The 55,828-nt window shown below is 69.0% G+C and carries 59 protein-coding genes and 1 pseudogene (1 of these 60 cut by a window edge); 33 read left to right on the top strand and 27 right to left on the bottom strand.

All coding sequences use genetic code 11. The features are described from left to right. Window positions 1–876, bottom strand: the 5' portion of a protein-coding gene (locus NS4_RS25905; protein WP_063062106.1) for an MFS transporter. 330 nt of this gene lie to the left of the window's left edge; only the first 876 of its 1,206 coding nucleotides appear in the window; the start codon lies at window positions 874–876; its stop codon lies off the left edge, out of view. 20 nt (window positions 877–896) lie between these two features. After that, window positions 897–1,955, bottom strand: a complete 1,059-nt coding sequence (locus NS4_RS25900; RefSeq protein WP_063062105.1) for an ABC transporter substrate-binding protein — start codon at window positions 1,953–1,955, stop codon at window positions 897–899. 154 nt (window positions 1,956–2,109) lie between these two features. Here NS4_RS25900 and NS4_RS25895 point away from each other — a divergent pair, with 154 nt between their 5' ends. Next, entirely contained in the window at window positions 2,110–3,699 is a 1,590-nt protein-coding gene (locus NS4_RS25895) for an FAD-dependent oxidoreductase (RefSeq protein ID WP_063062104.1), read from the top strand. Then, a complete protein-coding gene (locus NS4_RS25890) occupies window positions 3,696–4,049 on the top strand; it encodes a 4Fe-4S dicluster domain-containing protein (protein WP_063062103.1) in 354 nt (117 codons plus the stop codon). Before NS4_RS25895 ends, NS4_RS25890 begins: the two co-directional genes overlap by 4 nt. Before the next feature lie 39 nt (window positions 4,050–4,088). Here NS4_RS25890 and NS4_RS25885 read toward each other — a convergent pair whose 3' ends face one another. Next, window positions 4,089–4,496: a nuclear transport factor 2 family protein gene (locus NS4_RS25885; protein WP_063062102.1), complete on the bottom strand. Its 408-nt coding sequence runs from the start codon at window positions 4,494–4,496 to the stop codon at window positions 4,089–4,091. 80 nt (window positions 4,497–4,576) lie between these two features. Next, window positions 4,577–6,049 (bottom strand): MFS transporter, encoded by a 1,473-nt coding sequence (locus tag NS4_RS25880; RefSeq protein WP_245665723.1) that lies wholly within the window; start codon window positions 6,047–6,049, stop codon window positions 4,577–4,579. A 54-nt stretch (window positions 6,050–6,103) separates the two neighbouring features. Here NS4_RS25880 and NS4_RS25875 point away from each other — a divergent pair, with 54 nt between their 5' ends. After that, window positions 6,104–6,850, top strand: a complete 747-nt coding sequence (locus tag NS4_RS25875; protein ID WP_063062100.1) for a TetR/AcrR family transcriptional regulator — start codon at window positions 6,104–6,106, stop codon at window positions 6,848–6,850. Window positions 6,851–7,016: 166 nt separating this feature from the next. Here NS4_RS25875 and lipP1 read toward each other — a convergent pair whose 3' ends face one another. Beyond that, window positions 7,017–7,985 carry a LipP1 family hormone-sensitive lipase gene (gene lipP1 / locus NS4_RS25870; protein WP_245665721.1) on the bottom strand — a complete coding sequence of 323 codons (969 nt, stop codon included), beginning with the start codon at window positions 7,983–7,985 and terminating at the stop codon, window positions 7,017–7,019. A gap of 49 nt (window positions 7,986–8,034) precedes the next feature. Here lipP1 and NS4_RS25865 point away from each other — a divergent pair, with 49 nt between their 5' ends. Then, entirely contained in the window at window positions 8,035–8,484 is a 450-nt protein-coding gene (locus NS4_RS25865; RefSeq protein ID WP_063062098.1) for a MerR family transcriptional regulator, read from the top strand. A 269-nt stretch (window positions 8,485–8,753) separates the two neighbouring features. Beyond that, window positions 8,754–9,245 (top strand): hypothetical protein, encoded by a 492-nt coding sequence (locus NS4_RS25860; RefSeq protein WP_063062097.1) that lies wholly within the window; start codon window positions 8,754–8,756, stop codon window positions 9,243–9,245. 15 nt (window positions 9,246–9,260) lie between these two features. Here the strand turns inward: NS4_RS25860 and cobN are convergent, their stop codons facing one another. Continuing rightward, window positions 9,261–12,893, bottom strand: coding sequence for a cobaltochelatase subunit CobN (gene cobN, locus NS4_RS25855; RefSeq protein ID WP_063062096.1), 3,633 nt, complete (start codon window positions 12,891–12,893; stop codon window positions 9,261–9,263). Window positions 12,894–13,120: 227 nt separating this feature from the next. Between cobN and NS4_RS25850 the strand changes: the two genes are divergently transcribed. Both NS4_RS25850 and cobG read left to right on the top strand, forming a co-directional pair. Beyond that, the gene (locus tag NS4_RS25850; RefSeq protein ID WP_063062095.1) at window positions 13,121–13,522 is read left to right on the top strand and encodes a PaaI family thioesterase; all 402 of its coding nucleotides are present in this window, start codon (window positions 13,121–13,123) and stop codon (window positions 13,520–13,522) included. A 26-nt stretch (window positions 13,523–13,548) separates the two neighbouring features. Next, window positions 13,549–14,733, top strand: coding sequence for a precorrin-3B synthase (gene cobG / locus NS4_RS25845; RefSeq protein WP_063062094.1), 1,185 nt, complete (start codon window positions 13,549–13,551; stop codon window positions 14,731–14,733). Window positions 14,734–14,776: 43 nt separating this feature from the next. On the opposite strand, the gene NS4_RS25840 is transcribed toward cobG, so the two are convergent. Both NS4_RS25840 and NS4_RS25835 read right to left on the bottom strand, forming a co-directional pair. Further along, a complete protein-coding gene (locus NS4_RS25840; protein ID WP_063062093.1) occupies window positions 14,777–15,085 on the bottom strand; it encodes a hypothetical protein in 309 nt (102 codons plus the stop codon). Window positions 15,086–15,285: 200 nt separating this feature from the next. Next, window positions 15,286–16,137 (bottom strand): oxygenase MpaB family protein, encoded by an 852-nt coding sequence (locus tag NS4_RS25835; RefSeq protein WP_245665719.1) that lies wholly within the window; start codon window positions 16,135–16,137, stop codon window positions 15,286–15,288. Window positions 16,138–16,359: 222 nt separating this feature from the next. Here NS4_RS25835 and NS4_RS25830 point away from each other — a divergent pair, with 222 nt between their 5' ends. Then, window positions 16,360–17,487, top strand: coding sequence for an NDMA-dependent alcohol dehydrogenase (locus NS4_RS25830; protein WP_063062091.1), 1,128 nt, complete (start codon window positions 16,360–16,362; stop codon window positions 17,485–17,487). A gap of 58 nt (window positions 17,488–17,545) precedes the next feature. Beyond that, a complete protein-coding gene (locus NS4_RS25825) occupies window positions 17,546–18,610 on the top strand; it encodes an NAD(P)H-dependent amine dehydrogenase family protein (RefSeq protein WP_063062090.1) in 1,065 nt (354 codons plus the stop codon). Between the two features lie 15 nt (window positions 18,611–18,625). On the opposite strand, the gene NS4_RS25820 is transcribed toward NS4_RS25825, so the two are convergent. Beyond that, window positions 18,626–19,051, bottom strand: coding sequence for a nitroreductase/quinone reductase family protein (locus NS4_RS25820; RefSeq protein WP_063062133.1), 426 nt, complete (start codon window positions 19,049–19,051; stop codon window positions 18,626–18,628). 97 nt (window positions 19,052–19,148) lie between these two features. After that, the gene (locus NS4_RS25815) at window positions 19,149–19,763 is read right to left on the bottom strand and encodes a lipocalin family protein (protein WP_063062089.1); all 615 of its coding nucleotides are present in this window, start codon (window positions 19,761–19,763) and stop codon (window positions 19,149–19,151) included. A gap of 287 nt (window positions 19,764–20,050) precedes the next feature. Here NS4_RS25815 and NS4_RS25805 point away from each other — a divergent pair, with 287 nt between their 5' ends. The 5 genes from NS4_RS25805 to NS4_RS25785 all read left to right on the top strand — a co-directional run bounded on the left by NS4_RS25805 (window position 20,051) and on the right by NS4_RS25785 (window position 24,284). Continuing rightward, window positions 20,051–20,896, top strand: coding sequence for a MerR family transcriptional regulator (locus NS4_RS25805; RefSeq protein ID WP_063062087.1), 846 nt, complete (start codon window positions 20,051–20,053; stop codon window positions 20,894–20,896). A gap of 136 nt (window positions 20,897–21,032) precedes the next feature. Further along, window positions 21,033–21,218, top strand: a complete 186-nt coding sequence (locus tag NS4_RS32440) for a hypothetical protein (RefSeq protein ID WP_063062086.1) — start codon at window positions 21,033–21,035, stop codon at window positions 21,216–21,218. A gap of 16 nt (window positions 21,219–21,234) precedes the next feature. Continuing rightward, on the top strand, window positions 21,235–22,200 hold the full coding sequence (locus tag NS4_RS25795) for an SDR family NAD(P)-dependent oxidoreductase (RefSeq protein WP_063062085.1): 966 nt from the start codon (window positions 21,235–21,237) through the stop codon (window positions 22,198–22,200). Window positions 22,201–22,315: 115 nt separating this feature from the next. Then, the gene (locus tag NS4_RS25790; protein WP_157106242.1) at window positions 22,316–23,425 is read left to right on the top strand and encodes a 4Fe-4S binding protein; all 1,110 of its coding nucleotides are present in this window, start codon (window positions 22,316–22,318) and stop codon (window positions 23,423–23,425) included. Between the two features lie 331 nt (window positions 23,426–23,756). Then, a complete protein-coding gene (locus NS4_RS25785; protein ID WP_157106241.1) occupies window positions 23,757–24,284 on the top strand; it encodes a CAP family protein in 528 nt (175 codons plus the stop codon). 18 nt (window positions 24,285–24,302) lie between these two features. Here NS4_RS25785 and NS4_RS25780 read toward each other — a convergent pair whose 3' ends face one another. Beyond that, a complete protein-coding gene (locus tag NS4_RS25780) occupies window positions 24,303–24,902 on the bottom strand; it encodes a recombinase family protein (protein WP_063062083.1) in 600 nt (199 codons plus the stop codon). Window positions 24,903–25,133: 231 nt separating this feature from the next. Between NS4_RS25780 and NS4_RS25775 the strand changes: the two genes are divergently transcribed. Further along, complete coding sequence (locus NS4_RS25775; protein WP_063062082.1) at window positions 25,134–25,496, top strand: hypothetical protein; 363 nt, start codon at window positions 25,134–25,136, stop codon at window positions 25,494–25,496. Between the two features lie 332 nt (window positions 25,497–25,828). Here the strand turns inward: NS4_RS25775 and NS4_RS25770 are convergent, their stop codons facing one another. Further along, the gene (locus NS4_RS25770) at window positions 25,829–26,176 is read right to left on the bottom strand and encodes a hypothetical protein (RefSeq protein ID WP_063062081.1); all 348 of its coding nucleotides are present in this window, start codon (window positions 26,174–26,176) and stop codon (window positions 25,829–25,831) included. A gap of 276 nt (window positions 26,177–26,452) precedes the next feature. Between NS4_RS25770 and NS4_RS25765 the strand changes: the two genes are divergently transcribed. The 4 genes and pseudogenes from NS4_RS25765 to NS4_RS25750 form a co-directional block, all read left to right on the top strand. Then, a complete protein-coding gene (locus NS4_RS25765) occupies window positions 26,453–26,791 on the top strand; it encodes an ArsR/SmtB family transcription factor (RefSeq protein ID WP_084487715.1) in 339 nt (112 codons plus the stop codon). Further along, a complete protein-coding gene (locus NS4_RS25760; protein WP_063062080.1) occupies window positions 26,788–27,273 on the top strand; it encodes an SRPBCC family protein in 486 nt (161 codons plus the stop codon). Before NS4_RS25765 ends, NS4_RS25760 begins: the two co-directional genes overlap by 4 nt. A 44-nt stretch (window positions 27,274–27,317) precedes the next feature. Then, complete coding sequence (locus tag NS4_RS25755; RefSeq protein WP_084487721.1) at window positions 27,318–27,935, top strand: maleylpyruvate isomerase family mycothiol-dependent enzyme; 618 nt, start codon at window positions 27,318–27,320, stop codon at window positions 27,933–27,935. Window positions 27,936–28,056: 121 nt separating this feature from the next. Beyond that, window positions 28,057–28,302: pseudogene (locus NS4_RS25750) on the top strand (cobalt transporter); the annotation flags it as partial. Window positions 28,303–29,810: 1,508 nt separating this feature from the next. Here NS4_RS25750 and NS4_RS25740 read toward each other — a convergent pair. Continuing rightward, window positions 29,811–30,455 (bottom strand): hypothetical protein, encoded by a 645-nt coding sequence (locus tag NS4_RS25740; RefSeq protein ID WP_157106240.1) that lies wholly within the window; start codon window positions 30,453–30,455, stop codon window positions 29,811–29,813. Window positions 30,456–30,771: 316 nt separating this feature from the next. Between NS4_RS25740 and NS4_RS25735 the strand changes: the two genes are divergently transcribed. The 4 genes from NS4_RS25735 to NS4_RS25720 are packed head-to-tail and all read left to right on the top strand — an operon-like array spanning window position 30,772 to window position 33,075. After that, the gene (locus NS4_RS25735) at window positions 30,772–31,149 is read left to right on the top strand and encodes an ArsR/SmtB family transcription factor (RefSeq protein ID WP_063062076.1); all 378 of its coding nucleotides are present in this window, start codon (window positions 30,772–30,774) and stop codon (window positions 31,147–31,149) included. Next, entirely contained in the window at window positions 31,146–32,246 is a 1,101-nt protein-coding gene (gene arsB / locus NS4_RS25730) for an ACR3 family arsenite efflux transporter (protein WP_063062075.1), read from the top strand. Before NS4_RS25735 ends, arsB begins: the two co-directional genes overlap by 4 nt. Window positions 32,247–32,248: 2 nt before the next feature. Continuing rightward, window positions 32,249–32,653 carry an arsenate-mycothiol transferase ArsC gene (locus NS4_RS25725; protein WP_063062074.1) on the top strand — a complete coding sequence of 135 codons (405 nt, stop codon included), beginning with the start codon at window positions 32,249–32,251 and terminating at the stop codon, window positions 32,651–32,653. An 11-nt stretch (window positions 32,654–32,664) separates the two neighbouring features. Further along, entirely contained in the window at window positions 32,665–33,075 is a 411-nt protein-coding gene (locus NS4_RS25720; RefSeq protein ID WP_063062073.1) for an arsenate reductase ArsC, read from the top strand. A 132-nt stretch (window positions 33,076–33,207) separates the two neighbouring features. On the opposite strand, the gene NS4_RS25715 is transcribed toward NS4_RS25720, so the two are convergent. Genes NS4_RS25715 through NS4_RS25705 form a run of 3 tightly spaced genes read right to left on the bottom strand, consistent with a single transcriptional unit; the run spans window position 33,208 to window position 36,044 of the window. Beyond that, the gene (locus NS4_RS25715) at window positions 33,208–34,290 is read right to left on the bottom strand and encodes a flavin-containing monooxygenase (RefSeq protein WP_063062072.1); all 1,083 of its coding nucleotides are present in this window, start codon (window positions 34,288–34,290) and stop codon (window positions 33,208–33,210) included. Then, window positions 34,287–35,513 carry an MFS transporter gene (locus NS4_RS25710; protein WP_245665718.1) on the bottom strand — a complete coding sequence of 409 codons (1,227 nt, stop codon included), beginning with the start codon at window positions 35,511–35,513 and terminating at the stop codon, window positions 34,287–34,289. The genes NS4_RS25715 and NS4_RS25710 overlap by 4 nt, the downstream gene beginning before the upstream one ends. A 15-nt stretch (window positions 35,514–35,528) precedes the next feature. After that, window positions 35,529–36,044, bottom strand: coding sequence for an ArsI/CadI family heavy metal resistance metalloenzyme (locus NS4_RS25705; protein WP_063062130.1), 516 nt, complete (start codon window positions 36,042–36,044; stop codon window positions 35,529–35,531). Window positions 36,045–36,139: 95 nt separating this feature from the next. Between NS4_RS25705 and NS4_RS25700 the strand changes: the two genes are divergently transcribed. The 8 genes from NS4_RS25700 to NS4_RS25665 all read left to right on the top strand — a co-directional run bounded on the left by NS4_RS25700 (window position 36,140) and on the right by NS4_RS25665 (window position 42,112). Then, on the top strand, window positions 36,140–36,499 hold the full coding sequence (locus tag NS4_RS25700; RefSeq protein ID WP_063062129.1) for an Rv2640c family ArsR-like transcriptional regulator: 360 nt from the start codon (window positions 36,140–36,142) through the stop codon (window positions 36,497–36,499). 248 nt (window positions 36,500–36,747) lie between these two features. Continuing rightward, on the top strand, window positions 36,748–37,206 hold the full coding sequence (locus tag NS4_RS25695; RefSeq protein WP_245665716.1) for a MarR family winged helix-turn-helix transcriptional regulator: 459 nt from the start codon (window positions 36,748–36,750) through the stop codon (window positions 37,204–37,206). Further along, the gene (locus NS4_RS25690; RefSeq protein ID WP_063062070.1) at window positions 37,203–38,636 is read left to right on the top strand and encodes an MFS transporter; all 1,434 of its coding nucleotides are present in this window, start codon (window positions 37,203–37,205) and stop codon (window positions 38,634–38,636) included. The genes NS4_RS25695 and NS4_RS25690 overlap by 4 nt, the downstream gene beginning before the upstream one ends. A gap of 33 nt (window positions 38,637–38,669) precedes the next feature. Then, window positions 38,670–38,963 (top strand): DUF1330 domain-containing protein, encoded by a 294-nt coding sequence (locus NS4_RS25685; RefSeq protein WP_063062069.1) that lies wholly within the window; start codon window positions 38,670–38,672, stop codon window positions 38,961–38,963. An 11-nt stretch (window positions 38,964–38,974) separates the two neighbouring features. After that, window positions 38,975–39,310 (top strand): hypothetical protein, encoded by a 336-nt coding sequence (locus tag NS4_RS25680; RefSeq protein ID WP_063062068.1) that lies wholly within the window; start codon window positions 38,975–38,977, stop codon window positions 39,308–39,310. Window positions 39,311–39,319: 9 nt separating this feature from the next. Then, window positions 39,320–39,955 (top strand): precorrin-8X methylmutase, encoded by a 636-nt coding sequence (locus NS4_RS25675; protein WP_063062067.1) that lies wholly within the window; start codon window positions 39,320–39,322, stop codon window positions 39,953–39,955. Next, on the top strand, window positions 39,952–41,526 hold the full coding sequence (locus tag NS4_RS25670) for a precorrin-2 C(20)-methyltransferase (RefSeq protein WP_063062066.1): 1,575 nt from the start codon (window positions 39,952–39,954) through the stop codon (window positions 41,524–41,526). Before NS4_RS25675 ends, NS4_RS25670 begins: the two co-directional genes overlap by 4 nt. Before the next feature lie 130 nt (window positions 41,527–41,656). Beyond that, window positions 41,657–42,112: a PadR family transcriptional regulator gene (locus NS4_RS25665; protein WP_157106246.1), complete on the top strand. Its 456-nt coding sequence runs from the start codon at window positions 41,657–41,659 to the stop codon at window positions 42,110–42,112. A gap of 181 nt (window positions 42,113–42,293) precedes the next feature. Here the strand turns inward: NS4_RS25665 and NS4_RS25660 are convergent, their stop codons facing one another. The 4 genes from NS4_RS25660 to dprE2 all read right to left on the bottom strand — a co-directional run bounded on the left by NS4_RS25660 (window position 42,294) and on the right by dprE2 (window position 45,809). Further along, a complete protein-coding gene (locus tag NS4_RS25660; RefSeq protein WP_063062127.1) occupies window positions 42,294–43,067 on the bottom strand; it encodes a cobalt-precorrin-6A reductase in 774 nt (257 codons plus the stop codon). After that, window positions 43,064–43,687: a DUF8020 domain-containing protein gene (locus NS4_RS25655; protein ID WP_063062065.1), complete on the bottom strand. Its 624-nt coding sequence runs from the start codon at window positions 43,685–43,687 to the stop codon at window positions 43,064–43,066. Before NS4_RS25655 ends, NS4_RS25660 begins: the two co-directional genes overlap by 4 nt. A gap of 92 nt (window positions 43,688–43,779) precedes the next feature. After that, window positions 43,780–45,048, bottom strand: a complete 1,269-nt coding sequence (locus NS4_RS25650) for a bifunctional cobalt-precorrin-7 (C(5))-methyltransferase/cobalt-precorrin-6B (C(15))-methyltransferase (protein WP_063062064.1) — start codon at window positions 45,046–45,048, stop codon at window positions 43,780–43,782. Beyond that, on the bottom strand, window positions 45,045–45,809 hold the full coding sequence (dprE2, locus tag NS4_RS25645; RefSeq protein ID WP_063062063.1) for a decaprenylphospho-beta-D-erythro-pentofuranosid-2-ulose 2-reductase: 765 nt from the start codon (window positions 45,807–45,809) through the stop codon (window positions 45,045–45,047). The genes NS4_RS25650 and dprE2 overlap by 4 nt, the downstream gene beginning before the upstream one ends. 84 nt (window positions 45,810–45,893) lie before the next feature. Between dprE2 and NS4_RS25640 the strand changes: the two genes are divergently transcribed. Then, window positions 45,894–46,298: a PPOX class F420-dependent oxidoreductase gene (locus NS4_RS25640; RefSeq protein WP_063062062.1), complete on the top strand. Its 405-nt coding sequence runs from the start codon at window positions 45,894–45,896 to the stop codon at window positions 46,296–46,298. Window positions 46,299–46,310: 12 nt separating this feature from the next. Here NS4_RS25640 and NS4_RS25635 read toward each other — a convergent pair whose 3' ends face one another. Continuing rightward, a complete protein-coding gene (locus tag NS4_RS25635; RefSeq protein ID WP_063062061.1) occupies window positions 46,311–47,450 on the bottom strand; it encodes a M24 family metallopeptidase in 1,140 nt (379 codons plus the stop codon). Between the two features lie 71 nt (window positions 47,451–47,521). Between NS4_RS25635 and NS4_RS25630 the strand changes: the two genes are divergently transcribed. Next, entirely contained in the window at window positions 47,522–48,490 is a 969-nt protein-coding gene (locus NS4_RS25630; RefSeq protein WP_063062060.1) for a 5'-3' exonuclease, read from the top strand. 63 nt (window positions 48,491–48,553) lie between these two features. On the opposite strand, the gene NS4_RS25625 is transcribed toward NS4_RS25630, so the two are convergent. The 6 genes from NS4_RS25625 to NS4_RS25600 form a co-directional block, all read right to left on the bottom strand. Beyond that, the gene (locus tag NS4_RS25625; protein WP_063062126.1) at window positions 48,554–49,357 is read right to left on the bottom strand and encodes a DUF4333 domain-containing protein; all 804 of its coding nucleotides are present in this window, start codon (window positions 49,355–49,357) and stop codon (window positions 48,554–48,556) included. Between the two features lie 153 nt (window positions 49,358–49,510). After that, entirely contained in the window at window positions 49,511–52,210 is a 2,700-nt protein-coding gene (locus NS4_RS25620) for a DEAD/DEAH box helicase (protein WP_063062059.1), read from the bottom strand. 69 nt (window positions 52,211–52,279) lie between these two features. Further along, window positions 52,280–53,248 (bottom strand): twin-arginine translocase subunit TatC, encoded by a 969-nt coding sequence (tatC, locus tag NS4_RS25615; protein ID WP_063062058.1) that lies wholly within the window; start codon window positions 53,246–53,248, stop codon window positions 52,280–52,282. A gap of 166 nt (window positions 53,249–53,414) precedes the next feature. Then, window positions 53,415–53,669: a Sec-independent protein translocase subunit TatA gene (tatA, locus tag NS4_RS25610; protein WP_063062057.1), complete on the bottom strand. Its 255-nt coding sequence runs from the start codon at window positions 53,667–53,669 to the stop codon at window positions 53,415–53,417. Window positions 53,670–53,826: 157 nt separating this feature from the next. Beyond that, a complete protein-coding gene (locus NS4_RS25605; protein ID WP_063062056.1) occupies window positions 53,827–54,810 on the bottom strand; it encodes a helix-turn-helix transcriptional regulator in 984 nt (327 codons plus the stop codon). Beyond that, a complete protein-coding gene (locus NS4_RS25600; protein ID WP_157106239.1) occupies window positions 54,807–55,802 on the bottom strand; it encodes a helix-turn-helix transcriptional regulator in 996 nt (331 codons plus the stop codon). The genes NS4_RS25605 and NS4_RS25600 overlap by 4 nt, the downstream gene beginning before the upstream one ends. Between the last annotated feature and the right edge of the window lie 26 nt (window positions 55,803–55,828).

The raw sequence follows: 55,828 nt of genomic DNA, 5'->3' as shown, positions 1-55,828 counted from the left end.
CGGCAGCAGGAAATAGGACAGCGCGATGATCAGCAGCGACGGCACCGCGATGAACCGGCGGCCGTAGCGGTCCATCAGCTGCCCGGCCGGATACGAACACAGCAGGTCGAACGCGGCGCCGATACCGAACACCAGCGACGCCGACGCGGCGTCCAGGCCGATATGGTCGGCCCACAGCGGAAGCGCCGCCTCCCGGGAGGCGCGGGCCGCGCCCATGAGCAGCGATCCGGCGCCCAGCGTCGCCAGCAGCCGCCGGTGCCGGCGCAGGATCGTCCCCAGCGGGACCCCACCGGCCGGTGCGTCGTGGGCGCGCGGCGGATCGGGCACCCGCGACATCAGATAACCGGAGACGATCACACCGGCCAGCTGTACGGCGAACCCGCCGCGGATGCCCACCCCGAGGATCACCAGTGCGCCCGCGAACGGGCCGATCAGAAAGCCCAGCCGCCACATCAGCGCGAAGGTCGCCATGGCCCGGGCCCGCATCTCGACCGGGACCACCTCTGCGAGATAGCTCTGCCGGGCCAGCCCCCATACCGCGTTGGACACCCCGGTGAGCAGGGCGCCGACCGCCAGCACCGCGGGTGTCCAGGCCAGCAGCGACAGCAGCACCCCGGTGGTGCCGATCAGCGATCCGGCGATGATCGAGCGCCGCTCGCCGAACCGGGCGACGACCCGGCCTGCCGGGAGATCGCCCAGTACCGCGCCGAGCCCGACGAGGGCCACGATCACCCCGGCCACGCCCACCGAGGCGCCGAGATCCCGAGCGGTCAGGGCGATCACGGGGGAACCGGCGCCCTGGCCGATACCGAACACCGCGGACGGGAGGAAGACGGTGGGCAGCAGCGGGCGCAGCGTTGTCCAGGTGGATGTCATCCGTTCGGCTCGGCCGCGCGCTATCCGACCACCTTGCCGTCGGGTCCGGCGTTCTCCGGGTAGGTGCCGTTGGCATAGGGGTTGAACTCGTTGGTGTAGAGATCCTTCGCGATCAGCTTCCCGCGATCCACCTCACCGTTGCGGACCAGCCAGTCGATCCACAGTTGGATCTCTTGCTCGCGCGTGACACCACCGGGCCCCGCGACGCCGGTGCTCTTCCAGTAGTTCGCCTTCTCCGGGCTCTCGCCTTCCCGTCCCCGGCGGGTGATGATGTCCTTGAACTTCGCGATCACCTGGTCGCGCGGTGTGGTCTGGGCCCAGCGGATCGCACGGGCGGTGCCCTGGGTCAGATCGGCGACTGCCTCGCGGTTGCGGGCCAAGAAGTCGTCGCGAACGATATAGGTGCCGTAACTGAACGCACCGAACAGGTCACCGTCGGTGAACAGCGGCCGGACCCCGCCCCGGGCCACCGCCTCGTCCCGCCAGATATCGAACAGCGCGACCGCATCGATCTGGCCCTGTCGCAGTGCCTGTTCCGCGTTCACCGGCGGCACCACGGTCAGCTCCACCTGGGCGATCTCGTCGTTGGACAGACCCTGCCGGGCGAGCCATTCCCGGGCCACGAATTCATGGTGCGCACCGAGAGTGTTCACCCCGAACTTCTTGCCGATCAGATCGCGGGCACTGCGGATCGGGCTGTTGTCCAGGACGTAGTACCCGGTGAAGTTCTCCTTGTCCGAGCCGTAGTAGCTGATCACCGAGGTGATCGGGGAACCCGCGGCGGCGAGTTTCACGACGGCGCCGTTGAACGCGCCGCCGATATCGGTGGCACCGGTGGCCGCGGATTGGATGTCCTGCGGGCCGCTGGTCGTATTGCCGACCCAGTCCAGCGCGACCTTGTCGAAATAGCCCAGATCGGCGGCGAGCTCGGGATAGGTGACCTGACTGGCCCAACCCTGGTACCGGATGAGCGTCCTACCGTCCTCGGTCGTCCGGGTTTCCGACGGGGCGCCGCACGCCGACACCAGGGAGACGGCCGCGAGCAGCGCGAAGAGCAAGGCCGGCACACGTTTACGCATGGCGTGATCATGACGATGCCGACCGCGGGCGACGAGATTTGCACTATCCGCGATTCCAATCGTTGTCGGCCGGGTGACCCCGGGTGCAGCCTGGCATTCGTCACTGTGACCCGCGCTGCGCCGAGGTGGAGCGGTCGTCGGAAGAGGGATTCGAATGACGGATGTGCACGAACTGAGCGCCGATGTTCTTGTGATCGGTGGTGGCCCCGCCGCCACCTGGGCGGCCGTCCGCGCCGCCCGCGCCGGCGCCGACGTGGTGCTCGCCGACAAAGGCTACTGCGGGACCAGCGGCGCCACCGCCTCGGCCGGCACCGGCGTGTGGTACGTCCCGCCGGACCCGGAGGCGCGGGAGGCCGCGATCGCGAGCCGCGCGGCCCTGGGCGGCTATCTGGCCGATCGGCGCTGGTCGGAGCGGGTCCTCGACGAAACCTACGACCGCCTGAACGAACTCGCCGAACAGGCCCGCTTCCCGTTCCCGGTCGGCCCGGACGGGAAGCAATTGCGCAACGGACTGCAGGGGCCGGAGTACATGCGGCGGATGCGGATCCGAGTACGCCGTGCCGGTGTGCGGATCCTCGATCACAGTCCCGCTACCGAACTGCTGGTCGACGCGGCGGGTGCGGTCGCGGGTGCCGCGGGCTATCGGCGTCAGGCCGGGCAGAGCTACCGCGTCCGGGCCGGTGCGGTGGTCCTGGCGACCGGCGGTTGCGCTTTCCAGTCCAAGGCGCTGGGCTGCGATGTGAATACCGGCGACGGCGCGCTGTTCGCGGTCGAGGCCGGAGCCGAGTTGTCCGGAATGGAATTCTCGAACGCCTACGGCATCGCGCCGGAGGGGACCTCGGTGACCAAGACGGCGTTCTATCATTTCGCCACCTTCTATCGCGCCGACGGCAGTGTGCTCGAGGGGGCCGGCGGCCGCAACCGGTCCCCCATCGCGGCGGAACTGTTGCGCGACAGGGTCTACTGCCGAATCGATCAGGCCGACGAGTCTGCCCGGGCCGCCATGCGCCGCGCCCAGCCGAATTTCTTCCTGACTTTCGACCGGCTCGGCATCGATCCGTTCACCGAGAAGTTCCCGATCACGCTGATCGCCGAGGGCACTGTCCGCGGCACCGGCGGTATCCGGCTCGTCACCGACGAATGCGGTACCAGTGTGCCGGGCCTCTACGCGGCCGGTGACGCCGCGACCCGTGAACTGATCTGCGGCGGTTTCACCGGCGGCGGCAGTCACAATGCCGCCTGGGCGATTTCCTCGGGCACCTGGGCGGGCGCCGGGGCCGCCCGGTACGCGCTGTCGCTCGGGGCGGGTGCGGCGGGCCGCCGAGTGACGGGGATCGGCGACGTGGGTGCCCGGCCTGAGGGCCGCCGGACCGAGCACGATGCGCGGCAGGTGGTGGCCGCTGTACAACGCGAGGTCCTGCCCTACGACAAGAACTATTTGCGGCGTGGCAGCGTGCTCACCGAATCGCTGATCACGCTGGACGCACTCTGGTCGGAGATCCGTGAATCCTTGGGCGGCGACGGCGCGGAGCGGGTGCGCACCCGGCAGGCCGCGGCGATGACCGCGCACGCCCGCTGGATGTATCGGGCGGCCCTGGCCCGCACCGAGACCCGGGGCATGGCGAAACGGCTCGATTTCCCCGACCAGGACCCCGATCAGCACCATCGGCTGATCACCGGCGGGCTGGACCGGATCTGGGTGCGGCCCGAACAGGCGGCGATCCCGGCGGCGGTGGCGTCGTGATCGAACTCGTATCCGCGCAGCGCTGCATCGCCTGCGACAAATGCATCGCCGTCTGCCCCACCGATGTTTTCGACCGCGGCGCCGACGGTATTCCGGTGATCAGCCGGCACAGCGACTGCCAGACCTGCTTCCAGTGCGAGGCGAACTGCCCGGCCGACGCGCTGTTCGTCTCTCCCCGCACCGCCCCGGAACCGGAATCCTCGGCGGCCGGAGACCAGGAGGAGCTGGTCCGCAGCGGGCTGCTGGGCAGCTACCGCGCGCAGATCGGCTGGGGTAAGGGCCGCACACCCGGCACCCTGCGGGCGGTCGGGCCCGCACTCCAACCCAACGGGTCGCCGCTCACCAGCTGATCGACCGGCCCTATCGGGCAGGGTTGCGGTGTCGGTCCCTTACTGGGCGTCCGTACTCGCGGCGATCGCCTCGCTCTGGATCCGGTCGAACTGCGCACCCATGGCCTCGGCCAAGGCGGTCGCCGCCGAGAGTGGACGCACCATCACCATGAACTCGTCGATCTTGCCTTCGGCGTCGAAATGCAGGAAATCGCAGCCGGTCAAACGTTTGCCCGCGACGGTGGCCTCGAAGACGAGGGCGTGGTCGCGGCCGGCGGGGTCGGCGATTTCCCGGAGGTAGCGGAAATCCTCGAACACCCGGAGCACGCCGCGCAGGATGGCCGCGGTGATGGGCTTACCCGGATACGGCTTGTAGGCCACCGGGCTGGTGAACACCACGTTGTCGGCCAGCAATGCCTCGATGGCGACGGTGTCGCGGTCCTCCACGGCCTTGCGGAATGGGTGCATCCGGAAACCTCGCATACTCGATGTGCCGGCCGGACCTTCGCCGGCCGTTTGCTACACGGTAGGCCGATCGCGGTCGCGCGTCACGGGTTGCGGGCCGGGGTTTCCACGGCCGCCGGTTCTTCGCTCCCGACCGGTCGTGGACGGGCCCGCAGGACGAGCGCGCCGAGGAGGGCTGCGGCCGCAGTGAACCCGGCACCCACCCACGCTCCTGTCGACACCGCGTCGGTGAACGCGATCTTCGCGACCTCGGAGTATCCGAGTTCGAATGCCGCGCCGATGGATTCCCGGGCGGCCGGGGGCGCGTCGGCCGGCATTCGCGCGGTGAAGACGCCGGCCAGCACACTGCCCAGGATGGCGATACTCAACGCCATACCCACCTGTTGCAGGGTGTCGTTGAGGGCCGAGCCGACACCCGCGTGGCGTAGCGGGATGGCGTTCATGATGGCGGTGTAGGCGGCCGGTCCGGCCAGGCCGCTGCCGATTCCCATGACCAGCATGGCGGCCAGTACCCACAGATACCCGGTGCCGACGGCCAGGATCGCGAAAGCGGCGGCCATGACCGACAATCCCGCGACGATCAGCGTCTTGTTCGCGAGGTTCTTGCCCAGGGTCGCGCCGAGGCCGTTGCACACTGCGCCGGCCAGGGCGTAGGGCAGGAGCGCGAGACCGGCTTTCATCGGCCCGTAGCCGAGAACGAACTGCAGGTATTGGGTGAGCATCAGCATGACCGCGCCCATCCCGAACACCATCAGCAGCACAGTGGCGCAGGTGCCGGTGAAATCGCGGTTCGCGAACAGTCCCAGCGGCAACATCGGATGCTCCTGCCGACGCTCCCACAGCACGAACGCGGCAGCGGATACGACGGCCAGGAGCAGCACCGGGAGGTTCCATTCGCGCTCGATGATCAGGTACACGGTCGAGGCGAGCGCGAGGATGGACAGCACCACGCCCACCCCGTCGATCGGGCGCTGTTCTCCGGTGGTCTCGGGCATCAGCACCAGGGCAGCGGTGATCGCCAGTACGGCCACCGGGATGTTCAGCAGGAATACCGAACCCCACCAGTAGTGCTGCAGCAGCAGGCCGCCGAGCGTCGGACCGGCGACGATGCCGAGGATCGACACGGTGGACCAGGCGGCCAACGCCATCCGGCGTTCGCTCTCGTCGAAGGTGGTCATCAGGATCGACAGCGTCGAGGGCATCAACAGGGCGCCACCCACACCCATGACGGCCCGGGCGGCGACCACCTGCCACGGTTCGGTGGCCAGGACCGCGGCCAGCGAACCCGCTCCCAGCACGATCAGGCCGAGGATCAGCATCAGCCGACGGCCGAACCGGTCGGACAGGCTACCCGCGGTGAGCAGCAGGCCGGCGAAGACCAGCACATAGGAGTCCAGGATCCACTGGATATCGGAGGGAGTCGCGTCCAGTTCGCGGATCAGCGAGGGGATCGCGATATTGAGCACGGTGCTGTCGATCATCAGCACCAGCAACGCGAGGCACAGCGCGGCGAGGATCATCCATCGGCGGGGATCTCGTACAGTGTTCGATTCCACTCGCACACCGTACGACAAAATCGAACAGCGTGCGAACAGGGCTAGGATCGAACTGTGACCGAGCAGTTCAGAAGTGTGTGGACCCGTGCACCCCGCCGGACCAAGACCTCAAACCTGAGCCGGGACCAGATCGTGCGCGCCGCGGTCGCCGTCCTGGACAAGGAAGGTCTCGAGGCGCTGAGCATGCGCAGACTCGGCGCCGAACTCGGGGCGGGCGCCACCAGCCTGTACTGGCATGTCGCGAACAAGAACGAACTTCTCGAACTGGCCCTGGACGAGATATGGGGTTCGATCGACGACGGCGGGCTGGAAACCGCCTCCGGCCTGCGCGAACTACTCAGTACCTTCGCCTACAACTTCCGTGGTGCGCTGTTGGCGCATCCATGGTCGGCGACGCTCATCGGCCAGATACCGAGTGTCGGCCCGCAAGCCTTCCGGCTGACCGAGAGGCTACGCCGGGCCTTCGCCGAAGCGGGTTTCCAGGGCTTCGATATCTACCTGGCCAGTGGCACCGTCACCAGTTTCGTCCTCGGCCAGGTCGTGCCGTTGATCGCGATGGAGAAAGCCCACGGTGGACCCGTCGACCAGGGCCAGGTGACGCGGATACTGGACGAGCTGAGCGTGGACTACCCGCAGATGCGCGCCGATTACCGGGCCTTCATGCCCGAGGATTCCACGGTCGGCAACGCACTCGGCTTCGAATTCGGGTTGCTGTGCCTGCTGGATGGCCTGGAGGCCCGCCTTCGCGCCCAGCAACCCTCGCCCTCGACAGGGGCGGACGAATCCCCCCACTCCCGGTGACGGCGGGCGAGCCACCACGCCACCACCGAAAGGGCAGCCGAAGAGCATTTTCTTCGGGAATCGGGGGCCGTGTCGCGTTCGCGGCCGACCGGCCGGCACCTGATGCAGCCGGGCAATGCCGCGCGGAGGCAGCTCCGAACGCTTCCCCCACGCTGCGGTCGGCTTTCTACCGGGTCGTGGATATCCGGATGAATGCACTGCGCAGCGCGGCGGCAGCTTCGGCACGCGCGGTGGCGGCGACATCGAACGGGTGGCGCAGGAACTCGTGGATCATTCCCGGGTAGCGGCGGACTTCGACCGGCACACCGGCGCGGGCCAGCGCGGCGGCGTACTCTTCCCCCTCGTCGCGGAGGGCATCGTATTCGGCGGTGACGACCAGGGCCGGCGGCAGACCGGAATGGTCGGCCGCCAGTAGCGGCGAGACACGTGGATCGAGCTTCTCCTCCTCGCCGCGCAGGTAATTGTCCATGAACCAGTGCTGGCCGGCCTGCGTGATGTTCCCGAACTTCCCCGCGAACTCCCGGATGCTCCCATTGCTGCGCCGGAAGTCGGTGTCGGGATAGATGAGCAACTGGAAGGCCAGCGGTGGTCCTCCCAGTTCGCGAGCCATATGCGTGACGACCGCGGCGAGGTTGCCGCCGGCGCTGTCACCGGCGACCGCGATCCTGGTTCCATCGGCGCCCAAGCCCTCGGCATTGGCTGCCACCCATCGGGTAGCGGCGAAACACACATTCACTGCCGCGGGGAACCTGTGTTCGGGGGCCAAGGGATAGCCGACCGAGACGACCACGGCGGTGGCGCCGTTCGCCAGGCTGCGGCACAGACCGTCGTGGGTGTCCAGATCACCGACGACGAACCCGCCGCCGTGGAAGAACAGCACCACCGGCATCGGCTGGGCACCGGTCGGTGTATAGATTCGTATCGGTACCCGGTGGCCCGCCAGCGCGATGACGCGATTTTCCACCGCGGCCACCGGTTCCGGCGCACCGAGCATCGGGATCTGGCGCCGCAGCCCCTCGCGCGCCTGCTCGGGCGTGAGGGTGTGCAATTCCGCGAAGCCCGCGCGCGCGATTCGTTCCAGATATGCCTGAACCTGAGGATGCAACTCCGACAAGGACATGTTCGATTCACTCATGCAGCTATCCTGTGACTTGAAGCATGGTTCAAGTCAAGGAGGATGAATCGTGGAGTTGCTCGATATCGCCGAGGTGGCCGAGCGGTCCGGATCGGCGCCGTCCGCCCTGCGCTTCTACGAACGACGCGGCCTCATCCGTTCGGCCGGACGCAACGGACTGCGCCGCACGTTCGAGCCGGACGTACTCGATCGGCTGACGCTCATCGACTGCGCGCGGCGAGCGGGTTTCACCCTCGCGCAGATCCAGCGGTTTCTGAGCGCGACACCGAACGACACCGAATTGCGCGCCCACCTTGCGCTGCGGGCGACACAGCTGGACCACGACATCGCGCGGCTCACCCGCATGCGCGACAGCCTGCGCCACGCGGCGACCTGCACCCACGAGCCGCTGGTCGAGTGCCCCGAGTTCAAAACCACCATCGCCGAGGGTGAAAACGCCCGCGAAGTGCCAGTACTCGCCACCGGCCCATTGGAGGACGGGCCGGCGGGCCCTCGATAATCCCTCGCCCGCCTGGGACCCATCGATCGCCGCCGGGTCACGATGCGGTCTCGGCAAGATCGAACATCACAGGTTCGGCAAGATCGGTTATCCGGGGTGCGTCGGCGGTCGCGGGGCTTCTAGGCTCGCGAAGGGCCGCCGCCGCTCCCCGCGACCACGGTGCGCCTCCCCCGGACCCGGCGTCCGGCGACACCGACCGCACCGACCGGCCAACGGCGTGCCGGCACCGATACCGCGCCCCGAGCGCCGACGACCCCGAAGGACCCACTGTGAAAAAGACCGTCCTGGCCGCCGCTGCCCTCGTTCTCCCGCTCATATCCGCCACCGCCGCCGGCGCCGAGCCGGTTCCGGTGCTCCCCGAACCGCCGGTGGCGGCCGCGCAGGATTCGGTGCCTTCCGGCCCGCTCGGCACCACGTTCCCCGTCCGTACCGGCGGCGATATGGCCGTCACTATCGACCCCACCGACGCGGTGGTCGAGCCGCGCGCCGACGGACAGCGGGTGCTTGTCTACGATGTGACCGCCGAACAGACCGCGGGCAACCCCTACTTCCTGCCCACACTCGACCTGCGCATGGTGACCGCCGACGGGACGACGGTGTATCCGCTCACCGATGTCCCCGGCGAATACCCGGCCGGGTTCCTCGAGCCGGGACAGCCCCGCCACGGGCTGGTGGCCTTCGGCATCGACCAGCAGCAGACACCGGACCGGATCATCTTCGCCACCAGCGACTATTTCGTGCAGAGCAGCTGGACCCTCTGACCCCGTCCCGGCCGGCTATTCGAGTTCGCCCTCGGTCTCCAGGTACACCTGGCGCAGCCGGTCCAGCGTCTCCCGCTCGGGGCTCGCCCACATTCCGCGTTCGGCGGCCTCGAGCAGCCGTTCGGCGATACCGTGCAGCGCCCACGGGTTGGACTGCTCCATGAACTTACGGTTGGTCTCGTCGAACACATAGCTCTCGGAGAGTTTCTCGTACATCCAGTCGGCGATCACATCGGTGGTGGCGTCGTAGCCGAACAGGTAGTCCACCGTGGCCGCCATCTCGAAGGCACCCTTGTAACCGTGCCGGCGCATGGCCTCGAGCCAGCGCGGATTGACCACCCGGGCCCGGAAGACGCGTGTGGTCTCCTCCGACAGCGTGCGGGTCCGGACAGCGTCCGGGCGGGTGCTGTCGCCGATATAGGCCTCCGGGTTCTTACCCGTCAGGGCGCGAACCGTCGCGACCATCCCGCCGTGGTACTGGAAGTAGTCGTCGGAGTCGGCGATATCGTGCTCACGGGTATCGGTGTTCTTCGCGGCCACCGCGATCCGGCGGTACGCGGTACGCATATCGTCGGCCGCCGGAGCACCGTCGAGATCGCGCCCATAGGCGTAGCCGCCCCAGGTGGTGTAGACCTGCGCGAGGTCGTCATCGGTGCGCCAGCTCTTGGAATCGATCAGCTGGAGCAACCCCGCGCCGTAGGTGCCCGGTTTGGACCCGAAGATCCGGGTGGTGGCCCGTCGCTCGTCCCCGTGCTCGGCGAGATCGGCGCGGGTGTGCGCGCGGACGTAGTTGCTCTCCGCGGGCTCGTCGAGTTCGGCCACGAGCCGGACCGCGTCGTCGAGCAGCGCCAGCACATGGGGGAATGCGTCGCGGAAGAATCCACTGATCCGTACCGTCACATCCACGCGCGGCCGGCCCAGTTCCGCGAGATCGATCACCTCCAGAGTGGTCACCCGGCGGCTGGCCTCGTCCCAGACCGGGCGCACCCCGAGCAGGGCGAGTACCTCGGCGATATCGTCACCGGAGGTGCGCATGGCCGAGGTGCCCCAGACCGACAGACCCACCGAGCGCGGATACTCACCGTGGTCGGCCCGGTAACGTTCGAGCAGTGATTCGGCCATGGCCTGACCGGTTTCCCAGGCCAGCCGCGACGGTACGGCCTTGGGGTCCACGGAGTAGAAGTTACGTCCGGTCGGCAGCACATTGATCAGGCCGCGCAGCGGCGAACCGCTCGGGCCCGCGGGGATGAAACCGCCGTTCAGGGCGTGCAGTACGCGGTCGATCTCGACTCCGGTGCCGCGCAACCGCGGTACCACCTCGGTCGCGGCGAAACGCAGCACCGCGGCGACCGCCGCGCGATCGCCGCCGGCCGTTTCGAACAATTCGTCCGCGTGCTCCTCGACGAGCCCGTCCACGGCCTCGGGCGCCCACCCGGTGGCCTGCAGCGCGACGATCAGTTCCCGGGCGCGCGCCTCCACCGAATCGACCCGTTCCCGCGCCTCCCCACCGGATTCGCTCAGCCCCAGCGCTTCCCGCAGCCCCGGCACCGATATTTCCCCGCCCCACAACTGCCGGGCCCGCAGCATGGCCAAGACGAGGTCGACCTCGCCGTCGCCGGCCGGGGCGCGGCCGAGAATATGCAGGCCGTCGCGGATCTGGACGTCCTTGATCTCGCACAGCCAGCCGTCGACGTGCAGCAGCATATCGTCGAAGGATTCCTCGTCCGGGCGTTCGGCCAGACCCAGATCGTGGTCCATCTTCGCAGCACGCATGAGCGTCCAGATCTGCTGCCGGATGGCGGGGAGTTTGGCCGGATCCAGCGCGGAGATGTTCGCGTGCTCGTCGAGCAGCTGTTCGAGACGGGAGATATCGCCGTAACTCTCGGCGCGCGCCATCGGGGGGATCAGATGATCCACCAGGGTGGCGTGGGCACGGCGTTTGGCCTGGGTGCCCTCCCCCGGATCGTTCACCAGGAACGGGTAGATGAGCGGCAGATCCCCCAGAGCGGCATCGGTACCGCACGCCGCGGACATGCCCAGGGTCTTGCCGGGCAGCCATTCCAGGTTTCCGTGCTTGCCCAGATGCACCATCGCGTCCGCGCCGAAACCTCCGGACGCGGGATCGGTGGACAGCCACCGATAGGCGGCGAGGTAGTGGTGGCTCGGCGGGAGATCGGGGTCGTGGTAGATGGCGACGGGGTTCTCGCCGAAACCGCGCGGCGGCTGCACCATGAGCACCACATTGCCGAACCGCAGGGCGGCGATGACGATTTCGCCGCGCGGGTCGGCGGAACGGTCCACGTAGAGCTCACCCGGGGGCGGCCCCCACGCCTCGACGACAGCGGCGCGCAGTTCCTCGGGCAGCGTGTCGAACCAGGCGGTGTAGACCTCGGCGCCGATCCGTACCGGGTTGCCTTCGAGCTGTTCGGCGGTCAGCCAGTCGGGATCCTGCCCACCGGCGGCGATCAGCGCGTGCATCAGCGCGTCGCCGTCGCGTTCCTCCAGGCCCGGGACCTCGCCCGTGGCGCCGAGATCGTATCCTGCGGCACGCAATTCGGTGAGCAGCGCGATAGCGCTGGCCGGCGTATCGAGTCCGACGGCGTTGCCGATACGGGCGTGTTTGGTCGGGTAGGCCGACAGCATGAGCGCCAGGCGTTTGCGGCCGGCGGGGATATACCGCAGCCGTGCGTGCCGCACCGCGATCCCGGCCACCCGGGCGGCGCGTTCGGCATCGGGCACGTAGGTGGACAGTCCGTCCTCGTCGAACTCTTTGAAGGAGAACGGCACCGTGACGATCCGGCCGTCGAACTCCGGGACCGCGACCTGGGTCGCCACGTCCAGCGGGGACAGCCCGTCGTCGTTGGCCTCCCACTGCGCGCGGCCACTGGTCAGGCACAGACCCTGCAGGATCGGGACATCCAGTTCGGCCAGCGCGCCGATATCCCAGGCCTCGTCGTCACCGCCCGCCGCGGCCAGCGCCGGCTTGCTGCCGCCGGCCGCCAGCACGGTGACCACCAGTGCGTCGGCCTGCCGGAGGGTGGCGAGCAGGTCGGGTTCGGCGGTACGCAGGGAGGCGCAGTAGACGGGCAGCGGTACCGCGCCGGCGTCCTCGATCGCACCGCACAGCGCGTCGATATAGCCGGTGTTCCCGGCCAGATGCTGGGCCCGGTAGTAGACGACGCCGACCGTCGGTTTCCCGGCCACCGGCTCCGGATACCGCGCGGCGCGTTCGAGCCGGCCCCAGGCGGGCAATTGCACCGGCGGTTCGAAGCCGTGCCCGGTGAGCAGGACCGTATCGGAGAGGAAGTTGTGCAGCTGGCGCAGATTCTGCGGGCCGCCGGCCGCCAGGTAGTTGTGTGCGTCGGAGGCCACGCCGACCGGCACGGTCGAGCACTCCATCAGTTCGGCGTCGGGGGCCATTTCGCCGCCGACCGCGACCACCGGTACCCCGCTCGCCCGAACCGCCGCCAGGCCGTCCTCCCAGGCGCGTTTGCCGCCGAGGATCCGCACGATCACCAGATCGGCGTCCGCGAGCAGGCCGGGCAGATCCTCCACCAGCAATCGGGCCGGATTGGCCCACCGGTACTCCGCGCCGCTGGCGCGCGCGCTCAGCAGATCGGTATCGGAGGTGGACAGCAGCAGAATCACAGCGATGACCTTCCTGGGGTGACGCGCCCGTGGGGGGTTGTGTGCTCGCCGGAGAGGGTCTGGCTGTGTCAGTGGCGCGACCGCACCGGAGTTCCACCGGTTTCCTCGTCACCCGTCGAGCCCTCGGATGCTACCGCGACCGCCGGAGCCGTCCGTCATCACACCGGCGAGCGGCACCCGCCCGCGCGTACTTGCCGACGCGTCTCGTTACCTGTTGGCTTCCTGCCATGACCGACGAACCGGGTACGCAACTGTTCCACCAGTCCATGCCTTTCACCGAACGCCTCGGTGTGGAGGTGCTCGAACACGGTCCCGGGTTGGTGCGCAGCCGTATCGCCTGGGACGAGACACTATGCACGCTGGGCGGCGTGCTGCACGGCGGCGTGCTGATGGCGCTGGCGGATGCGACCGCGGCGGTCTGCGCGTTCCTCAATCTCCCCGAGGGCGCCCAGGCGACCACGACAGTCGAATCGAAAACGAACTTCCTACGCGCCGTGCGGTCCGGTCATGCCGAGGCCTCGTCCCGGCCGCTGCACACCGGGCGCTCGTTCATCGTGGTCGCGACCGAGGTCCGCGACGACGCGGGCAAGCTGGTGGCGAAGGTGACACAGACCCAAGCGGTGCGGTAGTCCGGCGTCCGTAAACTGGTCGGATCATGGCGCGTACCGATCCCGATTCCTGTCCCGGTGTCCTGCGTCTGCACGAGGCCGCCGACGGCCCGCTGGCCCGAGTCCGGGTGCCGGGCGGAGCGCTCGCGCCGGAGCAGTTGCAGACCCTCGCCGCGGCCGCCCACGATCTCGGGGACGGCACCATCGAACTGACCTCGCGTGGCAATGTGCAGTTGCGCCGGGTCCGCGATGCCGACGCGCTCACCGAACGGCTGGCCGGCGCCGGGCTGCTGCCGAGCCGGACCCACGAGCGGGTCCGCAATATCATCGCCTCGCCCCTGTCCGGACGAGTCGGGGACCAACCCGATATCCGGCCGCTGGTCGCCGCCCTGGACGCCGGGCTGCTCGACTCGCCTCGGCTGGCCGAACTCCCGGGCCGGGTCCTGTTCACCCTCGACGACGGCCGGGGCGATATGAGCGCGCTGCGCCCGGATATCGGTCTGCACGTCCTCGACGGTGACCGCAGCGCCCTGCTGCTCGCCGGTGTGGACAGCGGGATCCGGATCGCCACCGCCGACGCGACCGAGGTGATGCTGGCGGCGGCACACGGTTTCCTCGAACTGGCCGACGGCCAGTGGCGCCTGCACGAGATCGAGGACGGTACCGCACGGCTGGCGACGCTGCTGGGCCTGGTTCCCGGCCCCGAACGGCTGGAACTCGCGGAGACGGCCGACCGGCCGATCGGCTGGTTACCGCAGGACGACGGGCTGGTCGCACTCGGCGCCGGAGTCCGGCTGGGCGTGCTGCCCGCCCGCACCGCCGAATTCCTCGCCGCCGTCGAACGTCCCGTACTGCTCACCCCGTGGCGCGGTCTGATCGTCGCCGATCTCGAGGAGTGGCCCGCCGAACAGGTGGTGCGGGTGCTGGCACCGATGGGCCTGGTCTTCGACGCCGACTCACCGTGGCTGCGGATCACCGCCTGCGCGGGGCGGCCGGGCTGCGCCAAGTCACATACCGATGTGCGTGCCGACGCGACGGCCGCGGTCGAATCGGGCCGGACGGATATCCCCGGGACCGCCGCCCCGCAAGCCCCGATCCCGGCCGCCGCGATCACCACGGCGGGTCGCCAGCACTGGTCCGGTTGCGAACGTCGCTGCGGCCGGCCCGCTGCGGAGGTCACCGAGGTCACCGCCGGTCCCGGGGGTTACCGGGTGCGGCCACCCCACACCTGAGCCGCCGTACCGCACAGGGCCGGGCCGCCCCGGCGGACAGCCCCTACTGCTGCTGCGATGTCGAGGGCTTTTCGATGGGCCGCGAACGACGGTCCCCGTCGTCCTGTTTGCCGTGGCTGGCCACCAGGAGCACGACGATCAACAATCCCATCACCGCCGCCACGGCCAGTGCTGCCGAGGGCTTGCGCAGTTCCTCGGTTTCCTCGCGCACCGACATCTCCTCCGGCAACGGCGGCACGGATTCGGCGACATGGTGCTCGGCTCGTGCCTCGACTGCCCGGCATCCGTTCGCCCGATTCGCATTTCCGGTGACGAACGACGAACTGCCTTGACGTGTCTGAACTGTGAGCATGCGGAAATGGTATCGACGTCCCACCGCCCGACATTCGGAAACTTCCCGGTAATGAGAAATTAACTTTTGCTCGGCGCGAGGTATATCTGCGCCGGTCAGCGGTTCGGAGCCGGGATCGGCAGGCCCACAAGGCAAATCGGGCCGGTGTGACGTAGGGTACGCTGTCCGGCCCCAACCCGGTCTGTGTCGCAAAACATAGGTCAGCCGGCCCGGACGCGCCGCACACCCGCGTAGGCGCGCGGGGCGTACCGCAGGCGATCGGGCAGCAGCGGCCAGACCGTACGCACTGCCGCCGCGAACACACCGAACAGCCTTTGATCCACCGCCGTCCAGCGCAGGTCCAGGATCTCGCGAGCACGTTCGGGCATGAGCGCGTTGGCGAGCCAGACATTGAACGCCATCACCGGCCGCCAGATGACCGACCACACCGGTTCCGGGATACCGGGCAGCGCCGGAATACGAGTACTGCCCAGCCGGAGCGCGAAATCGGTGGTGGCGTTGGCCTCGAGCACCTCGTCGATGGTGCGGTTCCAGTACTGCTCGAACTCGGCGTAGTTCGCCACCAGCACCCGATCGGACAGTCCGTACATGCGCCACCAGGTGATGCCCTCGGCGATCAACTGATCCTTCTCCGCGACGGTGAGCGGGGTCCCGAAATGCTCGTTGAGGGCGATGGTCAGTTCGACGAAAGTCGCGTGGGTCCACCAGTACACGTCGGGGTTGAGCGCGTGGTAGCGCTCCCCGCGAGAATCGGTGCCCTTGAGCGGGCGATGATAGTCGCGCACCCGGGCTGCCTGCGCCTCGTTGTCGGCGTCGTAGATCATCCCCTGGATCTGCGGGAGGGACCGGATGAGGCGGTCCCACGGATCACGGAAGAAGTCGGAGTGGTCCCGCAGGGCCGCGCCCACCGCCGGATGCATGTTCTGCAGGATGCCGGTGCGGCCGAGGAACAGCATGTTCCGCAGGTCTCCGGCGTACTCCCAGGTCAATGACCCGGGTCCGATCGGTGCCCCCACCAGATGGGGTGTGGCGGCGGTATCCGGAGCACTCACGATCTGACCTCCTTGTCGAACGACGCGAAACTCTGAGACGGATAGTAGGTCATCATCTCAGTTTCTCGCCGACCGAGGGCCTCGAACATCACACCAGAGGATTCCGCGACACCCGGAACCCCGTATCGTATGGTCGTCTGGACTGTTGTCCATACACTTGTGGATACAGCCGGGCCCGGTTACTTCACGAGCCCGCAGCGGTAGGAGAAAGCAGGTTCACCGATGAAGACCAAGGGCGCTCTCATCTGGGAATTCGACCAGCCGTGGCAGATCGAGGAGATCGAGATCGGCGATCCCCGCAAACACGAGGTCAAGGTCGCACTGGAAGCGGCCGGCATGTGCCATTCCGACCACCACCTGGTCACCGGCGGCATCCCGATGATGGGATTCCCGGTACTCGGCGGGCACGAGGGCGCCGGCATCGTCACCGAGATCGGCGAGGGCGTGGAAGATCTGGCGGTCGGCGACCACGTCGTCCTGTCGTTCATCCCCTCGTGCGGGAAATGCAAATCCTGTCAGGCGGGTCTGCGTAACCTGTGCGACCTCGGCGCGCTCCTGCTCGCGGGTACCTCGGTGACCGACGGATCGTTCCGCATCCAGGCCCGCGGCCGCGACGTCTACCCGATGGCCCTGCTGGGCACCTTCTCCCCGTACATGGTGGTCCACCAGAGCTCGGTGGTGAAGATCGACCCGTCGATCCCGTTCGAAGTCGCCTGCCTGGTCGGCTGCGGTGTCACCACCGGATACGGGTCGGCCGTGCGCACCGCCGATATCCGGCCGGGTGAGGATGTCGCGATCATCGGATTGGGCGGCGTAGGTATGTCCGCGTTGCAGGGCGCGGCCCACGCGGGCGCCCGCTACATCTTCGCGGTAGACCCGGTGCCGTGGAAGCGCGAACAGGCGTTGAAATTCGGGGCCACCCATACCTACGCCTCCATCGAGGAGGCGACCGCGGGCTGCGCGGAGGTCACCTGGGGCGGTATGGCCAAGAAGGTGATCGTGACCGTCGGCGAGGTCCACGGCGAGGACGTCGACAGCTGGATGGGCATCACCGCCAAGGCCGGAACATGCGTCCTCACCGCCATGGGCAGCCTGACCGAGAACAAGACCACCCTGAACCTGGCCATGCTCTCGCTGCTGCAGAAGAATCTGCAGGGCACGATCTTCGGTGGCGGCAATCCGCACTACGACATACCGCACCTGCTGTCCATGTACCAGGTCGGCAAGTTGAATCTCGACGATATGGTCACCCGCCGGTACCGGCTCGAGGACATCAACGACGGCTATCAGGACATGCTGGCCGGTCGCAATATCCGCGGCATCATCCGCTACACCGACGCGGACCGCTGAGCCGCTCGGCTCACCGGCGCCGGCCAACCGCGCGACCGGACAGTGACGAGGAGGACGTGTGAGTTACCGAGTCGTGCAGTGGGCCACCGGATCGGTCGGCCGGGCCGCACTGCGAGCCATCATCGATCACCCCGAACTCGAGCTGGTGGGATGCTGGGTGCATTCACCGGACAAACGCGGCCGCGACGTGGGCGAGATCCTCGGCCGCGCGCCCGTCGGGGTGCGGGCGACCGACAGTCTCGACGAGATCCTCGCACTGCCCGCCGACGCTGTGGTCTACGCACCGCTGCTCCCGCGCGCGCAGGAGGTGGCGGCACTGCTGCGGTCGGGGAAGAACGTGGTGACACCGGTGGGCTGGTTCTATCCCGACGAGGAGCAGGCCGAACCGGTCCGGCAGGCCTGTCTGGCGGGCCGGACCACGCTGCACGGCACCGGGATCGACCCCGGCGGGGTCACCGAGGTGTTCCCGTTGATGCTGTCGGCCATGTCGGCGGCGGTCACCTTCGTGCGTGGCGAGGAGTTCTCCGATATCCGGACCTACGGCGCGCCCGATGTGGTGCGCCACATCATGCGGTTCGGTGCCACTCCCGCAGAGGCCGCCGCGGGCCCGATGATCCGGCTGCTCGACGGCGGCTTCCGCCAATCGGTCCGGATGATCCTGGACACGCTGGGTTTCGGCGGGAACCCCGAGATCCGCACAGTGCACGAGACGGCGGTCGCGACCGCGCCGATCGAATCACCCATCGGCACCATCGAACCCGGGCAGGTGGCCGGCCAGCGCTTCCACTGGGAGGCGGTGGCCGGCGGCGAGACCGTCGTGCGCATCGGGGTCAACTGGCTGATGGGCCGGCAGCATCTCGACCCACCATGGACCCTCGGCGCGGAGGGCGAACGGTTCGAGATCGAGATCGACGGCGATCCGGGCACATTCGTCACCATCCGCGGCTGGCAATCCGAACCCGGCGACCCGCCGGAGGCCGAGAATCCCGGAATCGCCGCGACGGCCGCGCACTGCGTCAACTCCGTCCCATACGTCTGCGCGGCCGAACCCGGTATCCGCACCTCGGTCGAACTACCGATGGTGGCGGGCCGGGCCCATCCGCGATTTGCGCGCGGTTCGTAGGCGAACGGCGGACCGCTAGGCGCGGCGTAACGCCAGGACCGGAATGGTGCGGAAGCCGGCCGCCTTCTGCTCGTATTCCGCGAATCCGGGATAGCGGCGGGCCTGTTCACCGTAGATGCGGTCGCGCTCCGCGCCGGTCACCTCCGTAACGGTGACGGGGTAGGTTTCGGTGCCCCGCTCCATCGTGGCCTCCCCGGCCGCGGTCAGATTGTGGTACCAATCCGGGTTCGTCGGCGCACCCGCCTTGCTGGCGAATACGTAAACGAGGCCGTCGGGGTCCTGCTCATCGGCCAGGTACATCATCGGGGTCACCGATTCCCGGCCGGTGTGCCGGCCGCGATGGTGTACCAAGGCCAGCGGGGCACCCTCGAAGAAGCCGCCGACCCGGCCCTCGTTGGCCCGGAATTCCGTAATGATCCGGTCGTTCCAGTCGTCTGCCATACCCGGCATTATGCTGTGGGCCACCGGCGGGGTCCGTACTCCCGGCCGCGCGGCGGGTCATCGCCGGACCACCCCGACGATCACCGCAGCGCGGCGGTCAGCGCAGGCACAGCGGCGTGATGTCGGAGCGGCCGCCGGTGGTGGGCGAGCTCAGGTACATACAGGGTGTCTGTCCCGCCGCTGTGATGGCGGACTTCACCTGGTCCCAAATCGGCGCGTCGAGAGCGGCCGAGCGGGCCAGCACGAAACCCGACAGGCGGCTCGGGTCGGTCACCAGCGCCCAGGAGTAATCGGGGGCCAGCGCGGTGACGATGTAGTTCGTCGGGCCGTCGAGCATGTCCTGGCTCGGCACCCCGGGGAAGCTGACGTGCAACTGCGCGCCGGTCACCGGATCGTTCACCTTCGCGGTGCCGCGGATCTCGTTGCGACCTCCCGCCCAGGTCGTACAGGAGTTGTATACGGCGATGTTGCCCTGCGGATCGAGCGTGTACTGCGCGCGGGTGTCGCGCGCGCAGTCGAGATTGAACGGCTGGGGCACCGCGGCGAGCTGGTTCCAATCGCCGAGGTACCGGTTCAGGTCCAGTACTGACACGGGGGCGGGGCCGGGTGGCAGCGGCGGCTGGGCGACCGCGCCACCGGCGACGAGAGCACCGAAGGTCAGCAGGGCGGCCACGAGGCCGGCGGTGCGGCGAACAGCGCGATGTGCTGTCACGAGAACTCCTCGCGTATCGGCGGTGTGTGACCACTCTACCCCATATAGATGCATAATCGATGCACAGCTATTCGGCACAGGAGGATCGATGGTAGCCATGGGGTCGGCCCGATTCACGGGAGCGGCCACGGCGTGTTACGGACCGGCCGTGGCGATCCGCCCGGCGGCGCTGCTGCGCCCGTGCGGCCGGGACGAGGACACGGTGAACACGGCCGTACGGCCGTGGCACGCACGCCGAAGTCCCGGGTCCGCCCCGGCCGCCGAATCGGAACAGGCAGAATAAAACGATGTCCGACGACGGTTCCAGCTCCGCTTCCGATGCGGCCGGCTACACCGTCCGCGCGGTCGCCGAGCGGCTCGGTATCCCGACCGCCACTCTGCGCAGCTGGAACCGTCGCTACGAGATCGGCCCCACCGACCACCGCCCGGGTACCCACCGGCTGTACACCGAAGCCGATATCGCCCAGCTCGATCGGATGCTCGGACTCATCCGCGACGGCGCCACCCCGGCCGGTGCCGCGGCCGCTGTGCGCGCACCGGCCGTCGCCCCCGGTGACCTGTCCTCATTGCTGACCGCCGCCTTCCGCCTCGACTACCGTTCGGTGACAGCACAATTGGCCGGCGCGCTGCGGGCCTACGGCGTGGTCGACACCTGGGAACGATTGTGCCGCCCCGCCTTCGCCGACATCGTCGCCCGCCAACTGGGCGGCGAGGGCTGCATCGATGTCGAGCACCTGCTCTCCTGGTGCATCACCTCGGCGCTGCATCGCAACAACCCGCCGGACCGGCTGCGGCCGCGGCCCATCGTCCTCGCCTGCACCGGCGGCGAATCCCACGCACTACCCCTCGAGGCGCTGCGGGCCGCGCTGGCCGAACGCGAGATCGGGGCGCAGATGCTCGGAGCGGATGTGCCCACCACCGCTCTCGCCGACACCCTGGCGCGGCTGGACCGGCCGGCCGAACTCGTGCTGTGGTCGCAGCACGAGTCGACGGCGCTGACCTCCAGCGTGCGGGCCGGCACCGACGCCGGAGCGCAGGTATTCGTCGGGGGCCCGGGCTGGGACGCGGCCATCCTGCCCGCGGCGGTCGAACGCCTGGCGAGCCTCCCAGAAGCGGTCCGGCGGCTCTACTGAGTCCACTTCTCCTCGCCCACCCAGCACACCCATCCGGCACCCCGGACACGGCGAACCATCTCGCGGCCACGTGGCCCGAGGGACCGTCGACCGCGCCCGGGTAGCAATAGACCATTAAACGATGCATAATTGATGCATGAGCGAGCGCTACGCGCACACGCGGCGCCTGTGGCAAGAGCCATTCGGTGGGTATACCGACGGGACGAGCGCGCTCGGCTTCGACCCCGTGTTCCAGCACATACGGCGGTTCTATCCGGCTCATGCCGGGGCGGGCTTCCGCGGCGGCTGTCCGGATGTCGAGCAGTTCGTGCCGACGAGATGAGGCGAGGTGTGATCCGATGATCCGTACAGTCGACGCTCTGCTCGACCGGACGATAGTGCCCGGCTACACCCGCCTCGGCTACCACCTGCGCAAGGTCTCCTGGACCCGTGACGACCCCCCGACCGACGCGCTGCGCGGTAGAACCGCCCTGGTCACCGGCGCGAACTCGGGAATCGGGAAATCGATCGCCACCCGCTTCGCGGGCTTGGGCGCGCGCACCGTGCTGGCGGTCCGGGACGCGGGCCGCGGCGAGCGGGCCCGGCGGGAGATCCGCGACGCCGTTCCCGGGGCACAGGTGGAACTCGAGATCTGCGATATCGCCGAACCGGGAAGTGTCGACGCCTGCGCCCGGGCGCTGAGCGCGCGCCACGAGGCGCTGGACGTGCTCGTCCACAACGCGGGGGTACTGCCCGGTGACCGCACCGAGAACTCCGCCGGACACGAACTGACGCTGGCCACCCATGTCCTCGGCCCGCTACGCCTCACCGACCGGCTCGCCCCCCTGCTCGCCGCCTCCGGCGACGCCCGCATCATCTTCGTGGCCTCCGGCGGGATGTATACGCAGCCACTGCCGTTCCGGGATCCGCAGTATCGCAGCGGTGAATACCGGGGCGCCACCGCGTACGCCCGCACCAAACGGATGCAGGTGGCGTTCGGGCCGCTGCTGGACGGACGTCTCGCCGATCACGGGGTCGGCGTGCACAGCATGCATCCGGGCTGGGTCGCCACACCGGGGATCACCCCCGTACTCCCCCGCTTCGGCTCCGCGCTGCGCCCGGCGATGCGCACCGCCGCCGAGGGCGCCGATACCGCGGTCTGGCTGGCCACCACCACCCCGGCGCCGCTGTCCGGCCATTTCTGGCACGACCGGCGTATCCGTGACGAACACTATCTGCGCCACACCCGCTATACCGAGGGCCACCTGCTGTCGCTGTGGGAGTACTGCCTCGACGCGGCGGACGTGCCGTTGTATCCGCACTGACGCCCGCTGCTCCCCCGCCGCCGCGCCTGGTGGATCCGGCGACCGATGAATTCCGCTCGCCCACGCCGTCGTTCATAGTGAGCCCGCGTGGATCTCGTTGCGAGAAGGAGTCCCGATGCCGGATACCGAGCACGACCCGGCCGCCCCGCGGCGGCTGACGCAGCATCCGACCGTCCAGCGGATGGCCGGTCGCGAGCGTGAAAAACCCGACCCGGTCCTCGCCGCCGACCGGCTCCGCGAGATCTGCCTCGCGGCCGGCGCAGATGATGTGGGGTTCGTCGCCGTCGAGGATCCACGGGTCACCGACGAACTCGGGCACGCGCGGGCGATCCTGCCCGCCGCCCGCACATTCGTCTCGTTCTGTGTACGGATGAACCGGGACAATCTACGCAGTCCGCAGCGCAGTCTCGCCAATACCGAATTCAATCACGCGGACGACGAGACCAATGCGGTGTCCCGCCGGATCACCCGGGCGCTTCAGGACTCCGGATACCGCGCGGTCTATCCCGCGCCGGGATATCCGATGGAAGTGCAGCAGTTTCCCGGGCGTATCTGGGTGATCGCGCACAAGGTGGTGGCCGAGGCCGCCGGGCTGGGCGTCATGGGCATCCATCGCAACGTTATCCACCCCCGTTTCGGTAACTTCATCCTGCTGGGCACGGTGGTCACCGACGCGGTGATCGACACCCCGAGCGCGGCGCTGGATTTCAATCCCTGCCTCGAATGCAAGCTGTGTGTCTCCGCCTGCCCGGTGGGAGCGATAACCCCGGACGGGGGTTTCGATTTCCAGGCGTGCTACACGCACAACTACCGGGAATTCATGGGCGGTTTCACCGATTGGGCGGAAACCGTCGCCGACAGTGCCGGCCGTGACGACTACCGGCAGCGGGTCACCACCGGGGAATCGTTCTCCATGTGGCAGAGTCTGTCGTTCAAACCGAACTACAAGGCCGGTTACTGCATGGCCGTATGCCCGGCCGGCGAGGATGTGATCGGCGCCTATCTCGACGATCGCCGGGCCCATCTCGAGGAGGTGGTCCGGCCGCTGCAGAGCAAGACCGAACCGGTGTACGTGCTACCCGGTTCGGCAGCCGAAGAGCATGTCGCACGCCGCTTCCCGAACAAGACACCGCAGCAGGTCACCAATGGTTTCCCGGACGAGGTCAACGATCTGCTCGACCAGATCGGCCCGCGCCCGCGCGGCGGTGCCGGCGGGGCCTCGTAGGCCCGGTCCGCTCGGCCGGTGGGACGGGTGCCGCTCCCGTAGCGTTGTCCGCAGGAGGTCGAGGCGTGACGCCGGCTGCGGGAGGCGATATTCGCCGGATATCGAGTCGTCCGGTCGCTCGGTTCGGGTGGGATGGAGGCGGTGCCCAGCCTTTGCTGTACCGCCTTCGGGGTCGCCTGCTGCCGGGGTCGAGTGCATGTCGGGGGATTCGAGGAGCAGTGCAGCGAGTGCGAGTATGCTCACCTGATCCCGAAACGCTCACGGCCTGTGGGTGTTCGGAGGTCCGTGTGCTTCATTCCTGTTGTGTGCTGCTCTGTCTCGGGAGGTCGTCGTGCGTGTCGGTCGATTGGTATCGGTTATTGCCGCGGTGGTGCTCGCCGCGCTCGTCACCGGCGGGGGCCCTGCCGCCGGACAGAGCGATTACGCGCAGACCGGGCTCACCCTGCACAACAACTACCGGGCCAAGCACGGCTCCCCGGCCATGGCCTTGACCCAGAACCTGAACAACCAGGCCACGCAATGCGCGAAGTACTACGCCGCCAAGAAAACGATCGATCACAGCTGCCCCTACAAGAACGGGGCCGGGGAGAACCTCGTCGGGGGACAGGGCAGCTGGGACGCTGTCTCCTTTGTCCAGATGGGCACGAAGATGTGGTACGACGAGGTCAAGGAATACGACTTCAACAACCCCGGGTTCAGCATGGCGACGGGTCATTTCACGCAGTTGGTGTGGAAGGCCAGCACCCGACTCGGTATCGGGTACGCCTCGGAGGGCGGCTACACCGTCGTCGTCGGCCTCTACAACCCAGCCGGCAACGTAGAGGGGCAGTTCCCCCAGAACGTGGCACGCCCGCGCTGAGCCAGGGCCCTACGGCCCCTATGGCAACCAGGGATGTTGCGCCGTTTGGGGTGGGCCGGCCGGGCCGTTGCGCGTGAGTTCGGGCAGGTACTTGTACAGCGTGGTCCGCGAAACTCCCAGCAGCCGCGCGATCGAGGACACCGATTCGTCGGGCCGGGTGAGCAACGCGCGTGCCTGGCGGACCTGTTCATCGGTCATGGCCGGTGGCCGGCCGAGGCGCTGCCCGCGGGCCCGGGCCGCGGCCAGGCCCTCGTGGGTGCCGTCGACGATCAGTCCGCGGATGAATTCGGCCAGCGCGGCGAAGACGTGAAAGACCAGGCGCCCGCCGGGGGTGGTGGTGTCGAGTGATTCGTGCAGCGACCGGAACCCGATGCCGCGGCGCCGCAGGTCGGCCACGATCGAGATCAGGTCCTGCAGAGAGCGGCCGAGCCGGTCCAGCGAGGCGACCACGAGGGTGTCGCCGGCGCGCATGTAGTTTAAGCACCTCGCGAGCTGTTCGCGCTCGACATCCTTGCCTGACTTCTTGTCGGCGAACACCTTCTTGCATCCGGCCGCCTTCAGGGCGCGGGTCTGCCGGTCGAGGTTCTGGTCGCGGGTCGAGACGCGGGCGTACCCGATCAGTACTCTCCCCCACCGATCGGGTCCAGGGCATCGCCGTCGAGGGAAAGCGGTTCGAGCGCATCGGTAGCCGTCACCCCGCGATCGTACAGAAAAGGGTGGGCGAATTACCTGAACAGGTTGTCCCGGTCCGCTGATAGCCTCCCGCTGTCCGGAGCTCGGCGGCGAACTGCTCGTTTCCGCCGAGCCCAGTCGATCACGCAGGAGGAAAGATTGTTCGACCTACCATCGATGCCAGCGACCGCTCTCGCCCTCGTCGAATCGGGACGGCTACCCGAGCCGTTGGCCGAGTACTTCGATCCCGCCCATCGGTCATCGACCGATCCTGACCGGTGGGAGAAAATCGCCTGGGGTGCCTACCTCCAGCTCGATAATCCGGCACTCGATCCCGAAGTACGCGGCCCGCTGGCGCTTCTGGGCGCCTACGCCTTCATCGAAACCTCCGAATACGAGGTCCTGGAGTTGGTGAAGCGCTCAGAACTGGCGATGGAACTGCTGGAGCGAGCGGAAGAACACGGCATCAGCGAAGAGGAGATCGACCCTTTGAACAAGTGGGCCTACGACACATACGAGGCCGGCGCCGGCATCAGATGAGGACACCCGGCGGACTCGTGTCGCGCGGCCCACAGCACCCGTCGACTCAATGTCCAGAAAAGCCCCTCCTCCAGTTATGGACACTCGGACTTTACGACGCGTTTTTTGAACAGTACGGTTTCGGCCGACCGGGGGCGTTCGCCTGCCGGAGCCCGTTTCGGCCCGACTGTTCAACAAATGATGGCGGCTATGGACGAATTTTCAGCTGAAATCTCGCTGACCAGCGATAAATCGCAGAGTAGCGTCCAAAAATGCATCGGTTCTTGCACAGTGGTGGCGCTCGGTATCAACTCGCGGGTCTCTCAGCCCCTCGGCGAAGATCCAGGGTCCTGTTATTTGTAGCGGGCGACGGCGCCGTAGAACCCGGCCGGATGGGACCAGTCGCTCGCGCCTGCCTCGACGTACTTGCACGTGTCCGGGATGACGTGCCCGCCGACCGCGGCGGCTGTCCGCTCCGCCCAGGCCGTGCACTCTTCCTTGGTCGCGGTGACACACAGGTACAGGTCGTACCTGTTCGGATCCCTGCCTTGGTCGAACACCTCGTTCGCCAGGCAGCTCCCACCACCGGCACCTGTGGCCTTCGCAAGACCCGGGTCGACGGCGATGGCACCGAGGCCGGCCACGGCGATGGCAGCTGCGGCGAGTGCCCTTATCAGCGCCCGGTTCATCGACCTTTTCATCAGGACCCCCTCGTTCGATATTTCGAGACCGAGCCCGAATCGGACCCGTCGAACTCTTGGACGTCGATCCGCGCGTATGGGTTCCCGACGGCAGAAGATACGTGTGGTTCCATCGGCCATCTCCGACGTCACTCATCGGCGGATGCGGACGTCGGTCGGGGTCGGAAGATGTTCGTATCGTTCCGTAGGGGCGGTGGCGCCCGGGTGCGGCGACCTTGGAGCCCGAGTTCTGTCGCGGTCTTGCGCGCCGCCTAATGCAAGTGCACACTTACGAAAGTGGAGTCTTTCAGAGATGTGGATCCGGGAATCCTGGGGGATCCGATGCGTCGGGAGATCTTCGAGCGGGTCGCGCGGCGGCCGGCATCGGTGGGTGAGCTGGCCGAGTCGTTGCCGATCACACGTCAGGCGGTGTCGCAGCATCTGAGGGTGTTGCGGGAGGGCGGTCTGGTGATCGTCGAGCCGCAGGGCACCCGGCGGATCTATCGGATCGACCCGGACGGGCTGGCCGGTATCCGGGCGTATTTCCAGCGTATCTGGGATCACTCGCTGGCTGCTTTCCAGAAGGCCGCCGAGGCCGCGGCCGCCGACACGACCGAACAGGAGCCGAATCGATGACCACACCGACCCCGTTGGCTGCGTTGCAGGGCAGCGCGAGTGTGCCGTTGCCGTTGGAGAAGGCGTTCGCGTTTTTCACCGAGTCGTTCGGTGACTGGTGGCCGTCGGCGTATCACATCGGCGCGGCCGAGATGGCCGACGCGATCCTGGAGCCCAGGGTGGGTGGGCGTTGGTTCGAGCGTGGTGTCGATGGTTCGGAGTGCGATTGGGGGCGGGTGCTGGTGTGGGATCCGCCGCATCGGATCGTGGTGACCTGGCAGATCAACGGCCTCTGGCGCTTCGACCCGGATCCGGCGCGGGCCAGTGAGATCGAGTTCCGGTTCACCGCGGAGGCGCCGGAGCAGACCGTGCTCACCCTCGAGCACCGCCACCTGGACCGGCTGGTGGAAGGAAAGGCAATTCGCGACACCATCGTCGAACGCGGCGGCGGGTGGAGCACGGTGCTGGCGCGGTTCGCCGAGATCGCCGGAGCACGAGCATGACCGGCAATGCCCGGGCCGGCCGGGCCGAGCCGGGAGCGGACCTTATGAGCGATATGGACATGGCCGAGGCCGAACGCCGGGAACTCGCGGCGCTGCTGGCGACCTTGACCCCACAGCAGTGGGAGATGCCGACCCCGTGTGCGCGGTGGCGGGTCCGGGACGTGGTCGCGCACATGATCAGCTACGAAGATCTCGGGCCCGTCGCGCTGGCCGCGCGGTTCGTGCGGGGCCGGGTGTTGTGGACCAACCAGGTCGGAGTCGACGAACTGGCCTCCCGCACCCCTGAGCAGCTGCTGGAAATGCTCACGACGCACCTGCGCCCGAGCGGGCTGACCGCGGGGTTCGGGGGCATGATCGGGCTGGTCGACGGCACCATCCACCATCAGGACATCCGCCGCGGACTCGGTCTGCCCCGGCAGATTCCGCCGCACCGCTTGGTCCGGGTGTTGACCGCGGTGCGCACCAACCCCCGGCTCGGGGTGCCGTGGCGTATCCGCGGGCTGCGGTTGGAGGCCACCGATCTGGAGTGGTCGAGCGGGAAAGGGCCGCTGGTCTCGGGTCCCGGTGAGGCGTTGTTGATGGCGATGGCCGGCCGCCGCGGCATCACCGCCGAGCTCACCGGGCCGGGCCGGGCACGACTGGCCGGACGTATCGGGGAATGACCTCGTAGTACCAGCCGGCCCGCCCGGGGTGGGTCAGCGCTGCCGCAGAAATCCTCGATCCCCCGACGATGCCATCACCCGCGAAGAACTCATCCGCCGCCGCGACACCGGCGAGATCACCCTGCGCAGTGACCATCACCGGTCCGGATCCGGACCGGATCCGGACCGGAAAGCAGTCCTGGCGCGGCGGATCCGCTGGTTCGTCGCCGCGACCATCACCTACAACCTCATCGAAGCGATCGACGCCCTGTCCGAAGGCACTCGGGTCTCCTCGACCGCGCTGATCGGGTTCGGCCTGGACCCGGTGATCGAAGTGTCGTCCGCAGCCGCGGTCGCCTGGCAGTTCGCCTGCTGCGATCACCCCGCCGGAAAGGACCACTGCTGCCACGACTGCCCGAGGCCGCCCGCGCCCGCTACTGCCAGGAAATGACCGCGGCCCACAACACGTTGATCGGATGAGCCCCCGGGCGGGCCGCCTCGCCCAGTGATGGCCGAGGAGGCGCGGAACAGCAGCGCCCAGTGTCCACGAAAGGGACGCTTATGACCCTACGATTGCGGCCGATACCGCAGAGATCGAGCCGCTGCTGCGCTCGGTGGCGACCATGGAGATCAACACCTGCAGGCCGCTGGTCGAGGTCGTAGATCGTCTGGCATCACTCGTAGGGCCGCCGCCCCTTCGGCCTCATCGCTGACGAGTCCTCGTATCCGGCGTCAAAAAAGGGAAATCTCATGGACAACTTTTCGCTGGAATTCATCGTTCACCAGCGATGGTTTAGGCGCCCGTGTCCATAGATGCATCGGTTCCTGCACACGACCGGCCTACATGCAGCCATGCGCAGCGACCGCGCGGGTGTGTCCGAAAACCATGTCGCCTGACCGTCTCGGAACCAAGGTTTCGAGAGACCGATGCCGGCCCGGGAAAACCTTGGTGGAGGGTTCGCGCAATCCTGTCTCGATATCGGTATTCGCCGCCCGGAGGAGCGGACCCGGCGTGGCGCGGAGTCTCCTGGTCGCCTGTCAAACGCGGGGAGTCGCTGCCGTCAGCAGGGCGCCAGAGGGAAGCACGCCGGCGGCGGGGCAGCAGGCGCTGGCGGGGCAGCAGGTTTCGCGGGCACGACCGTCGACGGCGCGACAGGCCCCTCGGTGCGCTCGGTGGGTGAGTCCATGTGGGTGAGGGTCAGCACGACCAGCACGAGAATCCCGCCGATCAGGAGCGCACCGAGGGCCCACAGGGTCGGCATGACCGAGGCACTGCGCGATCCGTGATAGTAGGGAGAGCGACCGCCACCCCGACGAGGCGCGGGCCTGTCGGTGAAGCGGGTACCCGCCCTCACATTGGTGCCGCCCAGCCGTCCCCCGCGTGCATGCCTCCGTGGCGACTCGATCCCCATAACCGAAGTATGACGCGATGATCCGGCACACCGGTCCGATTCGGACAGGTTCACCCTGATGACCACCGGCGGGCAGCAGACCTACCGCTGGAGATCGGCTGGCGTGCGGAGTATGTCTCTCTATGTAGAAGAGACATACATTCCTGGGGAACCCCGTTCCACCTCCACCGCAGGTCACCGGACTTTTCCGGCCAGTAAGGGTGATATGTCGTCCGTGCCCGACCGAGGATCTCGCGGCCAGTCGACCCGTTCACGGTGCAGGGGGGTTAACGGCGACTGGGCCGGTTGGCCTGTCTCGGTCGCATCATCGTCTCCGCCGCAGGCCGAGCACTGACCTGTGCAGTTGGCGTCGAGTGCGGTCGAGCAACCCGACTGCGATCTCGCACGCCCGGTCGCAGTCGGGTGCTTGGCCTGGTCCGCTGCAACCGAGGGGGATCGACCCCGGGGCGGGGTCGCGAGGCCAGGACCGCCATGGTCATCGTGGCTACGGGCGGCCGCGCTGACAGGGGAAGGCGGTCAGCCGGGCTGCGACCGTGTCCGGGTCGCTGGGGTCGACGAACTCGACCGGTTCTTCGAGCCGGAACATCTCACCGTCTGCCGGATACCGGGCGAGTTCCGCGGTCAGCACCATCGGAGACTTGGTGTGCAGTACCACCGGCTCCTGCTGGTCCGGCAGCTCGATCGTCACGGAGAAATCGAACAGGTCTTTCTCCTCGTAGCGGGCCGGGGAGGTCTGCGTGAGCCTCAGCGTGCTCGGTACCGTGGTATCGACATCATTCTGCTCGAAGGTGATCGCGCCACCGTCTTCGATCGGCGCGTGCAGCCTCAACCCGACGGTGCGCAGCCGCACGCTGTTCACCGGATCTTCGGGATTCTCCATGACGCGCTGTTGGAGCCCCCCTCGCAAGTCGAGGGTCAAGGTCTTGTCGTGGTATTCGAAGGTGCTGCCGGTAGCCAGCATCGAGCTGGGAATCTCCGCGCCGACGGGAGGCAGGTCCGTCTGAGCCTGCGCCACCCCGGCCCCGGTCGGGCACACCGCCACGGCCACGCAGGCCGCGGCCACCGACAGCATCCGATGCCACCCCGATGCTGCCCTACCCACCGACTGGACATATTGCGAACTGTTCAACGACCACTCCGTTCTCCGTGGAAAACTCACCGGTCACTCCGTGGCTGTATTCGCAACCATGCCCCACCCGGATGTGTCGCCCCGCCTCCAGCTGCCACCATCTCGCCGACCTGGCCCTTGTGGGCGATGCTCTACCCGCCTTGGAGGCCGGAGCACCACCGCATCAGCAAGGTTGGCACCGCTCCGTGCTGCCGCCGTGTCGAAACCTAGGTTTCGAGGCGAACTCTGAAACCGCCGAGCCACACGATCCCTCGTGTGGGGCTGTTCACCGGGTGTTCGCTTGCACCACGACATAGGCGGTTGTCAATATCGATGCATGTCTAATCCGCAATTGCCGATCGAACCGGCCGAGGCCTGTCACCCCGCGCCCCGGGCGCGTGAACCGCTGACCGCGGACGCGGCGGTGGAGCTGGCGGCGGTGTTCAAAGCGCTGTCGGACCCGGTCCGGCTGCGGTTGCTCAGCTCGATCGGCTCGCGTGCTGGACAGGAGGCGTGCGTGTGTGATCTGTCCGAGGGCATCGACCTGACCCAGCCGACCATCTCCCATCACCTGAAGGTACTGCGTAGCGCTGGACTGCTGACCAGCGAGCGTCGTGCGTCGTGGGTGTACTACCGGGTGGTCCCGGAGGCGTCGCGGCGGGCTGCGGAGGCGCTGCTGCTGGAAAGCGGCGAGGCTGCGGCGGCGATCGCGTGAGCGCCACCGACACCACCGGTGCCGTCGAGCAGGGTGTGGTGGGCAAGCTCTCGACCTTGGACCGGTTCTTGCCGGTGTGGATCGGTGTGGCCATGGCCGCGGGTCTGCTGCTGGGCCGGTTGATTCCCGGGCTGGGTGACGGGTTGGCGGCGGTGGAGATCGATGGGATCTCGTTGCCGATCGCGATCGGGCTGCTGATCATGATGTATCCGGTGCTGGCGAAGGTCCGCTACGAGCGCCTCGATACCATCACCGGCGACCGGCGGCTGCTGGCCGGGTCGCTGGTGTTGAACTGGCTGCTGGGACCGGCGCTGATGTTCGCGCTGGCCTGGCTACTGCTTCCCGATCTCCCGGAGTACCGGACGGGGTTGATCATCGTCGGCCTGGCGCGCTGTATCGCGATGGTCATCATCTGGAACGACCTGGCCTGCGGGGATCGGGAAGCCGCCGCAGTGCTGGTGGCGATCAACTCGGTGTTCCAGGTTGTCATGTTCGCGGTCCTGGGCTGGTTCTACCTCTCGGTCCTGCCCGGATGGCTCGGGTTGGAGCAGACCACGATCGACACTTCCCCGTGGCAGATCGCGAAGTCGGTGCTGATCTTCCTCGGGATCCCGCTGCTCGCCGGCTATCTCACCCGCCGGTTCGGGGAACGCGCGAAAGGCCGCGACTGGTACGAGACCACGCTGATCCCAAAGATCGGGCCGTGGGCGCTCTACGGGCTGCTGTTCACCATCGTCGTGCTGTTCGCCCTGCAAGGTGACCGCATCACCTCCCAACCTCTGGACGTGGTCCGGATCGCGGTCCCGCTGCTCGCGTATTTCGCGATCATGTGGGGCGGGGGCTACCTGCTCGGCGCCGTCATGGGCCTGGGCTACGAACGGACCACCACTTTGGCGTTCACGGCGGCGGGCAACAACTTCGAGCTCGCCATCGCCGTGGCGATCGCCACCTACGGCGCTACTTCCGGTCAAGCTCTGGCCGGGGTCGTGGGTCCGTTGATCGAGGTCCCGGTGCTGGTGGCGCTGGTGTATGTGTCGCTGGCCCTGCGTAACCGGTTCCGTACCCCGACCGCCACGGCCGAAGTGGGTTCGCGGTGACCATGGTGCTGTTCGTGTGCGTGCGCAACAGCGGCAAATCGCAGATGGCGGCCGGGCTGATGCGCCAGGCCGCCGGCGACCGGGTCGTCGCGTTGTCGGCGGGCACCGATCCGGGGGCGAAACTCAACGCGTTGTCGGTGCCCACCCTCGCCGAGGTCGGAGCCGATATCGCGGGCGAGCACCCGAGGCCGGTGGATCCGCTGCTGCTGCACACCGTGGACCGGGTGGTCGTCCTCGGCCGTGAAGCCGACCTCGACGTCCCGCCCGGTGTGCAGGTTGGGCGGTGGGAGACAGACGAACCCGCGCAGCGCGGGATCGAGGGCATGGAGAGGATGCGGCTGGTCCGCGACGAGATCGCTGCCCGTGTGCGCGCCTGCTCACCGAACTCGGCACCCCCTACCGTCTGAAAGGCCCTGTTGTGACCGATAAGCCGAGTGTGTTGTTCGTCTGCGTCCACAACGCCGGTCGCTCCCAGATGGCCGCCGGATTCCTGCACCATCTCGCCGATGGCGCGATCGAGATCCGCTCCGCGGGTAGCGATCCCGCCGAGCGCCTGAATCCTGCGGCGGTGGAGGCGATGGCCGAGCTGGGGATCGACATCACCGCCCAGACCCTGAAGATCCTCACCCCCGACGCGGTGGAATCGTCCACGGTGGTGATCACCATGGGCTGCGGTGATACCTGCCCGGTGTTCCCCGGCATCAGCTACCGCGACTGGGACCTGGAAGACCCCGCCGGCAAAGGCGTGGACGCGGTCCGCCCGATCCGCGACGAGATCCGCGCCCGGGTGCGGGCACTCATCGCCGAGCTGCTACCTGCCACCGCCTGAAACCCGGGAGCAGATCCTGGGCCAGGACGCCGGGGTCGACGTGATGGCCTTGCCCCGGCAGGGTTTTGCGTGCCGGGTCCGGCAGTGCTTCGGTGAGCCGGTCGGCGGCGACCGTGCCCACCGAGGCGGTGATCATCGCGCGTGCGCCCGCTGCCGCGCCGTCGCCGGCCGCAGACGCCGCACCAGATAGGCCGCATCCCGGCCGACCCCACGCAGCGAGTTCGACGACGGGGTCCGCTGCCACTCCAACCCCAGAAACCCCAGCCCCGGGTGGGTGAGCGACAGGCCTTGACGCTGCCGCGGGACCCCGGTCTCGGTCAGCGCCCCGGTGCCGGTTAGATACGGGAGGTGCGGGCGGTACCCGGTGGCAAAGATGACCGCATCCACCGAGGTCCGAGGCCCGTCGGGCCACACCACACCCTCCGGTGTGAACGCGGTGAACATCTCCCGCCGCTCCGGCTTCCCCGCCGCGAGCGCGGCGCGGTAGCGGCCTTCGTCGAGCACCGGCTGCGTCGGCGCCTGTTTCACGATCCGGCCCAGCGGGGCGGCATCGAACCCGGTGACGGTGAACCAGAAATGCACATCCCGGCCCAGCGGCCGCTGCGGCACGAACTTCACCGGCGCCCTACTGGCCAGCACCACCTGCGCGTGCTCGGCGAGCTCGGCAGCGATCTGCACCGCCGAGTTCCCCGCCCCCACCACGATCACCCGCCGGCCCGCGAACTCGCCCGGGTTGCGGTACTGGCTCGCGTGCAGGACCTGGCCCGCGAACTGGTCCTGCCAGGGCACAGCGGGCAGGAACGGGGAACCGAAGGACCCGGTCGCCGCGATCACCCGCGGCGCGGTGAACACCGTCCCAGATCCCGTGGTTACGGTGAATTCACCACTGTCGCCGGTGGTGACAGTCTCGGCCGGCGTGCTGGTGTGGATGTCGGCGTCCACGCCCGCGGCGTAGGTGCGCAGGTAGTCGATCACCTCGTCGCGGTGCGGGTACCGGTCCGGATCACCGGGAAACCGGCGCCCGGGCAGGCTGCTGTAGCGGGCCGGGGAGAACAGAGTCAGGCTGTCGTAATAGCGCGGCCACGACCCGGTCGCCTCCCCAGAGGCTTCCAGGACCGCGGTGTTCAGGCCCTGGCCGGTGAGGTGGTGGGCGGCGGCCAGGCCGGATTGGCCGCCGCCGATGACCACCGCGTCGTATGCGTGTTCGGTTGTCACAAGGTCTCTTTCTTCGAACTATCGACCGTGGTCAGGGTCGCGGTGAGTGCGGCGACAGCAGCGACCGCACCGAGGACGAGATAGGCGTGGGCGTAGCTGCCGGTCCACGCCGACAGCACCGTGCCCGCCCACGGCGCCAGCGCGGACACGACCACCACCGGTGCCGACAGCAACCCGTTGAGCCGCCCGTAATGAGTGGCGCCCCACCGGTCGGTGATCGCGGTGGCCTGCACCAGCGTGAAGATCCCGCGAACCAGCCCGGCGCCGATCGCAACCGCGATCAACACGATCACCGCCGACACCACCCCGAGCAGGGTCGTCGAGGCGGCGAGGGCGACCAGGACCAGCACGGTGCGGGCGGTGACCCCGGTGTAGCGGGCCAAGGGCAGATACCCGATCCGTCCCAGCACCTGCCCTGCACCACCCAGCCCGAGCGCGGTCGCGGCCAAACCCGGGCCGAAGCCCTGCTCCTGCAGCAGCGCGACGAGGTTGAAGATGCCGGCGAAGCTCGCGAACGCCGCCAGACAGAGGGTCCCCACCAGCGCGGCGAAGCGCGGGCTGCGCGCAATCCGCGTGTGGTCGGCGTGCGCCGCCGACACCGGCGCCGGAGGGTCCGGCCACAGCGCCCGCAACCCGAACCAATGCGCCGGCACCGTCACCACCGCCAGCACCGCGGCCAGGACGAGATAGGTCGCCCGCCAATCCGAGTGCGCATCCAAAGCAGCGGTCAACGGCGCGAACACCGTGGACGCCAAACCACCGGCCAGGGTCAGGACCATCAGCGCGGTCACGCTCTGCGGCCCCCACCAGCGGGTCAACGCCGCGAACGCCGGCGGATACAACACCGCCCCCATCGCCACCCCCGCCGCGATCCAACCGAGGTAGAACACGGCCAGGTTCGGTGCGGCCGCGACCGCAAGCAGCGCAAGGGCCCCGAGAATCGACCCGGCGGTCATCACCCGCCGCGGCCCGGCCCGGTCGATGATCGCCCCGACCGGGATCCCGGTAAGCGCGGTCGCGAGCTGGCCGAGGGAGAACGCGGCGGTGATCACCGGCGCCGACCACCCCGTACCCGCGGTGATCGACACCGAGAGCACCGGAAACGCGTAATACAAGATCCCCCAGCCGGTTGTCTGGGTCAGGCACAGCACCGCCAACACCCGGCGGCGCCCCGCCCGCGACAACCCAGCCACTGCCGCGGGCGCGGCCCCCACATCCACCACTCCGATACCCCGGCCCTACTGAGCGGCGGCGGCCGGCGCACAGCACGCCACCGTCGACCCTGCCTCCTCCTCGGGTGCGGCCTCACCGCGGCCGTCGGTACCGCAGCACGCCTGCACCGCCTCCCCCTCGTTCTTCCCCGCGAACCGGGGGTCGGTGCCGAAATGCTCGGTATCGGCCAGCACGGTGTAGACCTCCCACCGCTCCTCACCGGGACCGGTCACCCACACCTTGTCCTGGGTGGCGAAACAACAGGTCGTCGCGATCTGCTCGTCGGTGAACAGACCCGCCTGCGACAAGCGCGCGATCTCGGCCTGCACCTTCTCCGAGGACTCCACCTCCACCCCGAGATGGTTGATACTGCCGCCCCGGCCCGGGTTCTCGATCAGGACCAGCTTCAGCGGCGGCTCGGCGACCGCGAAATTCGCGTAGCCGGGCTTGCGCTTCGCCGGCTCCACACCGAAGAGCGTCGAGTAGAACTCGACCGCCTGCCCCAGATCGTCGACGTTGAGTGCGAGCTGAACACGTGACATCATCACCACCACCTGTGAGACATATATCGAAGTATTGGAGCCCCCAGTCTGCCACCTTTTCGACATAAGTCAACATAGTCGGTAGGATGGACTCCATGCCCAAAGCGCTGCCCGTGATCGATATGACCGCCCCGGTCTGCTGCCCACCCGTGGCCGCCGGCCCGGTCGACGACGAGGCGGCCCTGCACGTCGCGCTCCGGCTGAAAGCCCTGGCCGATCCGGTCCGGGTCAAACTCATGTCCCTGCTGCTGGCCAATCCGGAAACCGGATGCAACGGCGGCGAACTCGCCGACGTCGTCGGGCTCTCCGAATCCACGGTCAGCCACCACCTCGGCCAACTCCGCAAAGCCGGACTCGTGAACTCCGAACGCCATGGCATGAACGTCATCCACCGCGCCCACCGCGACGCCCTCGCCGCACTCTGCCTCGTCCTCGACCCCAACTGCTGCCGCTGACACCACGGCGTCCCCCGGTCACCGCGAAAGCCGAAACGGGATCCGGCCAGCGTGCAATTCAGGGAAGTCGATACCTACCGACCCGCCAAAGGACGGGAGTTGTCTTCTCGACAAGAAGGTGCTCGACGCGCCCCGCAAACTCATGGTCGATTACCTCCTTCACTGCACCCCCGGCAGCGAACCCGCGGAACAACTGGCTTCCGCGGCATTTTCATAAAGTATGAATATAAAAAGGCTATGCTTTTGGCATGAGTCGTCAAGACACCGCTCCTGGCGCGTCCGCCGCCATCGGGGCAGCCCTCTACGGCCTGGCCACCAGGGCCACGAGACGCCTGCCCCGGGACATGAGCCTGACGTCGGCCGCCACCCTGGCCACTCTGGCCCGGACCGGCCCGCGGCGCATCACCGATCTGGCCGCGGTCGAGGGCGTCACCCAGCCCGCGATGACCGCCCTGGTCCGAGTGATGGAGAAGTCCGGCTTGGTCGAGCGGCGGGGCGACGCGTCCGACAAGCGGGTCACGCTGGTGTGCCTGACCGAGGCCGGCGCCTCCTATGTCCGGACACGGCGCCAGGCGGGTGTCCACGCGTTCGAGCGGTTGATCGGCGAGCTCACCGGCGACGAGGTCGAGGCGCTGGTGGCGGCCCTTCCGGCGCTGAAGCATCTGGCAGAGCTCGAAAGCCAGGACCACGAAGGAGCGAAGCAGTGACCGGGCAGCCGGTCGGCGGGTTCGCGGTGAAGGCGTTCTCGGTGGCGCGTTCCGAGGCGCGGCTGCTGGTCCCCGCTCTGATGTTCATCGCTCTGGTCGTGGCGGCGGTCGCCAGTCTCGGGGCGCCGCTCATCACCAGCGTGGCGACCTCATTCCACGTCTCGCTCGGCAGCGCGCAGTGGACGCTGACAATCGCGCTGCTCAGCGGCGCCGTCGCCACGCCGGTCCTGGGCCGGCTCGGAGCCGGCCCGCATCGGCGGGCCACGATCCTCGCCACACTGGTGGTCGTCGTCGCCGGCAGCGCGCTCACCGTGCTGCCGCTGCCGTTCGCGTGGCTGCTGGCCGGCAGGGCGGCCCAGGGCGTCGGGCTCGGGCTGACGGCGCTGATGATGGGCGTGGCCCGGGACCACCTCCCCGAGGAGCGCAGCGCGGCCGTGATCGCCCTGATCTCGGTGGTCTCGATCATCGGGGCCGGCGTCGGCTACCCGCTGGCCGCACTGCTCGCCGAGCTCGGCGGGGTACGGGCCGCCTACGGCCTCGGCCTGACCGTCACCGCCGCCGCCCTCCTGACCGCGTGGCGCTCCATCCCCGAAGCCCCCGAAGGCCGCTCCGCCCACGTGGACGTGGCAGGCGCGGTCATCCTGGCCGCTGCGCTGCTCCTGGTGCTGTTCCTCGCCGGCGAACGGAATCTGTGGAGCCGACACCTCGCCGTGGCGGGGGGCCTCGCCGTCGTCGCGGTGGTGCTGCTCTGTGTCTGGGCCGTCATCGAACTGCGCAGCCCGACGCCCCTGGTCGATGTGCGGGCCGTGCGGCACCCGGCGGTTGCCGGGGCGAACCTCGCCATGTTCGTCGGCGGAATCGGCATGTACCTCCTGCTCACGCTCATCACCCGGTACGCGCAGACGCCACCCGACGCCGGCTACGGCTTCGGGCTGACGACCTTCGTCGCCGGACTGGTCCTCATCCCGTTCTCGGTGCTGGGGTTCGTCGCCGGCAAACTCACGCCGCGGGCCCGGACGCGGATCGCCGACCCGCTGCTCCTGGCCGGCAGCGCCGTCGTGGTCGGCGGCGGGTTCGCCCTGTTCGCGGCGGCCCGGTCGGACCTGGCCGAACTGTTCGCGGCGATGGGCGTGCTCGGCTTCGGCGTCGGCGGCTTCTCGGCCGCGATGCCCGGCGTCATCCTGGCCGTCACCGCCAAGAGCGAGACGTCGAGCGCCATGAGCTTCAACTACGTCGTCCGCAGCGTCGGGTACTCCCTGGGCAGCGCCATCGGCGGCATGATCCTCGCCGCGGGCACCGGCCCCGGCCACCTCTTCCCCGACCACAGCGCCTACACCACCGCGGCGCTGGTCGGCATCGTCGCCATGGCGATCACGACGCTGACAAGCCTCGCTCTCGCCCGCCGGCGCTCATCCGAGACCAACCCGTAAGTCACATGCACTCATCCCGACACTGGAGGTTCCATGCCAAAGGGCTACTGGGTCAGCGCCTACCGCACCATCTCAGACCCTGAGAAGCTGGCTGCTTACAACAAGCTGGCCGGTCCGGCCGTCGCGGCCGGCGGCGGTCGGGTCCTAGTCCGTGGCGGTCGGGTCGTGGCGCATGACGCCGGAATCGCCGAGCGCACAATCCTGATCGAGTTCGACAGTTTCGAGCAGGCCGTCGCGGCGCACGAGAGTGCGGCCTACCAGGAGGCGCTGGTCGCCCTCTCCGACGGTGTCGAGCGCGACTTCCGCATCGTCGAAGGCATCGACTGATCGAGATCCTGGTGGATCTTCACCGAAGCTCCACCCACGCGCCCCCGCCGCCACCATCCGGCCCGCGACCGGCTTCCGCCGGCCGCGTCCTCACCGCCGCGCCGGGCGGGGCGACCGCGGGGCTGGTCGTGGTGGCGGTCCTGGTCGTCGTGCTCACCCTGCGTCCCGGTGGCGACCGGGCCCCCACCGCGGCGACCCCCGCTCCCCAGGTCATCGTCGATATCTCCTGGCCGCACCACACCGGGCAGGAGATATCGACCAGTGGTGGGCGGCGGCCTCGCTGTGACCCGGGTATCCCGGTGGCCGAGGCCCACCCGCACCGGCCCACTGCGCTGCGCCCGGCATAGGGTGTCCGCATGCCCGACACGCGCACCAGCTACGTCACCGACGCGGCCGAGATCTACCGCCGGTCGTTCGCGATCATCCGAGCCGAGGCCGAGCTGGACCGGTTCCCGGCCGATATCGCGCAGGTCGTGGTGCGGATGATCCACGGTTGCGGCCAGGTCGACCTGGCCGGGGACGTGCTGTTCACCCCGCAGGTGGTGTCCGCGGCGCGGTCCGCGCTGCGTGCCGGCGCGCCGATTCTGTGCGATGCGAACATGGTGGCCTCGGGGGTCACCCGGACCCGGCTGCCCGCGGACAACGAGGTGCTGTGCCTACTGCGTGACCCCCGGGTGCCGGAGCTGGCGGCCGAACTCGCCACCACCCGGTCGGCGGCGGCGCTGGAATTGTGGCGGGAGCGGCTCGACGGCGCGGTGGTGGCCATCGGCAATGCGCCGACCGCGCTGTTCCATCTGCTGGACATGATTGCCGCGGGCGCCCCGAAACCGGCCGCCGTGCTCGGTATCCCGGTGGGCTTCGTCGGCGCGGCCGAATCGAAGGACGCGCTCGCCGCGAGCACGGGCGTGGAATATCTGACGGTGCGTGGGCGGCGCGGCGGAAGCGCCATCACCGCCTCCGCCCTGAATGCGATTGCGAGCGAAGTGGAATGACGGTGGCTACCGGAAAGCTGTGGGGAGTCGGGCTGGGCCCGGGCGACCCGGAACTCGTGACGGTGAAGGCGGCCCGGGTGATCGCCGAGGCCGATGTGATCGCGTTCCACAGTGCCCGGCACGGCCGCAGTATCTCGCGCGGTATCGCGGAACCGTATATGCGGCCGGGCCAGCTCGAAGAACACCTGATCTACCCCGTCACGACCGAGACCACCGATCATCCCGGCGGCTACCAGGGCGCGATCGACGAGTTCTACGCCGCGGCGGCCGAACGGCTGGCCGCGCATCTGGCGGCCGGCCGGTCGGTGGCACTGCTGGCCGCCGGTGACCCACTGTTCTACAGCTCCTATATGCATATGCACCGGCGACTGGCCGATCGGTTCGAGGCGGAGATCATCCCCGGGATCACCTCGGTGAGCGCCGCGTCGGCGGCACTGGCCACTCCGCTGGTGGAGGGTGAACAGGTACTGACGGTGCTGCCCGCCACCCTGCCCGCCGACGAATTGACCCGCCGTCTCGCCGGCAGCGAGGCCGCCGCGATCATGAAACTGGGCCGCACCTACCCGGCCGTCCGCAAGGCTCTCGCCGACTCGGGCCGCCTCGACCGCGCCTACTACGTCGAACGGGCCAGCACCGGACGCGAACGGGTGCTCCCCGCCGGAGAAGTGGACGACACCCAGGTTCCGTATTTCGCGATCACCATCGTCCCGGGTCCCGAACCGACCACCCCGGTCCCCGCCCGCCGGGCTCCGGCGGCCACCGAGCCGGTGACCCGCGCGGCGAGCACACCGGCCGCCGAGACCGCCGCACCGGGTGGCGCGGCGAGCGTCGGCGAGGTGGTGGTCGTCGGTCTGGGACCGGGCGATACGCGATGGACCACGCCGGAGGTCTCCGCCGCGCTGGCCGCCGCCACCGACCTCGTCGGCTACACCACCTATATCGACCGCGTCCCGACCCGCCCCGGTCAGCGGCGCCACAGCAGCGACAACCGGGTCGAATCCGAACGCGCTGCCATGGCCCTGGACCTCGCCCGCCGCGGCGGCCGGGTCGCTGTGGTCTCTTCGGGCGATCCGGGGGTTTTCGCGATGGCCGCGGCCGTCCTGGAGGAATCCGCGGACCCACAGTGGTCAGGGGTTCCGGTGCGGGTCCTGCCCGGGATGACGGCGGCGAACGCGGTCGCCAGCCGCGTCGGCGCCCCGCTCGGGCACGATTACGCCACGATCTCCCTGTCCGATCGCCTGAAACCGTGGGAGGTGGTGGCCCGGCGCCTGGCGGCGGTGGCCGCGGCCGATATGGCCATCGCCGTCTACAACCCCGCCTCGAGTAAGCGCACCTGGCAGGTGGGCGCGATGAAGGACATCCTGCTCGCACACCGCGCGCCGGACACTCCGGTGGTTCTCGGCCGCGATGTGGGAGGCCCGGGCGAATCGGTGCGGGTGGTGACGCTGGGCGGATTGGAGCCCGCCGAGGTCGATATGCGAACCCTGCTGATCATCGGCGCCTCCACCACCGCGGTCGTCGACGGCGCCGGGGCACCGCGGGTCTACACCGCACGGCGCTACCACGCTTGAAACCGCACCATCCGATAGCATTCCACTATGGAATAGTGCCGGCCGGAAGGACGACGTGGTGAACGGCAAACAGAAGCGACCGCTGAACTCCACAGCCGCCTCACTTCTGGGTTTTCTGCACGCGGGGCCGATGTCGGGCTGGGATCTGGTGACAGTGGCCCAGGACTGCATCGGCGATTTCTGGACCATCACCCAGAGCCAGGTCTATCGGGAACTCGCCACCATGGATTCGGCGGGCCTGGTGGTCAAGGGCGAAACCGGTGCCCGCGAGCGCACGCCGTACCACATCACCGACGCCGGCCGCGCCGCGTTCGCCGAATGGATCGCGCGCGACCCGAGCCCGGAGACCATCCGGTTCCCACTGCTGCTCACCCTGCATTTCGGTGGTCACCTCGAACCGGCGCACCTGGCCTCGATCATCGAAAGCGCCCGCAAGGTCCACCAGGAACGTCTGGACCGCTATCGCGCCGAGGCAACAGGTCCGGAGATGTCCCCGTACACCCGGGCCACCCTGGAATTCGGTATCGGATACGAGCGCGCGGTCCTGGACTGGTTCGACCGGCTGCCCGAACTACTCGGCTCGTGAACGCGCGCTGCCGATCGTGCAGCGACCCGTGATCGGAAACCGAACCACGCGGTGAACGGGACTGCGGGGACCCGCTGCACCGCATCGGCCGGCGGATATCGTCGAGCGCGAGGTGGAACGGCCGGCCACACGAAGCATTCCGACCGGGCCGGGTACCGCCCGGAACGGGACCCGGAATTACTCAGCGCGTTCCGCCCGGCCGCCCGCCGCGACCCTCGGCGGCCCATGCGGACAATACTTCCCGCGCTTCGCCGACCGTGGCCACCACCGTGACGCCGAAGGGCACGGGCGGCCGATCCACAACCACCACCGGAATGCCGGCGGTGCGCGCGGCGGTGAGCTTCGCGGCGGTCGCCGTACCCCCGCTGTCCTTGGTGACCACGACATCTATACGGTGCCGGGTCAGCAGTGCCGATTCGTCGGCGATCGTGAAAGGTCCCCGGGCCAAGAGGATTTCGTGCCGCGGGGGCAGTGCGCCCACGGGCGGGTCGATGGCCCGGATGAGGTACCAGGGCCGCGCATGATCGACGAAGGCCGCCACCCCCTGACGGCCGATGGTGAGCAGGATCCGGTCCCCCAGCCCGGCGGCGGTGTCCGCGGCGGCGGCCAGATCGGGGACCCGGTACCAGCGATCGCCGGAGCCCGCGGTCCAGCCCGGACGGCTCAACCGGATCATGGGAAGTCCGAGCCGCGCGGTGGCCTGCGCGGCATTGGCGGTGATCACCTCGGCGAAAGGATGGGTGGCGTCGACGACGACTTCTATCCGATTGTCCACCAGCCATTCGCGCAGCCCGTCGACACCGCCGAATCCGCCGATCCGCACCTTACCCGCGGGCCGGATCGGCTCGGAAACCCGACCGGCGAGCGAGGACACGAGCTCGTGTTCCCGCTCGCCGGTGAGCAGCCGGGCGAGTTCCCGGGCTTCCCCGGTTCCGCCCAGCAGCAGAATTCTCAGGGCTGGCCGCTGAAGTAGGCGATGGCCGAATCCAGCAGCGGCGGGCCGCCGGCGACCGCGAGGCCGATACCCGCGCCGATGATGGCGCCCGGGATGAAACCGACACCCAGGAAGAGGAAGCCGATGGCCGCGCCGATGGCCGCGCCCACGGCCGCACCCAGCGAGGCCGCCTGCAGTTCGCTCATGAACCACTGCTGGGCACCGATGAACTGCGCCTGCGACGGCGCGCCCGCGACCGGAGTGGCCCGCGGGGTCAGCGTCAGCCGGCTGTCGCCCTCGTCGATGGTGGCGGCGACCGCGACGACTTGGCCGTTGGTGGCCTGGGTGAGCGGGATACCGGTCAGGCGCTCCCCGGCGGCATTGCTCAGCACCACCGCGTTGTTGGCGGTGTCGAGGCTGAACACACCGCCGGAAACTGTGGTGACCAGCGACTTCCCGGACTCGGCCAGCGCCAGGGTGTAGTCGACGCCACGATCGTGACCGGTGACTTCCGCCACCGCGTTCTCTTGTTGCTCGACAGCGGGCGCCGTCGGAGCGGGCGCCGCGTAGCCCGTGCCCGCGGCGATACCGGTGGCCGCGGCCGCCATGATCGCGGTCGCGGCGAACTTCTTGTATTTCACTATCGAATCTCCCCGTCGCGCGCGAATCCGCGTGACCCGCGCTAGAACCCCCGTGACCTTACTCCCGATGCCCGATTCGTCCATTCGTGTTGTCACATACGGGAATTCCCTCCGGTCCGGCCCTTCACCACCGACCATTGGGTCACCGGCAGCTGGGGCCGCCACGTGGTGAAGCGCCCCAGAGGTTCCCCGCGGTAGACCTGGAAGCGGCGCAGGGCGCCGCCGTGCGCCGCGGACCAGTCGAGCAGCAGCGCCTCCGATTCCGCGGTCACCGCGTTCGCCACCAGCCGGCCCCCGGATGGCAGTCGGGACCAGCAGTGCTCGAACAGCGCGGGCGTGGTGAGTCCGCCACCGAGGAAGATCGCGTCGGGGTCATCGGCCACCGCGTCCCCGGCGAGTTCGGCCACCGCCTCGCCACGCACCTCGAGACCGGGTACGCCGAGCGCGACGGCGTTGGCGGCGATCTGCGCCCGGCGCCGCGCCAGGACCTCGAACGTGATCGCCCGACAGGCGGGATCGGTGCGGCACCACTCGATGGCGATACTGCCCGAACCGCCACCGATATCCCACAGCGTCTCCCCGGGTCCGGGGGCGAGCGCCGCCAGCGTGAGCGCCCGGATCTCGGCTTTGGTGAGTTGCCCGTCCCCGCCGTAGGCGGCGTCGGGCAGGCCGGGCAGCCGGGTGAGGCGGATGCGTCCGGGTTCGCCCGCCACGGTGACGGCGACGATATTGAGCGGATCGCCCGCGGGCTCCCGCCAGGTGGCGGCGGTCCCGGACACCAATCGTTCGGCGGGCCCGCCCAGCTGTTCCAGCACGGTCAGCGCGGAGGGGCCGAACCCGTTACGCCGCAGCAACTCCGCGATCTGCCGCGGGGTGCCGGCATCGGCGCTCAGTACGAGGAGCCGCCGCCCGTCGGCCAGTTCGGGCAGCAACCGCTCCAGCGGCCGGCCGACCGCGCTGACTGTTCCCGCCTCGGCCACCGGCCAGCCCAGCCGGGCACACGCCAGCGAGGCCGCCGACGGTTGCGGGAGAACTCGCAGCGCGCCGGGCCCGAGCAGCCGAGCCAGGGTGACACCGATGCCGTAGAACATGGGATCGCCGCTGGCGAGTACCCCGAGGCGGGTTTCGCGATGCTCGGCCAACAGCCCGGGCAGCGCGGGAACCAGCGGCGACGGCCACGGTTCCCGCCGTGCGGTCACCTCCTCGGGGAGCAATGCCAGCTGCCGCGCCGAACCGAACAGCACCGCGCAGTCGCGCAGGACCTGCCGGGACCGGTCGGGCAGCCCCGCCCAGCCGTCGGCACCGATACCCACCACCGGAATCCGGGGCCCCGCCCAGGAGAGCGCGGGGTCGGCGGTCACCGGGGCAGCCGCCGCCAGACGGCCTGCGGTAGCAGGCGCATCCCGAAGAACACCGGGCGCAGGATTCCCGGGATCCACACCCGCGCCGAGCGGCGGCTCAGCGCGGTCACCACTGCGGCGGCGACCTGGTCCGGTGTGCTGGACAACGGTGCCGGGTTCATCCCCTCGGTCATCCTGCCCACCACGAAGCCCGGCCGTGCCAGCAGCAGATGCACGCCGCTACCGTGCAGCGCGTCGGCAAGCCCGGAGGCGAATCCGTCCAATCCTGCTTTGGCCGACCCGTAGACATAGTTGGCCCGCCGCACTCGGACCCCGGCCACCGAACTGAACACCACCAGCTGACCGCTGCCCCGGGACCGCATCTCGTTGGCCAGAACGGTCAGCACGCTGATCTGGGCGGTGTAGTCGGTGTGCACCACCGCCAGCGCGTGGGCGGGGTCGGCCTCGGCGCGGGATTGTTCGCCCAGTACCCCGAAAGCCAGTACCGCGACCCCGATCGGCCCGTAGTCGGCGGCGATCTTGCCGAGCAGGGCGGGATGGCTCGCGGTGTCGTCGGCGTCGAACTCCACCGGATGCACCGCGGTCGCGCCGGCGGCGGTGAGCGCCGCGGTCTCGGCATCCAGATCCTCGCAGCGCCGCGCTGCCAGCACCACCGCCCGCCCGGGCGCGAGCCGCAGCGCCACCTGCAGACCGATCTCACTGCGTCCACCCAGCACCAGCACCGTGCCCGGGTCGATCCCTCGTGTTCGACGCACAACCATGCGCTCAGTCTGTCATCCACACGCGGCGGTGTGCGGAACCGGGAGACGTACCGGGCGCTCGCGGCGACCCGCTACGGTCAATCCATGACGCTGCGTACTGCCGAATTGTCGCCGGCGGCCGTCGAGTTCCTCACCGAACGGCATCTGGCGACCCTCACGACTCTGCGGGCCGACGGCACCCCGCACATGGTGCCGGTGGGGTTCACCTGGGACCCCGTCGCCGGTCTGGCCCGGGTGATCACCGACGGCGCCTCGGTGAAGGCCCGTAATGTGCGGCGTTCGGGTTACGCCGCCGTCGGCCAGGTGGACGGTGCGCGGTGGCTGACCCTGGAGGGTCCGGCGGCCGTCCTCGACGACCCGGCAGCGGTGCGGGAGGCCGAACGGCGTTACGCCGAGCGCTACCGGGTGCCCCGGGACAACCCGACCCGGGTGGTGCTGGCGATCGATGTCCGGCGAGTGCTGTGCGGGGTCCGGTTGCGCGAGGCCTGAACGCCGGGCCGGCTAGCTGTCGGCCGGTAGGACGGTGAGGCCGTGCGGACGCTCGTTCATCGGCACGCAGCCGTCCTCGGTGACGACCACGATGTCCTCGATCCGGGCGCCCCATTCCCCCGGGAAATAGATCCCGGGTTCGATACTGAACGCCATCCCCGGGCGCAGTTCCAGGTCGTTGCCCGCGACGATATAGGGCTCCTCGTGCACCGACAGGCCGATACCGTGCCCGGTCCGGTGGACGAATGCGGGCCCGAACCCGGCGGCTTCCAGCGGTTCGCGGGCGGCCGCGTCCACGGCTTCGGCGCGGACACCGGGTCGCACGGAAGCCACCGCGGCGGCCTGGGCGCGCTCCAGTTCGGCACAGCGCGCCGCGATCTCCGGATCGGGTTCGCCCAGCACATAGGTCCGGGTGGAGTCGGAGTAGTAACCGGGCTCCACCGGGCCGCCGATATCGATCACCACCACGTCACCGGCCTCGATCCGGCGCTCCGACACCTCATGATGCGGATTGGCGCCGTTGGGCCCGCTGCCCACGATCACGAACGCGGCCTCGGTATGGCCCTCGGCCACGATGGCCTCGGTGATGTCCTTGCCGACCTCGGCCTCGGTCCGCCCGACCCGCAGGAACTCCCCCATCCGGGCGTGTACTCGGTCGATGGCCGCGCCCGCCCGGCGCAGCGCCGCGATTTCGGCGTCGTCCTTGATCATGCGCAATTCCCGCAGTACCGGGGTCGCCGAGACCGGGAGCCCGCTGAAACTGTGCGCCAGCGGCAGCAGATGTAGCGCGGGCATGGAATCGGCCACCGCGACGCGGGAGCCGATGTGCAGCGCCGACCGGACCAGCTGATACGGGTCCACCCCGTCCACCCAGTCCAGGACCCGCAGGCCGAGTTCGTCGACTGCGGACTCCTGCAGGGCCGACACCTCCAGTTTGGGGATCACCACCGACGGGGTGGCCTTGTCGGAGGTGATCACCAGACAGGTCAGCCGTTCGAACGACTGGGCCGCCGATCCGATGAGGTACCGCAGGTCCGGGCCAGGGGTGATGAGCAGGGCGTCGAGATGGGCGTCGCGGATCAACTGGACCGCCCGCTCCAATCGCTGCCCGTAGACCTCCGCCGCGAACCGTGACTCCGTGTGCGCGCTCATGACCTCGAACCTACCTCGCACCCGGGGGGCGGCACATCGGAGACGTCGGTGGGTCCTTGTAGATTCACCGGGTGACTACGACCGAATCCACGCCGCGTCCCCTGCTGCTGCTGGACGGCGCGAGTCTGTGGTTCCGGGCCTTCTACGCGATCCCGGACAAGATCACCGCGTCCGACGGCCGGTCGGTGAACGCCCTGCGCGGGTTCACCGATATGGTCGCCTCCCTCGTCACCAGGCATCGCCCCGCCCGGCTCGTGGTGTGCCTGGACCTGGACTGGCGGCCGAAGTTCAGAGTGGATCTGGTGCCCACCTACAAGGCCCATCGGCTCGACACCTCGGCCACGGCCGCACCGGGCGCCGAGGAAGTACCGGACCGGCTCACTCCGCAGGTCGACATGATCCTCGAGATGCTGGCCAGCGCCGGTATCGCCACGGGCGGTGCGGAAGGCCTGGAAGCCGACGATGTGCTGGGTACCCTCGCCTCCACCGAGCTCACCGACCCGGTGATAGTCGTCAGCGGCGACCGGGATCTGCTGCAACTGGTCCGCGATACCCCCGAGCCGCCGGTGCGGGTGCTGTACGCGGGCCGCGGGCTGGCCAAGGCCGAACTGTTCGGGCCGGCGGAGGTCGCGGCGAAATACGGGGTCCCGGAGCAGAACGCGGGTCCGGCCTACGCGGATATGGCGACACTGCGCGGGGATTCCTCGGATGGGCTCCCGGGCGCCGCGGGGATCGGCGAGAAGACCGCCGCCACCCTGATCAGCAGGTTCGGTTCACTCGAGGCGCTGCGGGCGGCGGTAGACGATCCCGCGGCCGACCTGGCCCAAGGGATCCGGACCAAACTGCGTACGGCCGCCGACTATCTCGACGCGGCGGCGCCCGTGGTGCGCGTGGTGCGCGACGCCGATGTGATCCTGTCGCGGCCCGATACCCTGCATCCCATCCCGGCCGATATCGACGCGCTACGCGAACTCGCCCGCGCCTACAACGCGCAGAGCCCGGTCGAGCGGTTGATCACCGCGCTGGCCGACTGCGCCTGACCGGCCCATGACAGCGAAAACCCGCCGGAGGGCAGCGTCCGGCGGGTTCGTCCGGCGAGAAGATCAGCTCGGGCGGCCGACTTCGTAGGTGCCGTCGTCCTTGGTGATCTTGATGTTGACCTTCTTGGCCTCGCCACCGACCTTCAGATCACAGGTGAAGGTGGCATCCACCGCGACCTCCTGGCCCGCGGGGCACTGGACATCCTCGACGTCGTCGATCCCGTAGGAATCCGCCAGGACTTTCGCCACGCCCGTCTGCACGGCGGCCTGGTCCAGCTGGTCCTTTGCGGTGAGGGTCAGAATGCCGACGACGGCGCCGACCACGAGCACCACCGCCAGCACCGCCCCGCCGATGATGAGGCCGGTTTTCTTACCACCGCCCGACGACGGCGGCTGCTGTCCCCACTGCTGCTGATTCGGCTGACCCCACTGCTGCTGCGGCTGCTGCTGTCCCCACTGCTGCTGGTTCGGATCACTCCACTGCGGCTGCTGCTGATTCGGGTCACCCCACTGCTGCTGCTGATTCGGGTCACCCCACTGCGGCTGGGGCTGCTGGGGCTGCTGCCCCCACTGCTGCTGATTGGGGTCGTTCCACTGCTGCGGCTGAGGCTGCTGGGGTTGCGGTTGCGGCTGGCTCCACTGCTGCTGCGGTGGCGGAGCCGGCTGCCACTGCTGTCCGCCCTGGTCACTACCCCACTGCTGGGTGGGCTGCGCCTGCTGCGGGTCGGGAACCGGGGGCTGTGCGGGCGACTGGTTCCCCCACTGCGGCGCCGCGCCGGGCGGCTGCTGCCCACCCCAGACCTGGGTGGGATCGTTACGTCCCTCCCCGGTGCCCGGGGCGTCGTTCGGTCCGTACGGCCCGCTCATCTGGTTGCCTCCACTCGCATTGTCCAACACACGGTAGCCCCCCGCGTGCGGTTGAAATCAAATCACAATCGATGGTCTCACGCTGTGACTACCGAAGCATGAGCGAGGGCCCTGCGTCGTTACGCTCCGCTACCGCGTCCGGGCCTGACTCTCTCATGCCGCGTCCACCGCGACGACACCACGCCGGATCGCCCGGACGGCCTTGGCCGCGGTCGCCGCGACCTCGGTATCGTCTGCGGTGGTGTGGATCTGATCGAGCAGATCGATCACCTGCCGGCACCAACGCACGAAATCACCGGCCGACAGCGGCGTGCCCTGATCACCACTGGCCAGCAGCGAATCCGCCAGCGCGTCACCGCGAGCCCATTTGTAGATACCGCCCACGAACCCGAGATCGGGTTCACGGCTGGGAGCCAGCCGGTGCTCGGACTCGTCGTTGCGCAGCCGTGACCACTCGGCGATGGTGTCGGCGACCGCACGGCGGATCGGCGCGGTCGGTCCGGCGGCGCCGAGATAGCCCCCCTCCGAACGCGATTCGTACACCAGAATCGACACCACGGCCGCCAGTTCGGCCGGGCCCAATCCACGCCACAGTCCCTGCCGCAGGCATTCGACCACGAGCAGATCGCTTTCCGCGTAGATACGGGCCAGCCGCCGCCCGTCCGCGGTGACCTCCCCCTGGTGCACGAAACCGCGTTCCTCGAGCAGCCCGACGATCCGGTCGAAGGTGCGGGCCAGCGAATTGGTGGTCGTCGCGACCTTCTGCCGCATCGACTCGGTCTCCCGTGCCACCCGGTTGTAGCGCTCGCCGACCCGGGCCAGCTGCTCCCGATCAGGCCGGGTGTGGGCTGGATGGGCCCGCAGCGCGCGGCGCAGAGCGCCCAGTTCGGGGTCGTCGGCGCCCGCGGCACGTTTGTCCCGGCGCGGACGGTGCGGTGCGATGATCCCGGTGCTGCGCAGGGCCGAGGCGAGATCGCGGCGGGTCCGCGCGGTGCGGTGGTCGACCCGGCGCGGCAGCCGCATCCGGCCCAGCGGCTGCGCCGGCACCGGGAAATCGGCGACCGAGACCCGGCCCGCCCATTTGTCCTCGGTGAGCACCAGCGGACGCGGATCACCGGGGGTGGCGTCGGGTTCCAGGATCACGGCCAGCCCCGCCCGGCGCCCGGCGCCGATGGCGACCACATCGCCGCGGCGCAGTTCGGTCAGGGCGGCGATACCGGCGGTGCGCCGGTCGGTGCGGGTCTGCTGGTTGAGCTGTCGTTCACGCTGTTTGATTCGCTCCCGCAGACCGAAGTACTCCAGGAAGTCCCCGTCCTCGCCGCCGAGCTGGGCGGCGAGTTTACGCAACTGGCTCTCGTTGCGTTCGATACCGCGGACCAGCCCGACCACCGAGCGGTCCGCCTGGAACTGGGCGAAGGAACGCTCGAGCAGCAGCCGCGCCTCTTCGGCGCCCAGCCGGTCGATCAGGTTGATCGACATGTTGTAGCCGGGTTTGAAGGAACTGCGCAGCGGATAGGTCCGGGTGGAGGCCAGACCGGCGACCGCGCTGGTATCGACCTCGGGCTGCCACAGCACGACCGCGTGGCCCTCCACATCGATACCGCGCCGCCCGGCCCGCCCGGTGAGCTGGGTGTACTCCCCCGGGGTCAGTTCGGCGTGGGTTTCCCCATTGAACTTGACCAGCCGTTCGAGCACCACGGTGCGCGCGGGCATATTGATCCCCAGCGCCAGCGTCTCGGTGGCGAACACCGCTCGGACCAGGCCTTTGACGAACAGTTCCTCGACGGTGTGCCGGAAGGCGGGCAGCATTCCGGCGTGATGGGCGGCCAGGCCGCGGTGCAGCGCCTCCCGCCACTCCCAGTACCCGAGCACCTCGAGATCGGCGCGCGGCAGTTCGCCGGTGTGCTTGTCGATGATCGCGTCGACGACCTCGGGATCGGCCGCACCGCCCAGATCCAGCCCGGAACGCAGGCACTGGGCCAGCGCGCCGTCGCAGCCGGCCCGGCTGAAGATGAAGGTGATCGCGGGCAGCAGGCCCTCTTCGTCGAGCCGGGCCAGTACCTCGGGCCGGGGCAGCGGCCGGAAGAACCGTCGCGGGCCGCCCCGCCCGCGTGGACCTCCCCAGCCCTCCATCCGGTCGGCGCTCTCCCGCTGTTTGATGTAGCGGACCAGATCCGAATCGACCAGTACCCGCTGGTCGGAGGATTCGCTGTCGAACAGGTCGAACATGCGGCGCCCGACCATCACGTGCTGCCACAGCGGCACCGGCCGGGTCTCGTCCACCACCACGGCGGTGTTCCCGCGCACGGTCTCCATCCAGGCGCCGAACTCCTCGGCATTGGACACCGTGGCCGACAGGCTCACCAGCCGCACTTCCGGCGGCAGGTGCAGGATGACCTCTTCCCACACCGCGCCACGGAACCGGTCGGCCAGGTAGTGGACCTCGTCCATCACCACATGGGACAGGGCGCGCAATGCGTCGGACGAGGCGTAGATCATGTTCCGCAGCACCTCGGTGGTCATCACCACGACCGGAGCATCGGGATTGATCGACTGGTCGCCGGTGAGCAGACCCACCAGCTCGCGGCCGTACCGCTCGGTGAGATCGGCGAACTTCTGGTTCGACAGCGCCTTGATGGGCGTGGTGTAGAAACATTTCCCGCCCGATGCCAATGCCAGATGCACCGCGAATTCGCCGACGACGGTCTTCCCGGCGCCGGTGGGCGCGCAGACGAGTACCCCGTGCCCCTCCTCGAGGGCGGTACAGGCCTGGCGCTGGAAGGGGTCCAGCTCGAATGTCAGCTGGGCGGCGAACCGGGACAGTTCGGCGGTCAGCGACGCGTTCGGTGTCACGGCTCCGAGACTAATCGAGGAATCCGACACCGGTCGCGCCGATAATTTCCGGGGAGGTGCCCGCAGCGGTCAGAGTGTGTCCGAATAGTCCGTGGTCGGGCGACCGGTCCGCTCCGGGGCGGGCACCGCATCGGCCGACGGAATGGGCGTGGCCGGATCGACCGAGGTCGGCGCCTCGATCCGCGAGGCCTCCTCGTCGTCGAGCGCGCCCAGCTGCTGCTCCTCGATCCGGGCCCGGCGCCGGTCGTTGAACCGGGCGAACTGCACCGCGAACTCGAACAGCACGGTCAGCGCGAGCGCCAGCGCCAGCATGGAGAACGGGTCCTGCGGAGTGACGATCGCCGCGAACACGAACAGACCGAAGATGATGCCGCGCCGCCAGGCCTTCAGCTTCTCGTACGGCAGCACCCCGATCAGGTTCAGACCCACGATCAGCAACGGTGTTTCGAAACTGACACCGAAGATGATCAGCAGCTGGATGATGAAACTGAAGTACTGGGAACCGCTCAGCGCGGTGATCTGCACATTGTCGCCGATACTGAGCAGGAAACTCAGCGCGTGGGAGATGACCCAGTAGGCCAGCACCGCGCCGCCGACGAACAGGAACGAGCCGGTCACCACGAAACCGACCGCGTACTTACGTTCCTTCGGATACAGACCCGGAGTGATGAACGCCCATGCCTGGTACAGCCAGACCGGGCACGCCAGCACCACGCCGGCGGTCAGCCCGACCTTCAACCGGAGCATGAACTGCTCGAACGGAGCCGTGGCCAGCAGGCGGCACTCACCGCCGGGAGTCAGCGAGGCCCGCGCCGAATCGGGCAGCGAACAGTACGGACCGCGCAGGATCTCACCGAGGCTCTCCAGCCCGAAGAACGAATGCGCGTACCACAGGAAACCGACGATCGTGGTGACCAGCACGGCCGCCAGCGAGATCAACAGCCGGGTGCGCAACTCCCGCAGATGGTCGACCAGGGACATGGTGCCATCGGGATTGGTCCGGCGCTTGCTGTGCCGGGGGTCGAACGGAATTCGCATGGTGTGTGGATGCCCTCGTATCAGAGTGCCTCGCTCCGCTCGGCCTGCGGCGCTGTCCGATGCCCCGGCGATACTCCGCCCGGTATGCGGTCAGGGCCCGGCCGGCAGCGCCGGGTCGACAGCGTCGTATCGGGGTCCGGGTGTGCCCGGACCCGCGAATACGGGCTCAGAGCGTTTTCGACTCGCTCCGCGTCTCCGTGGCCTGCGGCGCCGCCTCGCGGCCGGCCGGCAGCTCCGGAGCGGGCTGCGCGGCCGCGGTGCTCGCGGGCTTGCCGTCGTTGTGCATCTCGCTCACTTCGCTCTTGAAGATGCGCAGCGACCGGCCGAGACTGCGGGCCGCGTCGGGCATCCGCTTCGCGCCGAAGAACACCACGAACAGCGCCGCGATGATCAGCCAGTGCCAGATGCTCAGACTGCCCATTGTGGTTACCTCCCAAGACTGTGGTCTTTCCGATGCTACCTGCCCAGACAGGCGCATCGAACGCAACCGGGGGCAGAGGCCCGCACGTCACCCGCCGGTAGATCGCTGTTCACCGCCACGTCGGGTGCCCGCGGGCGCGGGGCCTGCCCGCGGGCTGTCAGGCGGGCTCGTCGAACCCCGCGGCCGAATACGCCGCCAGGGCGGCATCGGAGCGGTCCCGGACCGCCGCCACCAGGTCCGGCGGACCCAGCACGGTCACCCCGGACCCGAACCCGAGCGCCAACCGCGCCATCCAATCCAGTGTGGCGAAACGCATGGTCGCCTCGATACTCCCGTCGGCGTGCACCGCCACCCGGTGCATCGGGTACTGGTCCAGTACCCAGCCGTGATCGGCGGCGATCAGCAGCCGCGCCAACGGGACCGCGGGATCGTCCTGGAACAGATCCAGCCCCGCCTCCGAATCGCGCGCTTCCCGCGGCGGGTGGGCCGGTTCGTCGAGTTCGGCCGCCGATTCGATGCGGTCGAACCGGAACAGCCGTACGCCCTCGGCCTCTCGGCACCACGCCTGCAGATAGCTGTTGTCGTCGACGGCGACGATCCGAATGGGATCGACCACCCGGTCCGACACCACATCGCGGCTCGCCGAGTAGTACTCCAGCCGCAACGCCCGGCGCGCCGCCACCGCGGACCGCACCGTGGTCACCGCCGGAGCCTCGGCGGGTAGTTCCCCGGCCGGGAGGTCCCCCGCGTCCCCGGCCGGCACCGCCCCGGAGATCGCCGCCTCGAGCTTGGCGATGGCCGAATGCGCGGCGGTCGGATCCACCATGCCCGGCAGATCGACGATCGACCGCAGCGCCACCAGCACCGCTGTCGCCTCGATCGAGGTGAGCCGCAACGGCCGCTCGATCCCCGCGGTGAACGTGACCTGGACACTCTCCTCGGAAAAGGACAGATCGATCAGATCACCGGGACCGTAGCCGGGCAGCCCGCACATCCACAGCTGATTCAGATCGGCCATCAACTGCTTGGTCGTGACGCCCAGATCGGCCGCGGCCTCGGCCGCGCTGATTCCCGGATTGGCCACGAAATACGGGACCATGTTCAACAGCCGCGACAGCCGCGCCGACAACCGGGTGCTCACAACGCCACCTCCGTCCGGTCGATCACCGCACGCAACCGCGCCACCACATCGGCCCGCAACTCCGCCGGTTCGAGCACCAGCGCATCGGCACCCAACCCGGTGATCAACCGGGCCAGCCAATTCTGTGACCGGATCGGCACCGCGAGCACACTGCCCGGCCGGTCACCGACGGTCCGGCTACCCACCACCTCGCCGATCCGGCGCAGATCCCGGCCCCGGCCCTGCGCCACCCAGATGGTCGCCGACCCGGTGACCGGCACACTACCGGTCACCCGGGTCACGATCTCGCGCAGATCCGTCCCCTCGGGCGGATGCACGACGTTGCGCGGCCCGTACGCGGTGATCTCGTCCCCGATCCGGGACAACCGGAAAGTCCGCACCGCGTCCCGGTCCCGATCGTGGCCCACCAGATACCAGCGCCCCCGCCACGTCACCACCCCCCACGGTTCGACATCCCGCATCAGATACGGGGCGTTACTGGCGCCGCGATGCTCGAACCGCACCGCCTGCCCGGCATCGATCGCCGCGAGCAACTTCCCCAGCACCGGCTCGGACCCGCGCGTGCGCGCCGGCACCGCCGGAATGGCCGCGAACGCGGTATCGGTCTCCACGTGCACACCCCCCGCCCGCAATTTCAGCAGGGCCCCGGCCGCGGCCGCCGCCAGCTCAGGCGACTCCCACATCTGCAGGGCCACCGCCACCGCCGCCGACTCCTCGCTGGTCAGGTCGATATCCGGTAGCTCGTAGGCGTCCCGGTTGATGCGGTAGCCCTCCACTGTCGAGAAACGGCCGGAGGGGCCCACCTCGAGAGGTATGCCCAGATCCCGGAGTTCGTTCTTGTCCCGCTCGAACATCCGGCTGAACGCCTCGTCGCTGGCACAGTCCTCGTAGCCCGCGACGCTCTCCCGAATACGCTCCGCAGTCAGGAACTGCCGAGTCGACAGCAGCGCGATGACCAGATTCATCAGGCGCTCGACCTTGGATATCGCCACGCGAAGCAGAATAGTGCAGTGTCTAT

Source organism: Nocardia sienata NBRC 100364, from assembly GCF_001613205.1.
Lineage (GTDB): Bacteria > Actinomycetota > Actinomycetes > Mycobacteriales > Mycobacteriaceae > Nocardia > Nocardia sienata.
This window is presented reverse-complemented; position numbering and strand designations above follow the sequence as displayed.

What these genes read in the sequence shown, in the direction of transcription:
- NS4_RS25640 (WP_063062062.1), top strand. Translation starts at nt 45,894, where the DNA reads ATGACGCTGCGTACTGCCGAATTGTCGCCGGCGGCCGTCGAGTTCCTC.
- tatC (WP_063062058.1), bottom strand. Translation starts at nt 53,248, where the DNA reads ATGCGAATTCCGTTCGACCCCCGGCACAGCAAGCGCCGGACCAATCCC.
- NS4_RS32440 (WP_063062086.1), top strand. Translation starts at nt 21,033, where the DNA reads ATGAGCGAGCGCTACGCGCACACGCGGCGCCTGTGGCAAGAGCCATTC.
- NS4_RS25850 (WP_063062095.1), top strand. Translation starts at nt 13,121, where the DNA reads ATGACCGACGAACCGGGTACGCAACTGTTCCACCAGTCCATGCCTTTC.
- NS4_RS25735 (WP_063062076.1), top strand. Translation starts at nt 30,772, where the DNA reads ATGTCTAATCCGCAATTGCCGATCGAACCGGCCGAGGCCTGTCACCCC.
- NS4_RS25830 (WP_063062091.1), top strand. Translation starts at nt 16,360, where the DNA reads ATGAAGACCAAGGGCGCTCTCATCTGGGAATTCGACCAGCCGTGGCAG.
- NS4_RS25895 (WP_063062104.1), top strand. Translation starts at nt 2,110, where the DNA reads ATGACGGATGTGCACGAACTGAGCGCCGATGTTCTTGTGATCGGTGGT.
- tatA (WP_063062057.1), bottom strand. Translation starts at nt 53,669, where the DNA reads ATGGGCAGTCTGAGCATCTGGCACTGGCTGATCATCGCGGCGCTGTTC.
- NS4_RS25805 (WP_063062087.1), top strand. Translation starts at nt 20,051, where the DNA reads ATGTCCGACGACGGTTCCAGCTCCGCTTCCGATGCGGCCGGCTACACC.
- NS4_RS25820 (WP_063062133.1), bottom strand. Translation starts at nt 19,051, where the DNA reads ATGGCAGACGACTGGAACGACCGGATCATTACGGAATTCCGGGCCAAC.
- NS4_RS25665 (WP_157106246.1), top strand. Translation starts at nt 41,657, where the DNA reads ATGTCGGGCTGGGATCTGGTGACAGTGGCCCAGGACTGCATCGGCGAT.
- NS4_RS25840 (WP_063062093.1), bottom strand. Translation starts at nt 15,085, where the DNA reads ATGCTCACAGTTCAGACACGTCAAGGCAGTTCGTCGTTCGTCACCGGA.
- NS4_RS25775 (WP_063062082.1), top strand. Translation starts at nt 25,134, where the DNA reads ATGCCAGCGACCGCTCTCGCCCTCGTCGAATCGGGACGGCTACCCGAG.
- dprE2 (WP_063062063.1), bottom strand. Translation starts at nt 45,809, where the DNA reads ATGGTTGTGCGTCGAACACGAGGGATCGACCCGGGCACGGTGCTGGTG.
- cobG (WP_063062094.1), top strand. Translation starts at nt 13,549, where the DNA reads ATGGCGCGTACCGATCCCGATTCCTGTCCCGGTGTCCTGCGTCTGCAC.
- NS4_RS25705 (WP_063062130.1), bottom strand. Translation starts at nt 36,044, where the DNA reads ATGTCACGTGTTCAGCTCGCACTCAACGTCGACGATCTGGGGCAGGCG.
- NS4_RS25885 (WP_063062102.1), bottom strand. Translation starts at nt 4,496, where the DNA reads ATGCACCCATTCCGCAAGGCCGTGGAGGACCGCGACACCGTCGCCATC.
- NS4_RS25700 (WP_063062129.1), top strand. Translation starts at nt 36,140, where the DNA reads ATGCCCAAAGCGCTGCCCGTGATCGATATGACCGCCCCGGTCTGCTGC.
- NS4_RS25760 (WP_063062080.1), top strand. Translation starts at nt 26,788, where the DNA reads ATGACCACACCGACCCCGTTGGCTGCGTTGCAGGGCAGCGCGAGTGTG.
- NS4_RS25790 (WP_157106242.1), top strand. Translation starts at nt 22,316, where the DNA reads ATGCCGGATACCGAGCACGACCCGGCCGCCCCGCGGCGGCTGACGCAG.
- NS4_RS25685 (WP_063062069.1), top strand. Translation starts at nt 38,670, where the DNA reads ATGCCAAAGGGCTACTGGGTCAGCGCCTACCGCACCATCTCAGACCCT.
- lipP1 (WP_245665721.1), bottom strand. Translation starts at nt 7,985, where the DNA reads ATGAGTGAATCGAACATGTCCTTGTCGGAGTTGCATCCTCAGGTTCAG.
- NS4_RS25695 (WP_245665716.1), top strand. Translation starts at nt 36,748, where the DNA reads ATGAGTCGTCAAGACACCGCTCCTGGCGCGTCCGCCGCCATCGGGGCA.
- NS4_RS25670 (WP_063062066.1), top strand. Translation starts at nt 39,952, where the DNA reads ATGACGGTGGCTACCGGAAAGCTGTGGGGAGTCGGGCTGGGCCCGGGC.
- NS4_RS25625 (WP_063062126.1), bottom strand. Translation starts at nt 49,357, where the DNA reads ATGAGCGGGCCGTACGGACCGAACGACGCCCCGGGCACCGGGGAGGGA.
- NS4_RS25770 (WP_063062081.1), bottom strand. Translation starts at nt 26,176, where the DNA reads ATGAAAAGGTCGATGAACCGGGCGCTGATAAGGGCACTCGCCGCAGCT.
- NS4_RS25635 (WP_063062061.1), bottom strand. Translation starts at nt 47,450, where the DNA reads ATGAGCGCGCACACGGAGTCACGGTTCGCGGCGGAGGTCTACGGGCAG.
- NS4_RS25795 (WP_063062085.1), top strand. Translation starts at nt 21,235, where the DNA reads ATGATCCGTACAGTCGACGCTCTGCTCGACCGGACGATAGTGCCCGGC.
- NS4_RS25900 (WP_063062105.1), bottom strand. Translation starts at nt 1,955, where the DNA reads ATGCGTAAACGTGTGCCGGCCTTGCTCTTCGCGCTGCTCGCGGCCGTC.
- NS4_RS25675 (WP_063062067.1), top strand. Translation starts at nt 39,320, where the DNA reads ATGCCCGACACGCGCACCAGCTACGTCACCGACGCGGCCGAGATCTAC.
- NS4_RS25755 (WP_084487721.1), top strand. Translation starts at nt 27,318, where the DNA reads ATGAGCGATATGGACATGGCCGAGGCCGAACGCCGGGAACTCGCGGCG.
- NS4_RS25725 (WP_063062074.1), top strand. Translation starts at nt 32,249, where the DNA reads ATGGTGCTGTTCGTGTGCGTGCGCAACAGCGGCAAATCGCAGATGGCG.